Consider the following 50,799-nt stretch of genomic DNA (forward strand, 5'->3'; position numbering starts at 1 on the left):
TCCGATAGGGTGCCGACTACCAGACCGCGGTCCAGGAATCGATTGAACTCTTCACAGGCTGTTTCTGGAAGCAGACCGCAAGTGTGGCACGCGGCGAGGTTGCAGGAGTCCGGCCCTTGGCCGCTGCTGTCGATGCACACAGGGTCGGAGGAACACCAGCGTGCGGCCGAGATCGCTGATTCAAGAACAGTCTCGAAACGCCCAGGCTTGCCCATTCTTACCAGCCCTCCAAGCGTCCCTTCGGAGTCACCAGCAGCCGTGTAGATGAGCATTCCTGCGGTGCCATCACGACCGTTGTCCACATATAGGCGCTCACGAAGTGATGCGGAGCTGTATCCGCAGTCGTAAGTAAGCTGATTGATGAGCATGTGGGCAAGCGTATGGGCCAGAATGAACCGGGGGAAAATCTCCCGCCCCGTCAGATGTCTTTTCTCCGCGATGGCCTGAAATCGTTCACTTATCGGGGCAACCCGGTTCGCGATAGCTGGATTCCCCTCCTCCCATGCGGCCAGCTTGTCGGCATTCAGCTCTAGAAAGATTCCTTCGCCGAGTACCGTGTATGCGGGAAGCCACGATTCATCGTCTTGTACTTGCTTCCTGCGTAGCAGTGCGGCCCGGCCCTCGCGATCTTCTCGATCTGCTTCGGCGAATACCCTGTTGAAGCCCCACAGTGCTCTCGTCTCTCGCAACTTTTCCACCAGCCGAATGCTGGAGACTGAATCATTGAGTGCTGATTCGTAGGGTTCCTCAGCTTGCCGCACCACCAGATCCGGTGAATCAATCTCGCCCCTGAGCGCCGCATACTCCTCGTCGCGGAGACTGCCTGCACCGGATTCCTCGTCTGCTGCCGCAACTGCCCCGTCCTGCCCCAGGCTCTGGGCTACGGCAATGGCCTCATCCAATTGAGCGTCGCTGTACGGGGTCAGTACTTTAGCGTTGGCTTTGGCCACCTTGCGCAGTTGAGTTGCCTTCGGCATCTCTTCCATCCCCAGGAGAAGCAGAGTCTCCAATGCGCTTCTGATCGGCCCCTGAGGATCTGTGAGCAGCGCCATCAGATCGGGGTCGACGTTGCCTGTCTCCGCGGAGGGAACGAAGATCGAACTCCGGACCAATGCGTAGTAGATGTTAGATGCCCCGCGTAGAGTGGCACGAAGTGCTGCTGGGCAAGGGTGTTCTGCTTCCTCTATTCCGAGCCATGGAGTGCCACCGCGGCAGGTGTACTCGGCCCCTTTCTCAAGTTCCAGCGTCAGGACCGTCGATTCCTGCTCCCGTTGCTGGTCACGGCGCGTTGAAGTAATCCCGCTCAAGAAGCGCTCTGATCCGCACCCCTCACACTTCAGTTTCTGTGATGCTAGGGTTCCGCCCCCTGAAGTAGTCAGTTTCAGCTGGGGGCGCGTGCAGGTGGGATGAATCGAATAGTGCACCCACTCTGACCACGGGAAGTCCTGCACGTGGCCCTTCTCGCACATGCACACAAAGGGGACCTGGGCGAGGAAGGGACTCCTCTTCGTGCCCAGGCTCTCGCCACAGCCAGAACAACGCGGCTTGCCCAGGAGGTGCAATGGCTGCTTGCTTAGCTGGCGGCATCGGGGGCAGAAGCTCCACGTAGGGAACCTGAGTACAGGAATCGTCAGGTTGATGTTTGTGTCATTTCCCCCGTACGGACTCCGGCGACGGAAGTCTGGCGGGAGGAGCAGACGGCTCACACCGAGATCCTTCTCAAGGCGCCATTCGTGTACTCGAAAGGACTCAATGTCGAGCGTCGCGTCAGTCTCGGAGAACCAGTGGTCCAGGCCGGCGGTGATGACGGATGTCCCGTCGGAGAGAACCTGCATGGCTCCCGGTCCGAATGGCGCGACGAACTGTGACCGGCGTACGACTCCCTCGATCACTGTTGCACCCCCTCCCCGGCGGCGTAGAGATGTGTCACCTTGGCGCGGCACTCAGCGTCGGCACCACGCATGGACGTGGGCGTGGGCCAGCTCAGGGCAGCAAATTCCTCGGGAACGTACTGCCCTGCAGGACGTAGCAACTGGTTCGGGACGACTTCGCCACCAGGTGACCCCCACTCCGTGGGCTGCACCGCGTTCCAGCGCTTGTACCGTTCAGCGATCACGCGGTTCAATCGCCCGAGCTCGTCGGGATCGCACACCGCAGCACGCGCCCGGAGCAGGCCCGCGGCCTTGTCGAACGCCTCCTGCGGAACAGGGTAGGGCTGATCCTGCGTCCTATCGATCGTCTGACGAATGTAGGAGATGAGCACGGCGTGTAGGGCGCGGTCGAGAGCCGGCGGTGAGAAGGGAGTGGCGCTGGTCGGCTCGACCTGGGCGTAGAGGCGCTGGTGGTAGCTGCGGAAACGCTCGAAGTGGCTCCGGTCTCGTGGCTTGGCGGCGCCGTACAGGGTGACGACGAGTCCGGGACGAGTGTCAGCCCGACGCCCTACGCGGCCTGTCACCTGGATGTACTGGGATGTGCTCTTCGGTTGGCCAACGATGGTCATGAGGGACAGCCGGTCGATGTCGATGCCGACTTCGATCAGGCTGGAAGCCAGGCACGCGTCGATTGCCTTTGGCTTCTCTCCTACGGCCGGGGTGGAAAGCTTCTCCATGGACTGTGGGATCTGGTCCTGACGGAGACGGCTGGTCATCTCTTCTACGCGATTCAGATACCGCAAGGCTGTCCGGTCAGCACTCGACCGGTTATTGATGGTCTTCAAATAGTCGGGAATGTCTGACTGCATCAGCGATAGTGAATTCCCCAGCTCCCGCAGGCTGTTGAAGAACACCATCAGTGTCCACCAGGGGTCCCTCTCCTCCTCGGGAGAGTCCTGGGCAGCCTGGAGCAGCGCAGCGAAAGACCTTACCTGGACTGTCTGCATCGAGCCCAGCGCTGGAGCGTGGACGCCGATGTACTTGCGCCCAGGCAGCAGTTCTCCGGTCCTGCGGTCTCGCTCGTAGACAGCGAAGAAGGAGTCCTCTGCATTGATCCCGTGAGGCGGGAAGAGGTTGACACGTTCTCGCCCATAGAGCGATTTGATCTGTTCTTCGTGGCGCCGGATGGTCGCTGTCGAGGCCACGATCTTGGGGGCAGCCGGAGGCTCACGCCGGTAGTCGGTGCAGAGCTCTTCGATGACGCTCTCGTAGAGACCGGCCATGGATCCCAGAGGACCGGCGATCAGGTGGAGCTCGTCCTGGATGACCAGCTCGGGAGGCGAGTACTGTCGCTTCCCCGAGTCGCCAAAGCCGAAAAGAGAGCGCGCCTCTGGTCGCCAGGCGAGGAGGGCAAATTTGTCGACGGTGCCGATGACCAGTGAGGGACGGAACTCGTACACGTCGTCATCAACTACATACACCGGAAGTGGGTGCTCAGGAGTGGAGAACCGGCACGACCGGTCTGGGCAGATGAAGGCGACACGGTGCCCGCGCTTCTCGTAGCCGGCTACCGTGCCACGCTTGCCGCCCCCACGGCGTCCACCTCGTCCGCCAGGGCTGCTGGAATCGTCCGTACTGCGGACCGGACCCATCTGGGCTGCACACCACGGGCACCGCAACAACAAGAACGGGTTGTTGCTGTCGCCACTCAGCATCTTCTGCAGATCACTCACCGCTTGGCGGTGGTAGTTCGGGGTTGAATCCGAACCGACCCAGATGCCGATCGAGAAGGGCTCTTGGCCCAGATCGGTTCTCGTCAGGCGCATGTCCTCCAGGGCACAGATCAATGCCGCGGCCCGCAGGAACTGCTGAGTGGTGAGCAACCGCAGCGTGTAGCGCATGAGAACCGTCACGCTTGCGTCGTCACGCTGACGCAGGCGCCTGAGCAGCATGGCGAAGGCTGAGAGGCCGAGATAGGCCTCAGTCTTGCCGCCACCTGTGGGGAAGAAGATCAAATCGACTGTGTCGCGTTCGGGATGCCCGCGATCTGCCGTCGAGGGGAGGGAGGCGAGCAGGAACGCGATCTGGAAGGCTCGCCACCGTCCTCGGCCCCTGCGCGCTGCTTCCACCTCGTCGGGCTGCGTGCCCATGACTCGGATCCGGCCGTCCTCGACGACGGTTTCGCGCCGTTCGGGCACAGACCGCAGCTGCTGTCTGAGCATGGCCGCATTGGCGAGACGGAATGCCTGCGCTACGTCGCTCTCCTCATCGCTGGCGATGAGCGCCAGGCCCTCACGCATTCGCTCCAGGGCCGCCGAGCACCGCCTGACGTGGTCTGTCGCTGTCTCACGATGGACATCGTCAAGTCCAGCTGCTTCTTCGCTCCGGTTGCCAATCCACTCTGCGTAGGCCGTGAGCACCCGTTCGAGCTGAGCTGTCCCGCCGGGCTCCAGACCGGCGAGCTGAGCCATCGAAACGGTCAGCTCAGTACCATCCGGCAGCCTGATGTCCGGGGTGATTCTCGGAACTTCGTACGCAGGCAGAGGGTCCGCGGCGGCCCACTTGGGCGGCGCGCCGTCAGAGGGTGCCTCCCAAGTGGCTGCACAGCCATGCCCTACGGCGTATGTCTGTGTACTCCGGTAGATGAGCCGGAAAGACCGGTCATCTGGATGGGAGCTGGTGTCCTCCGGCTCTGGGTACGGAATCAGCGGGGTGCCGAGGGGGGTAGCGGTCATGCTGGTCTGGAACAGGCACTTGGCAGCGATGGGCTGCGTGCCCACGGTGGACTGATTCGTGAGCGCGGTTGTGACGAGCATTCCCCGAGGGTGCGGGCGGAGGTTCACCGTGAGGCGTGGTGACAAGCCCTCGAGTCCGGTCGACCGTTCTGCATCGGGTACCAAGTTGCGGTGTGTGCCTGCGACTTGTGACAGCTGGGCTGCTGAAATGCGCCAGATGGCGGCCATGGGGCTGCGGGCCCACCAGGTCCGCTCCCGGCCGCCGGTGACCTCCACCCGCACTTGCCGATAGCGCCCTCCGGTGAAGGTGACTTCGAGTTCCGCGCCTTCCCGGGGGGTGAGCAGGAACGAGATGCCCATGGCTGACGGTTTGAGTTCGTTCGCTCCAGCCAGGTCGAAGTCCTGGTCGTCAGATGTCTCGGAGTTTGTCTTCTCGGTGCCGCCCCACCCTGCGTTCTCGGGACCATCGGCGTTCTCTGCCGTCAGGCCCCCGATGATGTCCTGGTCGGCTAGGCCGGACTCGTCGTCAGATGATTCCGGATAGAGCACGCCGACTCCGTACCGCACAAGCGGGTCTCGCTCCAGAATCTCTTCACCCGTGGCTTCGTCATGCCAAGGGCCGTATGAGGCGGCGGAGTCGGGGAAGCGGACGGGGCTGGTGACATCGAGTGGCTTACCTGTGGGAGCAGGGCCGAACAGCTCTTCACGCAAGGCTCCCTCGATGCGCTCCCGTCCTCCTGTGCTGGTAGTCACGAGGCATCTCCTAGAACGATCCTTTGGAAGTCATGGCGGGTTGACTCGTGAGTGAGAACCGAGAGGTCGTCTCGAGCGCGAGACGAGGCGATGTAAAAGAGGGCTTCGTCGTGCCGTGTGCCGATTGAGGCGAAGTCCGTGACGATGACAGCTGGAGCGTCAAGTCCCTTGAACGAGTGGATGGTGCCGTAGGGAATGCTTGATGTGCCGGCTTCTCGGAACGGGGCTAGCTTCCGTGACCACCTGGGCTGCTTGGTAAGAGCGGCGGCTGCACTCCGGTCACTGTGCGGTGATATCACCGCGATTTCGGTGGGGGCGTAGCCTTCCGACTTCAGCCGGATCAGATGCTGGGCCAGAAGCTCCAGTTGATCTGCCTCGGTGGACCAGTATTCATGCTGGATCCGGCGCTCTCCCCGTGGACGTAGGTATCCGTTATAGCCTGGCTCGAGATTGGAGCTAATCTCGACGTACTGGGCGATGTCTGGAGTGTTGCGGCAGTTCTTCGACAGCTTGAAATACGCAGCGTGCGGTGCACGGCTTGTGAGCACGCCAAGACCGTGGTGCCCGGAGTTGTAAATTGCCTGGTTAGTGAAGTCGCCGAAGAAAAGCCATGACCCGCTACCAAGGCCGCCACGCAGTGATGCATCGAGAACATCCAAGTAGGAGTCGAGCATCAGATCCTGAGCCTCATCAATGACAAGCAGGTCGTAGGGCGCCATCGGTTCGTCGAGAATGTGAGTGAGGGCGCGTTCAGGAAGTATCTCGGTGAAGTACTCCTGGTCGTCGGATGCGCCTTTGTCCAGCGGGCCTTTAACAGTCTTCCGCATATAACTGTGCAGATGGCTTGCTGTCACATCTGGCATGTCCTGTGTTGCCTCTACGAGCCACTCTCCAAGTAGCTTGTTGAAGCAGCAGAGCAAGACTCGCTTTCCTTCGGCTGCATAGCGGCGTGCGGCTTCGACAGCAACGAAGGTCTTGCCTGTTCCGGCCGCTCCCTTGACGATGCACCGAGGGTTGTCCGAGATCGTGTCGATCAGGGCGTATTGCTCGGCGGTGAAGTGACTCACTTCTTCATGACGCCTCTGGCGGCGGATCTTGGGAGGCTCGCAGAAGTCGAAGACAGGACGCAGAGTGCTGACAAGGCGCGCGATGGTATCCGGCGTCGGCTCTGCGCCGTTCGGGTCGAACCAGGCGTCCGTGCTCGGCGCGTCAGTATGGAGCTTCCGGTTGTTCTTAAGGGATGACAGGACCAGTTGTGAGATCGAGCGTCGATGAAATGCCACGGTGTCGATGGCTTGCCAGGTCTGCCATTCTGGGGCATCCGGGACAGAAAATCTGGCATGTGTGAAGTAGACGGCGTAGGTGAACGGCACCCCCCTGATGCCGGTGACTTTCCTCTTGATTGAATGCATTGCCTCCTCGGCCTGGGTGAACGGGCTCTTTTTCTTCTTGCCGCCAAGGAGCCAGTCGTCGTGGGTCCGGGAAACATGTGTATGCGACTTCACTTCGATAACCAGCACTCCCTGGCCCGGTACGAAGACGACGAAGTCGGCCTCGCCCTTTAGCTGGGAGACGTGCTGCGCGATATGCAGTGAGTGAAAGGCGACCCAGTTGTTTGTCGCAGGGTCATCCCGAAGCCTTTCGAATACTTCCCGCTCTCCAGGGCTGGTGCCCTCAGGGTCAAAATGAGCCGGGATCATCTTGGTCACAACGCCTCCTGGCGTCCGTAAAGAGAACAGAGCAGGTAAGCGGGCACCCGATGGGATCCAGGGAGGAACTGATCTATCCGAGTAATGACAGTGCGCCCCATGTATCTGTACTGGGGTGTGACCTCAGTCCACCCTTCCTGTCCCAGTAGCTCAAGAGCGCGGGGCGTGAGTACTTCCTCGATGCTGCTGCTGGACCTGTGCCCGATCCGCCGGTGGGCTGAGTCGATCAGCCCTAGGTCCGTCCAGACCGATTCGGCCTCTTCTCCCCGGCCGAGGTAGCTCATCAAGACGGTGAAGTCGTGCTTGCTGCGCGTCCTGATGCACCAGCTACTGGTCCAGTAGGGGATGTTCGCTGTGGAAGCGCCCATATTTCTGAGATCGTCCGAGACTCCCGTGATCCCGCGTGGGTGGCGGTCCACTCTGGCCCTCAACTGCTGTTTCCACAGTGCCTGTATGGATCTCAGCCGCTCCGTGTCGTTGCCAAGCAGGGCGTTGGCCCTGACTAGTAAGTCTGCATGCTCCGAGTGGGGGCGCAACGCTAGAAAGTCCCCGGGGCTGACGCTTGAGGCCAGCACATGGCTGATGCGCTGCCCGGGACGACCCTCGACGTCAACCGTCATCACATGGACGTCAGACTCGATGGGGAGCAGCACGTGCGACCCGCTGGCCAGGACGGCCGCACGGGCTTCGACTGCGCTGTCCGTGGCTCCTGCGGGAGCGTCTGTCTGGGCATGGGCCTGCGTTGCACGGATCTGGATGAAAAATTCCTCAGCCGGTGAACACTCATGAGAGTCCAACAGGGCTACGGACTGAACCTGTTGCTCGTGAGCGTCGCTGTGCGGCGCACGACTGCTGGAAACCACGTATGGACGGGATGACTTGACCCGGTGCTGGACGCCGCTGGACGCCACTACATCACCGAAGACCGATGCGAACAACGGCTCCACGGTCGGCTGGTCCCTGAAGAATTGGTAGCGAACGACGGAGAGGTGCTCGGCTCTGGGGGCGGTGAACAGAGAGGCTGGCATCCAGGACGGAGGCCCCACCATGACTGCCGAACCAAATTTGGTGGTGCCCTGGAAACTGGCGAAAGTACCGACCCGCATGCCCGGATACTGGCGGGAAATCGCCTCCTCGACGACTGCTACCAGGCTGCGATTAGAGATCGTCAGAATCCCGTCCGACGGATCGTCGAGCGATAGGAAGTCCGCTGCCGCCTCCGCCAGTGGGCTGACCTCTTCCGTAGCGAGAGCCCGGAGCGCTTCGACTGCCCGGTGCAGCAGGTTGGCCTGAGCCGGTGCGAGCTGCGGAGCGAACTTCAGGCTCCAGTGATGCAGCCACTCGCCGTGCTCTCCGAGTTGGAGGGGCACAGCTGACAACGGCAGCGGGACAGTGCAGATCGCGCGCCGGCAGGTCCGCAGGATCCGGGCTGGTTCCCGCCACAGGTCATGGTCATTGAGATCCCCGAGGTCGCGCAGCAGTGCTGTGGCGCTCGCGAGGAAGAGCCGGACGGGTGGGAACTCAACCGGCTGGTCCCAAATCTCAACGCCGCGTGCACATGCGTACAAGGCATCGGCTTCCAGCAGTGTCATGACGTGTTCCGCCTGCTCCTCCAAGCCAGAACCTCAATGCCGCCGGGTGGGGCAAGTCCATCTGGCAGTGAAAGGTCTGCGTCGCTGCGCGCCCTGGACTGGTACAGCGCATCAGCAGCGGCTCCGGCTGATGGTGAAGGCCTCTCAACGAGTGCGAGGGTTGTCGGGCTCATGCAGGAATAGAGCCAGCGACATGTGGCCGCGGCTCCGTCAAGCACGGTCACCTTGGCGCGCTTGCGTATGGCTTCCGAGCGGACCAGCTCCGGCTCTGCCTGCGAAGGCAGGACCAGCGTGCGGTATGGCTGGGCGACATCGGCCATATAGCGGGGCCTGAAGAGATCCCTGAGTGTTACGGGTGTGGCTGTCTCGGAAGCGGCCACGGATGTTGTTGCCGCCTCGGTTTCCAGTGCCGTCGTGCTCCCGACGAGAACGCTGTACAGAGCGCTGAACCCGTAGAAGTCGGCTGCAGGCCCAGGAAGCAAGGGTTCCACGCCCGCAGGAATGCCGAGACTGTGCGGTTGGCAAGGGGCGCCGCGCAGCACGTTCGGAGGATCGGGCCAGCCGATCACATCCAGTTGGTACTGCGCGGCAGGCAACCAGGAGCCACCAACCTGGTATCCGTTTCTGCCGGTGTGCTCGACGGCTGCGTGCAGCTCACCTGCATACGTTCTCCGGCCGTGAATCTCCACCAGTCGAACCGGCGTTGAGGGGGGAAGCCGTTTGGCGCTGTGGAACTGGCGCTCGCTCGTTGTCGTCGAGCCGAGCTGGGGGCGGAACGCGGAGTACGTGATGCCGCATGCTGCAAGGACCGCCGCGTAACTGCGGGTGGGAAGGGAGACCGCGATGACAGTGCAGTCCTCCGAGGCGGCCAGCATGGCAGCCCACGACCCCAGGCGTGCGAACCAGGTGGCCCAGGGAGGCAGGGGCCTCCGTGTGGTCCGTTCGCACAGGAGGGCGTCGCAGAGGGGGGTGTCGTAGTGCGTTGTTCTCACCCCGCGTTCAGTTGCTCCTGGTGGCCTATCCCGTAGGCACTTTACGGTGGCCTGACATCAGCGACCCTCATGTTCGAAACTCTTGGTGGCTCGTTCAAGTCACTTAGTTCCTGAGTGCAACGATGGCAATCGGCAGCCTAGGGCCCCTGGTCGGCAGCGACCGAGTTGATGGCTGGAAAGCGACTGCGGTCATCGCCTCTGCGTGCTTCAAGTGGCAGAAGGGGGCCGGGCGATCGGGGGCAACCCGGAGGCGCCATCGACGCATTCACCCGGTGATGCGTGTTCCTGCAGGTGGGGTGCAGTGCGGGCGACGGTTGCTCATCGGTGCCACGGTGGCGTTGATGGTGGCGGCGTTGGATCACCCGCGGAACGGATTGAGGCGGGCGCGCTGGCACGAGGCAAGGGGAATCAGGTCAACTGCATGGTAGGAGCAGTGAGTTGAGGGGTGTCGGGTGGGTGTCGCTGTCGGCGTTTGCTAGGTCATGTGCACGACACTGCCGCCCGGGGGTATGTGTGTCTGGGCTCGCCTCTCGCGGTGACTTCCTCCAGCTGAAGGGGCAGCCGGCTCCTGGACGACGACTGGCCCGACTGGTCACCGGACCTGGCCTTGCCGGCCCGGGCCCTTTCCGCATCCGGGCCGACCTGTAAGCCCTGTTCGTAGCCCGATTGCGCGGACGACCGTATGGACAGCCCGGCGCCCGCCTGCGAGGCACTGGGCGACCTGACCGTCAGGCGGTGCCACCGCCGTGGCACTCCGCGTACGCCCTCCCCGTACCGCACCAGCAAGCAGCCCCCGCCTCCGGCGGCCACCCCTCTGCCCGCCCCCGCGCAGCCAGCGTCGTCGCGTACTGCGGCAGCAGCAGGGGGTCGTCCGGAGAGGCGCCCTCTGAGGCGGCGAAGGCCTCGTAGGAAGGGACCGTCCCCGTCACGATGCCCAAGTTCGGGGTGCCCGAGGTGGAGAGTTCGCGCAGCGAGGACTCTATGGTCGCCAGGTGGGCCTCGTGGGACGGGTACTCCGAGGTCAAGTCGGGGTACGCGGCGAGGAGTTCGGTGAGTTCCGTGGAGGGCCAGTGGAGGACGGCGACCGGGAACGGGCGGGAGAGGGCCTCGCGGTAGGAGCCCAACTCCGACTGGAGGCGGGCGATTTCGGCGCGGAGGTCTTCGGGGTTCTCCGAGCCGAGGGCCCAGACCCGCTTGGGGTCGTGGAGTTCGTCCAGCGGGACCGGCGCCCGGCCCGACGCCGCCGCGCGCGTGCGGTGGACCCGGTCCGCCAGGCCGTCCCACGCGTCGTGCTCCGCGCCGAGCAGGCGGCGTACCCGGTGGCGGCCGAAGAGGAGGGGGTGGGTCGGGTACGGGGGATCGGCGGGGGCCTCCGCCTCCGGCGTCGCGCCCAGCGTCTGCGTCGCCTCCGGCATCGCGCCCAGCAGCCGCGTCAGCGCCTGCGTGAACGTCTCGTGCGCCTGGTCCAGCTCGTCGTGCGCCTCCAGCGCCTCCGCCACGATCACCCACGGCGCCGCGTCCGCCGGCGCCGTGCCGCGCACGCCGTCGATGATCGCCCGCGCCTCCGCCTCGTGGCCGTACTCCCAGAGGTTCGCCGCCTTCAGCGCGCGGACCAGGGTCGGGTTCTCCGGCGGGTGCGACGCCGACGGCGAGAGCAGGCTGTCGTAGAGCGTCGTCGCGCGGTCGCGGGCGTCGGCCAGCTCCAGGTGGGCCGCGGCCTGGAGGAGGAGGTGTTCGGCGTCCTCCGGGTAGAGGCCCGCGGTGCGCTCCAGGCGCTCCGCTTCGGCGATGTGGTCGACGTGGTCGGCAGGCGTGTCGGGGCGCATGGGTGACACCGTACTGCCGTTCCCGGGGTGGGGTGTATGGGGTGCGGCCCGGTCGCGTCATCGCGCCTCCGGCCGGGCGCGGCTCCGGTTCGGCGTGTGTCTGGCCAGTTGCGGGCGCTGCCCTTATCTTGCGGGCCTGCGCTGGAGGTGGTCGTCAGGTGTCTCGGGTACGGGGACGTGTTCCCGTCGTCGTCCAGGGGGCCCCGGCCGTCCGGCGGCCGCCGCTCCTCCGCCTCCTCTGGCACGCCGCCGAAGCCACCCTCACCCTCGGCCTCGTCCTGCTCCTGCTCGTCGTCCACCAGCTCTGGTGGACCAACCGCCAGGCCCGCGCCGCAGCCGAGAGCAAAGCCGATTCCCTGGAGCGGGAGTGGGGAGAGGGAGCGGGGAAGGGGGAGGGAGAGGGAGAGGGGGAAGGGGAGGCAGGTGGTCGGGGGGTGTCCCGCGAGCGTGGGGATGGTGCCGTCGGCGATCGCGGCGAGCGGGGTTCACCCGGCGGTGACACCGGCGCACCCCCGGCCAGCAACGGCCCCACCCGAGGCGCCCCCGCCAGACCCCCCACCGCCGACCGCGCCTACGCCGTCCTCCGCATCCCCCGCCTCGGCCTCCGCGTCCCCGTCGCCGCGGGCGTCAGCAAGGGCGGTGTGCTCAACAAGGGGTACGTCGGCCACTACCCCCGCACCGCCGCGCCCGGCCGCCCCGGGAACTTCGCGCTCGCCGGGCACCGCAACACCCACGGCGAGCCCTTCCGGCACCTCGACCGGCTGCGCCCCGGTGACCGGATGACCGTCGGGACGCGGGACGCCGTCTACACGTACACCGTCGACAAGACCCTGGACCGGACGAGCCCGCGCGACGGCGGGGTCATCGCGCCCGTGCCGCGCAGCGCGGTCCGGCCGGGGCACGGGTACGACCGCGCCGGGTACTACGTCACGCTCACCACCTGCACCCCCGCGTACACCTCCACGTACCGCCTGGTGGTGTGGGGGAAGCTGACGTCCATGCGGCCCCGCTGAGCCCCCCGTCCGGCACCGCCCCCGCCCCGGCCGACCGGCCCGGTTAAGCTCCTGCCCCGTGATCAAGCGCCGCCCCCACCTCCTGTGGCTCCTCGTGCCCTTCGTGCTGTACGTGGGGGCGTTGCCCTTCGTGAATCGCGTACGGCCCCTCGTGCTCGGGCTGCCGTTCCTGTTCGCGTGGCTGCTCGTGGCCACGCTCGTCACGCCGGTCGCCGTCTGGCTCACGTACCGCGGTGACAAGAGGACGCGGCGGCGGGTCTCGTGAACGCCACCATCGCCACCAGCATCTTCGGCGTCTTCATGGTCGCCACCGTCGGTCTTGGTCTGCTCGCCGTACGGGGGCGGAAGGCGGGGGGCGGCGAGAGCTCGCCGAAGGGCGCCCTCGCCGAGTGGTCCGTCGGGGGGCGGTCGCTCGGGACCGTGCTCATCTGGGTGCTCATGGCCGGTGAGGGCTACACCAGCTTCAGCTATCTGGGTGCCGCGGGCTGGGGGTACAACTACGGCGCGCCCGTGCTGTATGTCGTCGCCTATATGTCCTGCGGGTACGCGGTGGGGTACGTCGTGGGGCCGATGCTCTGGGCGTACGCTCGCCGCCACGGGCTCGTCGGCATCACCGACATGGTGGCGCACCGCTACGGAAAGCCGTGGCTCGGCGCCGCCGTGGCCGTCATGGTCACGGTCTTCCTGCTGCCGTACATCCAGTTGCAGATCACCGGCATGGGCGTCGTCGTCTCGACGATCTCGTACGGCGCCATCAGCCTCAACTGGGCCTATTTCATCGGGTTCGCCGTCACCACGGGGTTCGTGGTGGTGAGCGGGCTGCGCGGCAGCGCGTGGGTGTCGGTGCTCAAGGACGTGCTCGTCATCGGCACGCTCGCGTTCCTCGTCGTGTACGTGCCGCTGCACTACTTCGACGGGTACGGGGACTTCCTCGACCGGGTCGTCGCGGAGAAGGGGGAGTGGCTGACGCTGCCCGGGAGCGGGAACAGCCCGTACGGGCAGGCGTGGTTCGCCACCACCACCTTCCTGAACGCCCTCACCGTCGTGATCTTCCCGACCACCGTCGCGGGCTATCTGGGCGCCCGCAGCGCTGACGGCCTGCGCCGCAACGCCGTCCTGCTGCCCGCGTACAACATCCTCCTCTTCGTGCCGATGCTGCTCGGCATGGCCGCCCTGTTCGTGGTGCCGGGGCTCACCGGGGCCGGGTCGAACCTGGCGCTGTTCAAGCTGGTCGTGGACTCGCTGCCCGCCTGGGTGGTGGGGCTCGTCGGGGTCGCGGCGGCGCTGTCGTCCATCGTGCCGATGGCCGTGTTCATGCTGGTCATCGGCACGATGTGGGGCAGCAGCGTGGTGTCCCTTCTGCCCCGGTGGTCGGCCCCCGCGCGGCAGAAGCGTGCCTCGCAGACGGTCGTCGTGGTCGCGGGCGCGCTCGCCCTAGTGATGACGTACGCCGCGCCCAACACCCTCGTACGGCTCTCGCTGATCTCGTACGAGGGGATGGCGCAGCTCCTTCCGATGCTGCTGCTCGGCCTGGTCTGGCGGCGGCTGACGCTGGTGGGGGCCGTGAGCGGGCTCGTCGTGGGGGTGGCGATCGTGTGCGGGCTGGTGTTCAGCGAGCACGACCCGGTGTTCGGCGTGAACGCGGGGATCGTCGCGCTCGCGGTCAATCTGGCGGTGGCGCTGGCCGTTTCGTACGCCGGTCCCGTCGATCAGGACAGCCGGCCGGACGGGGAGGTGCTGGCCCGGGACCCCGCCGACGAGGACCCCGACGGCCCCGGCGGCCTCAGCCCCGTGCCGGGCGGCGCTCCCGCAGCAGGACGACGCTGACCGCCGCGACGACCGCGAGGCCCGCCGCCACCACCAGCGCCGCGTCCGCCCCGTGCGCGAGGTCGTCCGGCGAGGAACCCGACGCCGTCGCCACCGCGATCATCAGGGCGACGCCCGCGGCCGAACCGAGGTAGCGCGCGGTGTTGTTGGCGCCGGACCCCATCGCGGCCCGGTCGGCGGGCACCGCCTCGACGGCGAGCAGCGGCAGGGCGGCGTTCAGGAGGCCGGTGCCCACGCCGGAGATCAGCAGCCCCGGCAGCAGCCGGACCAGGGAGTCGGCGGCCACCGCGCCGAGCATGGTCAGCAGGGCGGTCGCGTGCAGCAGGAAGCCGACGGCCAGTTGGTGGCGGGCCGGGACGCGGCCCCCGAGCCGCCTGGCCTGGAGGGCGACCGGGAGCGAGACGCCGGCCCAGAACGCGAACAGCCAGGCCGCGCGCATCGCCGGGACGCCGTTCGCGGCCTGGAGCAGCGTCGGCAGATAGCTGAACAGGCCGATGACGGAGAAGCCGGTGAACAGGCCGCCCGCGGTCGCGGCGAGGAACGGCGGGCGGCGCAGCAGGCCGAGGTCGAGCAGCGGCGCGGCCGAGCGGCGCTCCACGTACGCGAAGACTCCGGTCAGGAGCGCGGCCGCGAGCAGGAGAGCGCCGACGGGGGCGCGCAGCCAGCCGTCGCGGCCGAGGGTGAGCGCGGCGAGCAGGGCCACCATGGCGAGGCCGAGGGCCCCCGCGCCCGCGAGGTCGGGGCGGCCCGCGCGCGGGGCCCGGGACTCGCTGAGCGCGCGCGGCGAGGCGAAGGCGACGGCGAGTGCGAGCAGGCCGAGCACCGCGTACGGCAGCCGCCAGTCGGCGAGTTCTGCGAGGCCGCCGGAGAACGGCGAGGCCACCGCGATGCCGCCGCTGACGCTCGCGCCCCACACCCCCATGGCCCGGATCCGCCCGGGCCCGGCCGGGTACGCGTGCGCGAGCAGGCCGAGGCTGCTGGTGAGGACGGCGGCGCTCGCCGCGCCCTGGGCGACGCGGGCCAGCGTGAACAGGAGCGTGGTGTGCGTGAGGGCGGCGAGGGCCGTGGTGAGGCCGAGCGCGAAGGTGCCGACGAGGAAGGTCCGGCGGCGGCCGTAGTCGTCGGCGAGGCTGCCGACGACCAGGAGCAGGGCGGCGAGGCCGAGCGGGGCGCCGTTCAGGAGCCAGGCCTGCGCGGACAAGGGGGTGCCGAGGGTGGCGGCGATGTCGGAGAGCGTGACCATCGGCGCGCTGTACGTCATGAGCGTGACGGTGGTCGCGGCGGCGGTGACGGCGAGGGTGGCGGTGGGGCGGCCTCCGGCCCGGGGAGCGGAGGGGAGCACCGAGGAGTCAAGTTCATTCATTGAACCTATGGGCATGTGGATGACCGTAGCATTCGAAGTTCAATGAATGAACCTAAGCCCGGGAAGTGGCTACAGTGGGAGGCATGGCTCTCGGCAAGGACTACGTGGCGCAGGACTGCTCCATCGCGCGCGCCCTGGAAGTCGTCGGCGAGCGCTGGACGCTCCTCATCGTCCGCGACGCGCTCTACGGGGTGCGGCGCTACAACGACTTCCTCGTCCACCTCGGCATCCCGCGCGCGGTCCTCGCCGCCCGCCTCCAGTCGCTCACCGACGCCGGCGTCCTGGAGAAGCGCCCCTGCCCGGAGGCCCCCCGCCGCCACGAGTACGTGGTGACCGAACGCGGCCGCGCCCTCTGGCCTACCCTGCGCGCCCTCGGCACCTGGGGCCGCGACGCCTTCGGCGACGGCAAGCCCCTGCGCTACTTCCGGCACGCCGCCTGCGGCACCGAACTCGGCCTCACCGCGGAGTGTCCGGCCTGCGGCGGCCTCGTACCGCTGGAGGACGTGGAGATGCTGCCGGGCCCCGGGCTCGACGCGGACCCGGCCGATCCGGTCAGCCGGGCGATGCTCGGGCCCCGCAGGCTCCTTCAGCCCATCCGGATCGATCCTGTATAAACAGCAGCAGGACAACAGCGGTCGTACGACTGAGCGAACGGCGAGGGGAGGTGGCGACGTGGTCAAGGATCTGACCAAGCGCGTGCTCGGCAAGTGGCTCGCGCCGCTGCGCCCCGCCGCCCTGGTCCTCTTCCTCCTCGTCGAGACCGTCCTCGCCGACACCGGCAGCCTCTCCGCCGCCGTCGCGCTCGCCGCGACCGCCGCCGCGGGCTCCGCCCTCGCCCTGTGCTCGCTGCTCGCCGCGCGCTGTGCGCCCGCCGTGCCGCGCACCAGGGTGCGCACCGCCATCCGCGACCGCGAGCAACGCACCGCGTTCCTGCCGCAGCGCGACCCCGACGCCCGTGGCCGCACCCGGCCGCGAGCACCCGGCCGTCCCCTCCTGACGGCCGCGTAGGGAACCCGGGCGCCCCATCTGCCTGACCCCGCGCGGGTCGTCATGCCGACGCACACGCCTCCCCGAGGCATTCCGGCACGACGAGACCCCCGGAGGGCTCACCCATGTCTTTCTTCGCCGACCTGGTCGCCGACCTCGCCGACCTGCTCGCCCCGCTCTTCCACGGCTCGGCGATGGCCGCCGCCATCGTCGCCGTGACCATCTGCGTACGCCTGCTCGTCCACCCCCTGTCACGCGCCGCCGCGCGCGGTCAGAAGGCCCGCGCCAAGCTCTCGCCGCAGATCGCCGCGCTGCGCAAGAAGCACGCCAAGAACCCGGAGAAGTTCCAGAAGGCGCTGATGGAGCTGCACCGCAAGGAGCAGGTGTCCCCGCTGGCGGGCTGCCTGCCGGGCCTCTTCCAGCTGCCCGCCTTCTTCCTGCTCTACCACCTGTTCTCCAGCTCCAGCATCGGCGGCGAGGCCAACGAACTCCTCGACCACAAGCTGTTCGCGGCACCGCTCGGCGGCCGTTTCGCCGACGCCCTCGGCGACGGCGGCCTCTTCGGCGCGGCCGGGCTGCTCTACCTCGCCCTCTTCGCCCTCGTCGCCGCCGTCGCGACCTTCAACTACCGGCGTACGAAGCGACAGCTCGCCGCGAACCCGCCGGTCGCGCCCGGTGCGCCCGGCGCCGAGCAGGTGCCCGGCGCGGGGGCCATGGCCGCCATGACCAAGTTCATGCCGCTGATGTCCTTCATGACCCTGTTCACCGTGGCCGTGGTGCCGCTCGCGGCCGCGCTGTACGTGGTGACCAGCACGACCTGGAGCGCGGTGGAGCGGGCGTTCCTGTACCGGGACATGCCGACGGGGGCCGGTGCGATGGGGGCGGCCGCCGCGATGTGACCTGGTCGTCCCGGCGCTGCGACCGCCCCCGCGCACGGGATGTGACGGTCCAGTACGTGAACGGGGTCTTGCGGAGCGGACAATCAGCTTGGAGGATCGACCAAGCTCCGATGCCGCCACCATCGGCCCTGCCGAGCTCGACCAGAGGGAGTCAGACCATGAAGCTGCTGCGAGTCGGTACGGCGGGCGCCGAGCGTCCGGCGCTGCTCGACGCCGAGGGCACCCTGCGCGACCTGTCCGGCACGGTCGCCGACATCGACGGCGCGCTGCTCGCCGACGACGCCGCGCTCGCCCGCGTCCGCGCCGCCGCCGACGCGGGCACGCTGCCCGTCCTCGACCCGGCAGGACTGCGGGTGGGGCCGCCCCTCGCCCGCATAGGCAAGGTCGTGTGCATCGGCCTGAACTACCACGACCACGCGGCCGAGACCGGCGCCGAGCCGCCCGCCGAGCCCGTGGTGTTCTTCAAGGCGGCGGACACCGTCGTCGGCCCCGACGACACCGTGCTCGTACCGCGCGGCTCGGTGAAGACCGACTGGGAGGTCGAGCTGGCGGTCGTCATCGGGCGCACCGCCCGCTATCTGGAGTCGCACGAGGAGGCCCTCGCGCACGTCGCGGGGTACGCGGTCGCGCACGACGTGTCCGAGCGCGAGTTCCAGATCGAGCGCGGCGGCACCTGGGACAAGGGCAAGAACTGCGAGACCTTCAACCCGCTCGGCCCCTGGCTCGTCACCGCCGACGAGGTGGCGGACCCGCAGGCCCTCGGCCTGCGCCTGTGGGTCAACGGCGAGCTGAAGCAGGACGGGACGACGGCCCAGCAGATCTTCCCGGTCGCGGAAGTGGTCCGCTACGTCAGCCAGTTCATGACGCTCTACCCGGGCGACGTGATCAACACGGGTACGCCGGCCGGGGTCGCCCTCGGCCAGCCCGAGCCGAAGCCGTACCTGCGGGCCGGGGACGTGGTGGAGCTGGAGATCGACGGCCTGGGGCGGCAGCGGCAGGAGCTGAAGGGGGCCTGACGTCCGGTCGGATCCGGTGCGGGGCGGCCGGGTCCCGCGGGGCGGTCGGCCACGTCCCCCGGACGTAGGCCAATGGGGGAAGCGGTAAGCGTGTCTCCCCTTAGTTTTGTCTTAATTACGCATATTTCCGAGTATGCGAAGAAAACGTTCAGCGTATGTGGCGGCGGCAGTCACCGTCGCGGCCGCCGCCATCGTCGGCGGCCTGGCCGGGCTCGGGGTCGCCGACCCCCTGCCCGGCGGGCTCGGCCCCTGCAAGGGCGCGGCCTGCCCGGAGAACGGGTACCCGGAGGTGAACAACGGCCCCGTAGCGGGCCGGGACGAGAACATCAACGTCTTCGTCGGCGAGAACATGCTGGTGCGCGAGGCGGCCGCGGAGGCCGAGGGCAAGGTCGTCGTCCTCGGCGGCTTCGACATGAACAAGCGCGCCGGGGCCTCGCAGATCTACAACGTGGGTGTCGCCGGTGTGGGCTCCCGGGTGCCGCCGCCCAACGGCTCGGACTTCCTGACGGTCGGCGACGACCTGTCGGTCGCCACGGGCCAGCGGCTGCTCGCCGAGGAGGGCAGCGTCTCCGGAGTCGTACGGTACGGCGGGACCCTCACCGGCCGGGTCATCCCCGCGCCGGTGCAGGACGCCGGCGCCGCCGACAAGTACGCGATGCTGCCCGGCCAGCTGACCGAGGCCAGCCAGTGCTACGCGTACGAGAACGGCTCGCCCCGCGAGACCACCGGCACGGCGGTCAACAACGGCAGCGAGACCGTCTTCACCGGCGACGGCACCTCCGAGATCCAGGTCTTCAACGTGGACTTCGACATGGTCAGCCGCAGCGGCGGCGACCAGGGCATCTCGTTCCGGAACATCCCGGCCGACGCCACCGTGCTGGTCAACCTGGTCGGTGACGCCCGCACGGTGCGCACCTACAGCGGCCTGCTGTCCGGCGTCAGCCGCGAGAAGCTGCTGTGGAACGTGCCGGACGCCTCCTCGGTGCGGTTCGGGGGCAGCGGGCAGTTCCAGGGGAGCGTGCTCGTGGGATCGCCCGGCAGCTCGACGACGGTGACGCTGCCCGGCATGAACGGGCGCTTCTTCACGGTGGGTTCGCTGACCCACACCTCGCTGGCCGGGGGCGGCCAGGAGATCCACGCGTACCCGTTCACGGGCGATCTGCCGTCCTGCGAGGTCATGGGGCCGTCCCCGTCGCCGTCGGACAGCGACGGCCCGAGCCCGTCCCCCTCCGACAGTGACGGGCCGAGCCCGTCCCCGTCGGACAGCGACGGCCCCAGTCCTTCGCCGTCGGACAGTGACGGGCCGTCTCCGTCGCCGTCGGACAGCGACGGCCCGAGCCCGTCCCCCTCCGACAGTGACGGCCCGAGCCCGTCCCCGTCGGACAGTGATGGGCCGTCTCCCTCGCCGTCGGACAGTGACGGCCCCAGTCCGTCCCCCTCCGACAGTGACGGGCCGAGCCCTTCGCCGTCGGACAGTGACGGGCCGTCCCCCTCGCCGTCGGACAGTGACGGGCCCAGTCCCTCGCCGTCGGACAGCGACGGCCCGAGCCCGTCCCCGTCCGACACGGCCACGCACCCCCACCCGCACCCCAGCCCCAGCAAGACCGACGGCGAGATGGCCCACACCGGCACCTCGTCCGGTGAGCTGGCGCTCGTGGGCGCGATCGCCGCGGCCCTCGTCGGCACCGGTGTCGGGTTCGTGGTGATGATCCGCCGCCGCGCCGAGGACCAGATGGACTGATCCGGACGGCTGACCGCTGACCGCGACGACCGCCCCGCGCCATGACGGCGCGGGGCGGTCGTCGTCCGGTCAGGACGCGGTGAAGCGCTCCAGAGCCGCCACCACCAGGGCGTGGTCCACGATCTGGGGGAGGCCCGAGACGACCACCGTGCCGATGACGCCGACGCCCTCGACGGCGATCGGGAACGCGCCGCCGTGCGCCGCGTACCGGTCGGGGTCGAGCCGCGAGGACTCCTCGAACGTCGTGCCCTTCGCGCGGTACCTGCTGCCCACCAGGTACGAGGAGCAGCCGTACCGCTCGACGACGCGGCGCTTGCGGTCGATCCACGCGTCGTTGTCGGGCGTCGAGCCGGGCAGCGCGGCGTGGAACAGCTGCTGGCCGCCGCGCCGGATGTCGATGGCGACCGGCGCCTCCCGCTCACGCGCCATCTCCACCAGGAGGGAGCCGAGCGCCCAGGCGTCGTCGTGCGTGAAGCGGGGGAGCGTCAGGCGCCGCTCCTGCTCCTCCAGTTCGGCGATGGAGGGGGCGGCGGGGGCGGCGGGGGCCTGAGCCGTCGCCGGTGTCGTGGGCCGCGTCGTCACAGCGTCACCGCCACGCCCTCGCGGGCCGAGCGGCGCGCGGCCTCCAGGACGTCGAGGGTCGCGGCGGCCTGAAGCGCGGTGACCGGGTTGTCGCCCTCGCCGCGCAGCGCGGCGGCCACGGCGGCGTAGTACGCGGGGTAGTCGCCCGGCAGCGTGGGCTCGGGGCGGCCGCCGCCGGTCAGCGGGGACTCGCCCGAGCCGACCTTGCCCCACAGGGCCTCCGGCTCCACGCCCCACGGCTCCTCGTCCGTCGGCCGCCTGCCCTCGCGCAGCGCCGCCTCCTGCGGGTCGAGGCCGTACTTCACATAGCCCGCCGCCGAGCCGAGCACGCGGAAGCGCGGGCCGAGCTGGGCCGTCGTCGCGCTCACGTACAGGTGCGAGCGGACGCCGTTCGCGTGCGTCACGGCGATGAACGTGTCGTCGTCGGCCTGCGCGCCCGGGCGGCGCACGTCCGCCTCCGCGTACACCGCCGCCGCCGGGCCGAACAGGACCAGGGCCTGGTCGACCACATGGCTCCCCAGGTCGTACAGGAGACCGCCGATCTCCTCGGGGTCGCCGGACTCGCGCCAGCCGCCCTTGGGCTGCGGGCGCCAGCGCTCGAAGCGGGACTCGAAGCGCTGCACGTCGCCAAGATCGCCGTCGGCGAGCAGCTTGCGCAGGGTGCGGAAGTCGTTGTCCCAGCGGCGGTTCTGGAAGACCGAGAGCAGCAGGCCGCGCTCGTCCGCGAGGGCGGCCAGGTCGCGGGCCTCGGCCGCGGTGCCCGCGAGCGGCTTGTCCACGACGACCGGCAGGCCCGCCTTCAGCGCGGCGGTCGCGAGCGGTACGTGCGTCTTGTTCGGCGACGCCACGACGATCAGGTCGAGGTCGTCCGCGCGGTCCCACAGCTCGTCCGCGTCGACCGCGCAGCGCAGTTCCGCGCCGGACTCGGCGCGCGCCTGGGCCTGCCGCTCGGCGTTCGACGTGACCACCGTGTCCAGGGTCAGGCCCTCGGTCGCGGCGATCAGGGGGGCGTGGAAGACGGAGCCCGCGAGGCCGTAGCCGATCAGGCCGACGCGGAGGTCGTTCGTGCCTTGAGTCATGCCCTCTACTTTGGCAACGGTGTTGCCAAAGTGCAAGCGGGGGCGACAATGGGGGTGTGAACAGCGAGAAGAGGCCGGGGGCCGGGGTGAATCTGCCGGGGCTGCGTGGGCACAACGCGGCGCTGGTGCTCGATCTGCTGCGGGGCGCCGGGGGTGGTGGGGTCGGGCGGCTCGAGCTTGCCGAGCGGACGGGGCTCACGCCGCAGGCCGTCAGCAAGATTGTCGCTCGGCTGCGGGGGGAGGGGTTGGTGGCCGAAGCCGGGCGGCGGGCCTCCACCGGGGGGAAGCCCCAGACGTTGCTTCGGCTTGTTCCTGGGGCGGGGTACGCCGTGGGGGTGCAGCTTGAGCGGGACGCTCTGGTGGCCGTGCTGGTCGACCTGACCGGGGTTGTTATCGGGGAGCGGCGGGCCGCTGTGGACTTCTCGGACGGGGTCGACTCCGTCGTGGAGGTTGCTGTGGGTGCGGTGAGCGCGCTGGTCGGGACGGCTTCGGCTGGCGTGGAAGCAGGGGCACCCCGCACCGGGGGCTGTGCCCACCCGTTCCGCCCTGCGGAACGATTGCCCACAGCGCTAGAAGGATCGGCCGCGGCGGCTGGCGTACTCGGGGTGGGGCTTGCTCTGCCCGGGCCCCTCGACCACGCCTCCGGGGTGTTGCACCGCGTCACCGGGTTTCCCGAGTGGGACGGCTATCCGTTGCGGGAGGTGCTCGCCGAGCGGCTCGGGCTGCCCGTCGCGGTGGACAAGGACACCAACGCCGCCGCGCTCGGGCTCGCCCTTGCCGGGGTCGCCGAGTCGTTCGCCTACCTGCATCTGGGGACCGGGCTCGGGGCGGGGCTCGTCCTTGGCGGCGGGGTGTACCGGGGGGCGCGGACCGGGGCCGGGGAGTTCGGGCACCAGGTGGTGCGGATGGACGGGCCGCTCTGCGAGTGCGGGGCGCGGGGGTGCGTCGAGGCGTTGTGTCTGGCCGCCGTCGCGCGCGGTGACCTCGACGAGGCGGCCCGCGCGCTCGGCACCGCCGCGGGCAACCTGGTCGCGCTGCTCGACATCGACCTGGTGCTGCTCGGCGGGCGGACCGTCGGCGCCGCCGAGGAGTTGTTCGTACGGGGTGTCGGCGCCGTCGTCGCGGAGCGGGCCCGGCGCGAGGGGGCCGGGGCGGCCGTCGGCGTGCGGGTCGCGCCCGGGGGTGAACGGGGTGTCGCGGAGGGCGCCGCGCAGTTGGTCCTCGCCCCGCTCTTCGGCCGGGCGAGCGCCGCATTTCCCGCCAATCGGACTTGACGAAGAATCGGCTGTTAGGGGGGAATCGGCCAGCCGAACGGGTCGCCGACGGCGGTGGGGCGAGTGCGGGGTCGCGCGCGCGTGGCAGGGTCTGGGCCGCGACCCGTTGCCGTCCGGCCGCTCCCGGGCGTCTCAACGAGTGCTGTTCCGCCGTCAGTTCGGCCGTCCCCGGCGCTCCCCGCGCCCCGGCCGCCAGCAAGGGCTCCCCATGCGACTTCGCAGTTCTCTCACGGCAGGCGTCGCCGCCGCCGTCGCCCTCGTGCCCGCCGGGGCCGAGGCGGCGGCCGCCGCCGGTGACCCGTCGCGCGAGGGCGGCCCGGGCGCGCTGCGGCCCACCTGCGCGAAGGGCGCCGGGGACGGGTTCCCGATCAGTACCCGCATCAGCGGCGGCCCCGCCACGTACGAGCGCGGCGGCGGCTTTCGCAGCTGGTCCCTGGAGCTGACCAACACCACGGACGACACCTGCGGAAACGTCCATCCGGTCGTCGTGCTCGTGGACGCCGCCAAGGCCCTGAAGCCCCGTCATGTCCAGTTGGAGTTCGACGACGGGGCGCGGCGGTGGCCGGTGCGGTTCGAGCGGACGGACCGGGACGAGACCGTCGGCGTCCTCGGCGGCGGGACCGGCGGAGCCGACGCGAGCCCCGGCTTCACCCTCGCCCCCGGCGGCACCCGCACCGTCGGCCTCCGGCTCGCCTTCACCTCCGACGCCGTGCCCGGCGGCGTCGTGGCGAGCGCCGCCGTCGTGCGGCGCCGCGACGACGACGGAGACTGGGTGGGCGCCTCCAACGACTACGCGTTCGACATCGTCGGGGCGGGCGGTCCCGCCGCCCAGGCCCCCGGCGAACTCGCGAAGACCGGCCCGGGGTACCTGCCCGGGCTCGGGGTCACCGCCGCCGCACTCCTCCTCGGCGGCGTGGCCCTTGTGGTGGGATCTCGGCGCCTTCGGGCCAGAGGGAGCTGACACAGCCGTCCCACCGACCGCGGAAAGGCCGCGTCCGTGCCGCCCCAGCCGAAGCACCACTCGGCGGCACGGGCCCGGCCTTCTCCGTGTCCCGCCCCGCCGCGCCCGCACGCGTCCCACCACCCGCCGAGAGGCCCGCCCCCACCCCTCACCCCCCGCGACGTGCGAACATCTGCCCGTGGACAAGCCCAACGCCGCCCCGCCCGACCACCTGCGCGACCAGGCTCCCGGAGCCCCGATCCGCTCCGGCATCCCCGAGCACGGCCGCATCCCGAAGTACTACGCCGTCAAGGCCCGCATCGCGGAGCTGATCGACGACCTCGGCGACGGACGGACCCTGCCCACGGAGCGGGACCTCGCCGAGCGGTACGAGGTCGCGCGCGAGACGGTCCGGCAGGCCCTGCGCGAACTGCTCCTGGAGGGCCGCCTGCGCCGCCAGGGCCGCGGCACCGTCGTCGCCGGGCCCAAGCTGGAACAGCCCCTGTCGCTCGCCAGCTACACCGAGGGTGTCCGCCGCCAGGGCCGCACCCCCGGACGTACCCTCATCTCGCTCGACCGCTTCGCGTGCCCGGCCGCGCTCGCCACCGACATAGGGCTCCCGGTCGGCGAGCCCGTGTGGCACATGGAGCGGGTGCTGCTCGCGGACGAGGAGCGGGTGGGCCTGGAGTCCACGTACGTGTCCGTGGAGCGGGTGCCGCGCCTCGACCGGGACTTCGAGCCCGACTCGTCCTTCTACGCCTACCTGCGCGAACGCCTCGGCATCTCCTTCGGCGACGCCGACGAACGCATCGAGACGGTGCTCGCCACGCCCCGCGAGGCGCTGCTCATCGGGACTCCGCCCGCGCTGCCCATGCTCCTGATCCACCGCGTCTCGCGCGACACCGGGGGTCGGCCCCTGGAACGCGTGCGCACCCTCTACCGCGGCGACCGCTTCTCCTTCACGACGCACCTGGCCAGCGAGGGCTGAACTCGCCCGGCCCGCAAGACGGTCGCCCCTCTTCCGGTGCGTCCGTCGACCCCTCATGATTACGGAACGATAACGGGTCTAGTCCAAGCTTGATGGGCCGTTCACCGTCCCGTTGCCAACCGGCCCCCGTCGGGTCACCCGTCGACAGGAGCGTTGCCGTCGTGAGAGTCATCGTCGTAGGAGCCGGCGTGGTGGGAACCATGCACGCCTGGCACGCAGTGGAGCGCGGCCACGAGGTCGTACAGATCGAGCGCGAGAGCGAGGCCCGCGGGGCGTCGCTCCGCAACTTCGGGCAGATATGGGTCAGCGGCCGCGCGGGCGGCGAGGAGCTGGACACGGCGCTGCGCGCCCGTGAGCTGTGGGAGGACATCGGCGCCCGGGTGCCGGGCCTGGGCTTCCGCGCCATCGGCTCGCTGACCCTGGTGCGGGGCGAGCGCGAGCGGGCCGTCGCCGAGGCCGCCCTCGCCCGCCCGGACGCGGCGGCCCGCGGCTACAAGCTGCTCGGTGCCGACGAGGCCCGTGCGCTCAACCCGGCGCTTCGCGGTGAGTTCACCGGCGCGCTGTGGTGCGAGCGGGATGCCGCCGTCGAGCCCCGGACCGCCCAACTGCGGCTGCGGGAAGCCCTGCTGGCATCGCCGAACTACACGTTCCTGCCGGGCCGCGAGGTCCGCGAGGTCGTCGGCGTCGGCTCGGTGCGCGACGACCACGGCGAGGTGCACACCGGCGACGCCGTGGTCCTGTGCACCGGCGCCTGGCTCGGCGGCCTCGTGCGCGAGCTCGCCCCCGAGCTGCCGGTGCGCCGCGTCCGCCTCCAGATGATGCAGACCGACCCGCTCGGCGAGCCGCTCACCACCTCGGTCGCCGACGCCGACAGCTTCCGCTACTACCCGGCGTACAAGTCGCCGGAGCTGGACGCCCTCAACGCCGGGCAGGCCCAGGCGCCGACCGCCGCCGCCCACAAGATGCAGCTGCTCATGGTGCAGCGCGCCGACGGCGGCCTGACCATCGGCGACACCCACGAGTACGAACACCCCTTCGCCTTCGACACCCTCGAAGACCCCTACGACCACCTCACCGAGGTCGTCGAGGGTTTCCTGGGGCGCCCGCTGCCGAAGATCAGGCGGCGCTGGGCCGGGGTGTACGCGCAGTGCGTCGACACCAGCCGGGTCGTCCACCGCGAGCAGGTGCGGGACGGCGTGTGGCTGGTCACCGGGCCCGGCGGGCGCGGCATGACCTGCTCGCCCGCCATCGCCGAGAAGACCGCCGACGAGCTGGGATGGTGACGGAAGTGACCGAAGTGACCAAAGTGACTGAAGTGACCGAAGCGATCGCGTACGAGAACGTCCGACTTGTGGTGCTCGACATGGCGGGGACCACCGTCGCCGACGGGGGCCTGGTCGAGCAGGCCTTCGCCGCCGCCGCGCGCGAACTCGGCGTCGAGGAGGGCTCCGCCGACCACGCCGCGAAACTGGAGTACGTCCGCGCCACCATGGGCGAGTCGAAGATCTCCGTCTTCCGGCACCTGTTCGGCGACGAGGCCCGCGCCCAGCAGGCGAACGTGGCCTTCGAGAAGGCGTACGGGCAGCTCGTGGACGGCGGCCGCATCGCCCCGGTCCCCGGGGCCCGCGAGGCCGTCGAGGAGCTGCGCGCCGACGGCCTGACCGTCGTCCTCAGCACCGGCTTCGCCCGCGTCACCCAGGACGCCATCCTCGACGCCCTCGGCTGGCGCGACCTCGTCGCCCTCACCCTCTGCCCCGCCGACGCGGGCGGTCGCGGGCGGCCCTACCCCGACATGGTGCTCGCCGCGTTCCTGCGCACCGGTGCCGCCGCCGACGTCCGCCAGATCGCCGTCGCCGGTGACACCGCGTACGACATGCGCAGCGGCGTGCGGTCCGGCGCCGGGGTCGTCGCCGGGGTGCTCACCGGCGCCCACGACGCGGCGGCCCTCACCGACGCCGGAGCCACCCACGTGCTCGGCTCCGTCGCCGAACTGCCCGCGCTGCTGCGGGCCTCCGGCCGATGAGCGGCGGCATACGCTTCGACTCCGTCTCGGTCGCGTACGGCAAGCAGGTCGTCCTCGACTCCCTCGACCTCACCGTCGAGCAGGGCGAGGTCATGGCGCTGCTCGGGCCCTCCGGGTCGGGGAAGACCACCGCGCTGCGGGCCGTCGCCGGGTTCGTGCGGCCCGCGTCCGGGCGGGTGTTCATCGGCGACCGCGACGTCACCGCGCTGCCGCCGCACCGGCGCGGCATCGGCATGGTCGTCCAGCAGTACGCGCTGTTCCCGCACATGCGGGTCGAGGACAACGTGGCCTTCGGCCTCAAGGCGCAGAAGGCCGCGCGGGCGGAGATACCCGGGCGGGTCGCCGACGCGCTGGAGATGACCGGGATGGCCTCGTACGCCAAGCGGTATCCGCGTGAGCTGTCCGGTGGGCAGCAGCAGCGCGTCGCCATCGCGCGGGCGCTCGCCATCCGGCCGGGTGTGTTGCTGCTCGACGAGCCGTTGTCCGCGCTCGACGCGCAGCTGCGGTCGGGGATGCTCGCCGAACTCGCCCGGCTGCACCGGGAGTTGCCGGACGTGTCGATTCTGTACGTCACCCATGACCAGGTCGAGGCGCTCACTCTCGCCGATCGGATCGCCGTCATGGACAAGGCGCGGTTGCAGGACTGCGGGACTCCGCAGGAGCTGTACCGCAGGCCTCGGAACGAGTTCACGGCCTCCTTTGTGGGCAATGCGAATCTCCTGCCGGTTTCTGTGGGGGTGGGGTCGGTTTCCCTGGGTGGGGCCGAGTTGAAGGTCGATACCGGGGAGGTCGCCCCGGGGGTCACCGCCACCTTGTGTGTGCGGCCGCATCTGGTCGGGCTCGGGCCGGGGCCCAACTCCCTGAGCGGGACGGTCACCGAGGTGCAGTGGCGTGGGGCCACGCATCGGGTGTTCGCGGATGTGGGGGGTCACTCCGTGAAGGCCGATCTGCGGGAGCTTCGGGAGCCGCCTGCGCTTGGTAGTGACGTTACGTTGCACTTCGCGCCGGAGGACGCGGTGCTGCTTGCCGCAGGGGTGACCGATGGGTAGTCCTTCTGAGCGCTTGATTGACGGTGACCGTCGGCCTGTGGCTGTGCCCACCCTTCCCCAAGCTCTCGGCTCCGCTCGAGCAGGGGAGACCCCTATCGCCCTGCGGCACGATTGCCCACAGCGGACAAGGAAAGTCCCGGCGTTCGTGTGGGCGTTGCCGCCCGTCGCCCTGCTCGGGCTTGTGTTTCTCTATCCCCTCGCCCTCGTCGTGCAGCAGTCCGTGCAGCCCGACACGGGCGGTACCTCGTTGCAGCCGTACTCCGACGTCTTCGCCTCCGAGTCGTTCCGGGAGGCGCTCGGGACGACCGTGTGGCTGGCCGTGGGGGCCACCGTCGGGTGTCTGGTGCTGGGGTTCGCGTTGGCGCTGGTCATTGCCTTCGTGCCGTTCCCCGGCGGGAAGGCCGTCGCCAAGTTCATCGACGTGTTCCTGTCGTTCCCGTCGTTCCTGATCACGCTCGCGCTGCTGTTCATCTACGGCACCAAGGGCATGGCCAACGGGATGTGGACGGGGGCGACCGGGGCGGGCGGGGACGGTCCCTTCCAGTTCCTCACCACGCCGTGGGGCGTGCTGCTCGCCGAGATCACGTACTTCACGCCGTTCGTGATGCGGCCGCTGCTCGCCGCGTTCTCGGCGATCGACACGGCCCAGCTGGAGGTCGCCTCCTCGCTGGGGGCGCGGCCCCTGCGGGTCGTACGGCAGGTGATCCTGCCGGAGGCGCTGCCCGCGCTCGCCGCCGGCGGCAGCCTCGTCCTGGTGATGTGCCTGAACGAGTTCGGGATCGTGCTGTTCACCGGGGCCAAGGACGTCACGACGCTGCCGATGCTCGTCTACAGCAAGGCGATGCTCGAGTCCGACTACCCGGCGGCCTGCGTCGTCGCCGTCGTCAACATCGCGATCTCCGTGGGCCTCTACGGCCTGTACCGGGTGGTGAGCCGTCGTGCTGGTGCATAGCCGCAAGGGCAAGTGGGCGACCTGGGCCCTGTTCTTCGTGCTCTTCCTGCCGCTGTTCGCGCTGCCCCTGCTCGTGATCGTGGCGGCGTCGTTCGCCGGGCACTGGTCGGGGGCGTTCCCGTCCGGCTTCACCGGCGAGCACTACTCGGCCGCCACCCGCGGCGAATCCCTCCAGGCCCTCACCACCAGCCTGCTCACCGCCCTCGGCGCCAGCGTCATCGCGCTCGCCGCGGGCACCTGGGCCGCGCTCGCCGCCGCCGCGCTGAAGGGGCGCGGGAGCGGCACCTCCCGGCTCTCCCGGCTGTGCGGGCGGACCCTCGACACCCTGTTCATGCTGCCCGTCGCCGTGCCCTCGGTGGTCGTGGGCCTCGCGGTCCTCGTCGCCTTCAGCAAGCCGCCGATGATCCTCAACGGCACGTCCACGATCGTCGTCCTCGCGCACGCCCTTCTTGTCACGGCGTTCGCCTACCAGTCGGTCGCGGCCGCCATCGTGCGTCTCGACCCGGCGTACGAGCAGGCCGCGGCGTCCCTGGGCGCCCGGCCCGCGTACGTCCTGTGGCGGGTGAAGCTGCCCCTGCTGCTTCCGTCCCTGACCGCCGCCGCCGGGCTCTGCTTCGCCCTGTCCATGGGCGAGCTGAGCGCCACGATGATGCTCTACCCGCCGGACTGGACCCCGCTGCCCGTGCGGATCTACGCCGCCACCGACCGCGGCGCCACCTTCACCGGCGCCGCCCTCGCCGTGGTCCTCATGACGGCGACGCTCCTCGTCCTGTTCGCCGTGTCGAGGATCCGTACCAAGGCCTCCTACCGCTGACCACCCCCGACTCCCCGCCCCCCGTGTTCCGTTGCGACTCGTCAGGAGTACGACACGTCATGTCCCGTCACCCCCGCGTCCCCGTCCGCACGCTCGCCGCCCTCTCCGGCAGCCTCGTCCTCGCCGGCACCCTCACCGCCTGCGGCGGCGACTCCGCCGCGTCCGACGCCAAGGTCGTCACCGTCTACAGCGCCGACGGCCTCAAGGGCGAGAACGGCGACGGCTGGTACGACAAGGTCTTCAAGGACTTCGAGAAGAAGACCGGCATCAAGGTCAAGTACGTCGAGGGCGGCTCCGGCGAGATGGTGCAGCGCGCCGTCCGGGAGAAGTCCAACACCCAGGCCGACGTCATCGTCACGCTCCCGCCGTTCATCCAGCAGGCCGACGAGAAGGGCCTGCTCCAGGCGTACGAGCCCAAGGGGTCCGAGCACGTCGACGGCGCGAACAAGGCGCCCGACGGCAAGTGGACGTCCGTCGTGAACAACTACTTCGGTTTCATCCACAACAAGAAGGAACTCGGCGGCGCCAAGGCCCCCAAGACCTGGGACGAGCTGACGGACTCCGCGTACAAGAACAAGCTCCAGTACTCCACGCCCGGTGTCGCGGGCGACGGGACGGCCGTCCTCATCAAGGCGATGCACGACTTCGGCGGCAAGGAGCCCGCCATGAAGTACCTGGAGAAGCTCCAGTCCAACAACGTCGGCCCGTCCGCCTCCACCGGCAAGCTCGCCCCCAAGGTCGACAAGGGCGAACTGCTCGTCGCCAACGGGGACGTGCAGATGAACTACGCGCAGTCCAAGGACATGCCGAACCTCGGCATCTGGTTCCCGGCGAAGAAGGGCAAGAAGCCCACCACCTTCGCGCTGCCCTACGCCGCCGGGCTCGTGAACAAGGCGCCGCACAGCGCCAACGCCAAGAAGTTCCTCGACTACCTGCTCAGCCGCACCGCGCAGGCGCAGGTCAGCGAGATCGGCGGCGGCTTCGCGGCCCGCAAGGACATCAAGGCCACCGACGCCAACGCCATCGCCCTCGACAAGCTCATGGACGGCGTCGAGGTCTTCGAGCCGGACTGGGACGACATCTCCAAGAACCTCAAGTCGTACGTCGAGGACTGGAAGTCGGCCACCGGCAGCTGAGCACCTTCACCGTCACGTCCGACGGTAACGAGTCTGGACCAACGCCCCTGCACCGCCAGGGGCGTTGGCATGCCCGCACGTCTCGCTCCACCCCACTCACCTGGAGTTCTCCGTGTCCCACGGTCCGTCTCGCCGCTCGCTCCTCGTCTCCGCCGCGTCCCTCGGCGCGGCCGCCGCCGTCTCCGCCGGACCTCTTGCCGCCGTCGCCCGCGCGGCCGCGCGCAAGCCCAAGGTCCTGATCATCGGCCTCGACGGCGCGCTCCTCAGCCGCATCAAGGACGCCGCCGCACCCACCCTCAAGTCCCTGATGGCCGACGGCCTCACCGCCCCCAGCGCCCTCTACGCGAACCCCCTCGCGCCCACCTCGTCCGGACCCGGCTGGTCGACGCTCCTCACCGGCGTCTGGCCCGACAAGCACAAGGTCCTCAGCAACGACTTCACCGGCCACGACCTCGCCCGCTACCCGGACTTCATGACCCGCGCCGAGGCCGCGAAGCCGTCCCTGAACACCTACGCCGTCTCGTCCTGGGCGCCGATCACGGACACGATCTTCTCGCCGAAGGTCGACGCCCGGGTGTCCACGCCGTCCGCCGAGTACGACACCGGCACCACCGCGCGCGCCGTCGCGAGACTGCGCGACTCCGACCCGGACGCCGTGTTCGCGCAGCTCGACAACATCGACCACGCCGGGCACAGCCACGGCGCCGCCAGCCAGGCCTACCTGGACGCCATCCGCACCGCCGACGGCCAGGTCGGCCAGATGGTCGCCGCCGTGCAGGCCCGCGCCTCGTACGGCGACGAGGACTGGCTGATCATGATCACCGCCGACCACGGGCACACCGACGCGGGCGGGCACGGCGGGTCCAGCTGGGCCGAGCGGCAGACGTTCCTGATCGCGCGCGGGGGCGGGGCGGCCGCCGGGTCGGTGCGGCACGACGTGCGGATGCCCGACGTCGCCGTCAGCGCGCTCGCGCACCTCGGCGTCGCCGTCGACCCGGCCTGGGGCCTGGACGGCCGCGCCTTCCAGCAGCCGTCCCCGGACGACTTCGACGCGCTGCGCGCCACCCTCAAGCCGCCCGTCGACGAGACCGGCGTCGGCGCGGGCGTCATCGGCTTCACGCACACCCCGCCCAGCGGCTGGTCCGTCGACAACTCCCGGATGGGCGGCGGCGGCATGACCGAGTGGCGCGGCTGGTCCTTCACGACGGATGAGTTCTGGACCAAGACGCAAGCCGGCCAGCAGCGCGAACTCAACATCCGCGCCCGGAACGTCTTCGCCGTCGCCGACGGCGACGAGTGGTCCGACAAGGCCGTCACGGGCACCTTCGACTCGACCCTGATCAGTCCCGCGTACCAGGTGCGGGGCGGGGCCGCCGCCACCCTGACGTACACGACCTTCTACCGCCACGAGGCGCCGCAGCAGGGCCAGGTGCTCGTCTCCTACGACGGCGGAACGCCCGTCGTCGTGAAGACGTACGCCGCCGACACCCCCTCCGTCGTCGAGTCGCTGCGGCTCCAGGTCCCGGCGGGCGCGCGGACCGCGCAGGTCCGCTTCCGTTACACCGGGGGGAACAACTGGTTCTGGGTGATCGACGGGGTGAAGATCAGCGCTTCGTGATTAGGCTGGGGGCGTCGGCACACTGTCGTCCCGGCGCCCCCAGCAGCATCAGTTCGCGCAGACCGCAGGAGTGCACCCCATGGCAGAGCGCAAGCCCATCGAATCGTGGCTCACCGACATGGACGGCGTGCTCATCCACGAAGGCGTGCCGATCCCCGGCGCCGACGCGTTCATCAAGAAGCTGCGCGACTCGGGCAAGCCGTTCCTGGTCCTCACCAACAACTCCATCTACACCGCCCGTGACCTCCAGGCCCGGCTCAACCGCATGGGCCTCGACGTCCCCGTGGACAACATCTGGACCTCCGCGCTCGCCACCGCCAAGTTCCTCGACGACCAGCGGCCCGGCGGCACCGCGTACGTCATCGGCGAGGCCGGTCTCACCACCGCCCTGCACGACATCGGGTACGTCCTCACCGACCACGCGCCCGACTACGTGGTCCTCGGCGAGACCCGGACGTACTCGTTCGAGGCCATGACCAAGGCCGTCCGGCTCATCAACGGCGGCGCCCGCTTCATCTGCACCAACCCGGACGAGACCGGGCCCTCCACGGAGGGGCCGCTGCCCGCCACCGGTGCCGTCGCCGCGCTCATCACCAAGGCCACCGGCAAGCAGCCGTACTTCGCCGGCAAGCCGAATCCCCTGATGATGCGGACGGGCCTGAACGCGATCGGGGCGCACTCGGAGACGAGCGCGATGATCGGTGACCGTATGGACACGGATGTCCTCGCCGGACTGGAGGCCGGGATGGAGACCTTCCTCGTCCTCACCGGGCTGACGACCCGCGCCGACATCGACCGCCACCCGTTCCGCCCGTCGAACATCGTCGACTCGATCGCGGACCTGGTCGACAGGGTCTGACCTCGGAGCCCCGTGAGGGGCTTTTAGGGGCGCGGGGAACTGCGCGACCAGCCACGTCACAGCCGCAGACGCATCTGCCGGGTACTTCGCAGACGCGTCTGCGGCTTTTCGCGCGCTGGGCGCGCAGTTCCCCGCGCCCCTGAAAGGCCCCTTACGGGGCCCCCGAACCCGCCCCGGACGGGTGTGTCGGGGATGCGCGGGCCGCAGGAGGGCGGGAACCTGCTGGTACAGGAGGTTCACGATGGGTATATGTTCGCTCGCCGTGCGTGGCGTCGGCGCCGCCGTCCTCGTCGCCGTGTGGGCGCCCCCGCCAGCGACCGCTCATGATCAGGACAAGGTGAAAGCCCAGGTCACCCCGGCGAACGTCACCCCGGGTGCCCGGGTCGACGTACGGGTGAAGGGGTGCGACGGGACCACGGGTGCGGCGGGCTCCGGGGCGTTCACGCGAGACGCCGAGCTGACCGGCCGGGACGGCAAGCAGGGCACGTTGTCCGGGACGACCCGCATCCGTACGGGCGTGTCCGGCACGTACGAGATCACCGTCACCTGTGACGGACACCCGCACCAGGGCGTGGGCACCGTCCAGGTCGCAGGTGCCGGAACAGGGCAGACCCCGACTGCCCCGGTCCGCGCCGGAGGCGGCGGCACCGCCTCCCTCACCTCGGCCGCGGCCGAGGCCGACGAGGCGGGCCCCGGCACCCGGCACGCGGTCGTCGGCCTGGTCCTCGCGGGTGTGGCGGCCGTCGCGGTGGCGCTGCGCAGCGTCCGCCGCCGCCACCCGGAGTGACGCCGTGACGGGCCCGGACCCGGAGGCCGGCCCGCACCCGCCCGGGACGAGCCGACTCGTCATGGGCGTGGCCTGGGCGTTCCTGCTCGTCGGCCTGTGGCTGTGGGGCAACGAGATCACCGACGTACGCGGCGGCCTCTCCGACCCGACGACGGGCGACGTGGCCGCCGTCGGCCGCCCCGCCGGGGTCGACCTGCCGCCCGCGCACGAGCCCCTCGCCGCCGCCCGCCCGCAGCGCGTCGACGTACCGGGCCTCGGCGTCCGCGCCCCCGTCGTGGCTCGCGGCCTGGACGCGGAGGGCGCCATCGACCCGCCGCCGTTCGCGCAGCCGGGCGCGGTGGGCTGGTACGGGGGCGGGGTGCGCCCCGGCGCGCGCGGCACGTCCCTGTTCGTCGGGCACGTCGACACCGAGTCCAAGCCCGCCGTCTTCTACCACCTCAGCACCCTGCGCCCCGGCGAGAAGGTGCGCGTGACCAGGGACGACGGTTCGGTCGCCGAGTTCACGGTGGACGACGTGCAGGTCCTCGGCCGCGACGACTTCAGCGCGCGCACGGCCTACGGCCCCCGTGAGGAGGGCCGGGCGGAACTGCGCCTGATCACCTGCGGCGGCACCTTCGACCGCGCGAGCCGCACCTACTCGGCCAACGTGGTCGTGTCCGCCTACCTCACGGGGGTCGCGAAGCCGTAGCGGCTAGCTCACCGGCGCCGTCGAGCCGTAGCCCGCCGCACCGGACGTGACCGGCTCCCTCGTCCGCAGGGCACGCAGCCCGAGACCGCCGAACACCCCCGCGAACACCGCCCAGAGCAGCACGTGCGACGCCAGGGACAGCATCCGGAAGTCCCACAGCAGGGTCGCGCTGACCGGGACCGGATCGGGGTTGTCGGGCAGCGCCCAGAGCAGCGCGAGGACCGCCACCGCCGTCACGGCGACCGCACACTGCCGCACCGGTACGGGGCGCGCGGCGAGGCGTACGTACACCTGCCACACCAGGAACATGCCGAGCACGCCGATGACGACCGCGCCGAGCCACATCTCCTGCCGGTCGCCCACCGTGCCCGCGTCGCCGACCCCGGGCGGGGCCGCCGGATAGCGCAGCGCGGGGAACAGCGAGACGGCGCAGAACGCGGCCGCGCAGAACGCGAGGGCGCGCGGCCACGGGTTGCCCCGCGGATCACGCCGGTGCACGAGCGCGTACGCGACGGCGAACAGCACGCCGATCGCGAGCCCCGCCACGACCAGGGCGATCACCAGGCCCGCGTGCTGCGTGGAGCGCGAGAACAGCTCCTCGTGGTGCTGGACGGCGCCGCCCGCGGGCTCGTGCTCGTGCGAACGGGCCTCCTCGGCGCGGATCGCCTTGTCCATCAGGGGTTCGGCGAGCAGCAGCGAGAACAGGCCCGCGGCGAGCCCGCCGAGCGCTCCGGCGACCATCCCGCGACCGAGCAGCGGCAGTACGGGGGAGCCGCCGGTCCGGGTGGGAGCGTGAGTGGTGCGGGAGGTGTCGGCGGCCTCGGGGGCAGCGGACGCCTCAGTGGTTTCCGGCGACTTGGGGGATTCGCCCGGCGGATCGGAGGAGGAGTCAGGGGAGAGGGTGGAGGAGGAGTCAGGGGAGGGGTCGGGGGAGGGATCGGGGGAGGGATCGGAGGAAGTGCGGGGAGCGGTGGGAGAGTTCGGGGAATTCGGGGACGTCGGCATGGTGCGTGCGGCCCCGATCAGTGGCAGGGGGCACCGAAGAGGTGCCTGCCGTCGTGGGCGAACTCGTGCAGGTAGTCGCCGGTCGCCGAGATCAGCGAGCCGTTGTCCATGAAGACGGCGTAGAGGGCGATCAGTGCGACGATCGCCGCGGCCGCCGCGATCAGCCAGTCGCGGGTCTCGATCGTCGCGGACTGTATCGCCGCCGTGTCGCTGTGTGGTGCGCTGTGCGCAGACGTGACGGACATGCCGGTGGGCCTCCTTCTGGGGTTTCCACGCCCCGAAGCAGGAGGACGACGGGTCAGTTCCTGACTTCCGCGCGCGGGTGAGCGGTGACTCGCGCGGGGTAACAGTGGCGGGACCGTCCCGGATTCGCACCGGGTTCCTGGCAACCGTCGCCTCGATGTATGGACTTGTCGCCCGGAGAGTCCCAGGTGGTCATGGACACTGTCAACCAGTCCTCGCGCCCCTGACGTGCGGACTCGTGCGCACGGCGCGCACCCCGGCGCGCGGCGGGTGCGCACACAACCTGGCCCGGCCAACGACCCGCTCCCCCCGGAGCCGTCGACCGGGCTGGTCCTCGACCGCGCGCGCTCGAGCTGCGGGAGAAACCCGGCGTCGGCGCGGGAGGCCTTGGATGGTCCCAACTGAGTGGATGGTCCCAACGGTGTGGAAAAGGCAACTCCGGCCGGGGGCTTGGGCCGTAGCACTGACTCTAGAACGGAAGGCGGCCGTGGCCTAGGGGGGTTTTGACGCCAAGTCCGCTGCGGGCTCTGGAGGGTTACGGGTCCTCGCCGAGCAAGGTCGCGTCGTCCAGGGAGCCTTCGATCACCATGCCGGCGACCCTGTCCATCACGAGCCGCTCCCGGCGCGCGTGCCGCCGCAGCGCCTCGAACGCCACGTCCAGACCCGTCCGCCAGCGCTCGGCCAGTATCCCCTTGGCCTGCTCGATGCGGATGCGGCTGGTCAGGGCGGATTGCAGCTGCCGGGAGAGGTCGCGGTACTCGGCGTACGCGCGATGGTTGTGCAACCCGACCCCGGCGGCGTCGGCGAGCGCCTGTGCGAGCGCCAACGCGCTGTCCTCTTCGCCCTCTTGCGGACGGACGTGGGGCCGGTTCCCGTTCGGTGTCGGTGCCACGAAGACGTTGAGCGCGCCGAGCACCCGCTTGCGGGCCCGCAGCGGCACCGCGAACGTGTCGCCCACGCCCCGTGCCCGGGCCCGCTCGGTGAAGCCGGGCCAGCGGGCGAGCGCGTCGGCCGAGGTGACCCGGACGTGCGGCACAGGAGAGCCGGTGTCGTAGGACTCCAGGCAGGGGCCGTCCGACGCCTGCGCTTCGAGGAGGTCCTTGGCGAGATCACCGCCCTTGTCGCTGACGGCGAGGCGCACGGCGCTGCCGCCGTCGGCGTACATCACCCCGACGGCGAGCACCCCGAGGAGTTCCGCGCAGTGCTGGCAGACGCGGCGCAGGTGGTGCTCCGCGTCGAAGTCGTCGGCGGCAGTGTCGGCGGCCTCCACCAGGGCTTGCGCCAGCCTGCGCGCGGAGGTGCGGTCCATGGCCCTCCCCTTTTCACCCGCCCCCCACGGCCCCTCGCCTACCCCGCTTCGGCGGGCTGTAACAGGTCTCCTACAGGTCGGTCGCCGAGGCGGCCGGGCCTCGTGGGCCGCACCCAGTTATGTCAGGATTGAGCACCGGACTGTGCACCCTAGGGGGAGTGGATGTACCGCAAAATCACAGGTCGCGCGCGGGGCTACGCGGCCAGGGGGGTGTCGGTGACAGTGGCGCTCGCGGGGGCCGCGCTGCTGCTTTCCGGATGCTCGTCGGACGGTGACGGCAAGGACGAGGAGGGCTCCGGCAGCGGCGTCAGCCAACAGCCCAAGGGCAAGGACCCGTTCTGGGTGAACCCCGAGGGGAACGCCGCCAAGCAGGTCGCCGCGTACGACAAGGACGGCAAGAAGGACGACGCCGAGCAGATCCGCAAGATCGCCGAGCAGCCCGTCGGCGAGTGGATCGGCCCGGAGGAGCCCGAGGAGGAGGCCCGGGGGTACACGGAGGCCGCCGAGAAGGCCGACCGGGACGCCCTCCTCGTCCTCTACAACATCCCGCACCGCGACTGCGGCCAGTTCTCCAAGGGCGGCGCCGCCGACGGCAACGCCTACCGCGCCTGGATCGACGGCGTCGCCAAGGGCATCGGCGACCGGCACGCCACGGTCGTCCTGGAGCCGGACGCGGTCCTGCACATGGTCGACAAGTGCACGCCCGAGCAGTTCCACGAGGAGCGCTACGACCTCCTCAAGGGTGCCGTCACCAAGCTCAAGTCCCTGAAGAACACGAAGGTCTATCTCGACGCGGGCAACGCGGGGTGGTCGCAGCCCGACTCGCTGCACGACCCGCTGAAGCGCTCGGGCGTCGAGCAGGCCGACGGGTTCTCCGTCAACGTCTCCAACTTCCAGACCACGGAGGCGAGCAAGGCCTACGGCAAGACGCTGTCCTCGAAGGTCGGCGGCAAGCCGTTCATCATCGACACCAGCCGCAATGGGCGCGGGCCCTATACGGGTAAGGGTAAGGACCCTTGGTGCAACCCGCCCGGGCGGGCGCTCGGTGAGGCTCCCACCGTCAACACCGGCGATGACCTTGTCGACGCCTATGTGTGGGTCAAGCGGCCCGGGGAGTCCGACGGGACGTGTCGCGGTGGCCCGCAGGCAGGTCAGTGGTTCCCGGAGTATGCGCTCGCGCTGGCGAAGGCGAGCAAGTAGGGCGCCCTTCCGTCCGGGCTGGGGGGAGCCCCGTCAGGGGCGCGGGGAACTGCGCGACCAGCCACAGCAAAGCCGCAGTCGCATCTGCCGGGATCTCGGCAGATGCGACTGCGGCTTTTCGCGCGCTGAGCGCGCAGTTCCCCGCGCCCCTAAAAGCTACAAGCTCACGGCACGTGCACCCACTGGGCCTTGCTGGGGGTGCCCTCGTCGTCCGTCACAAAGAGCATGTACCAGCCGGACTCGACCAGGCTGCGGTTCTTCGGAATGGTGACCGTCAGACCCTTCGCGGTCTTCTTCATGTCGAGGGCGATGGACGTCTGGTCGATGTCCGTGACGTGGGTCGTGGCGGACGGCCGGATCAGACGGGCCTTCTTGATCGACGAGGCGTGGGACGTCGGGAACGTCCCGGAACCGCCGCGCGCGATCTTCTTGGGGCCCGCGCCCAGGGTGGGCTGGGACCCGTGGTACAGGTACGGCGGGGTGTAGATCTCCACGCGCTGCTCGAAGACGCCCGGCTTCGTGTTGCCCTTGTCGGAGTACAGGGAGTCCGAGCCGAAGAACATCACGCGGCCGTCGGGCAGCAGGATCGAGCCCGAGTGGTAGTTGCGGCCCACGAGCGGGTCGGCGACCTTGTCGAAGGTGTTGGACGTCGGGTCGTAGATCCGGGCCTCCTTGACGTTGGAGGCGCCGCGGCCGCGGTAGTCCTCGGAGCCGCCGGAGACGAGGACGGAGTCGTCGGGCAGGACGGACGCCTGCGGATAGCGGGTGCCCTTGTCCAGCTCCGGGCCGTCGCGGAACCGCGGGGCGTTCTCCTTCAGGTCCACGATCCGGGTCTTGGACGAGGATTCCTTGGACTCGCCGACGCCACCGCCGCCGACCACCATGTACCGCTGGTCCTGCGCGGGCGGCAGCTCCACGGTGTTGGAGGTCTCCAGGAGGTCCGGGTCGCTCATGCCCGGGATCTTCTTGAACTTGTTGGTCTTCAGGTCCCAGACGCCCGGGTCGCGGCCGACGTCGTCGGGGCCGTAACCGGCGTTGGAGCCGGAGTAGAAGAGCTTGCCGTCGGCCATCTGGAAGATCGCCGGGTAGGTCGGGAACTGCCGGACGCCCTTGGTGTACGTCCACTTCTTGGTCTTCGGGTCGTACACCTCGTTCTTGCCCGGCACCAGCTGGCCGATCTCGTCCAGGCCCGAGAGGGAGAGCACCTTGCCGTCGGTGAGCGTGGTCAGCGTGGGATACCAGCGGGCCTCGTTCATCGGGTCGACCTTGATGTACTTCTCGGCGATCGGGTCGAACTCGAAGGTGTCCTTGATGCCCTGGAAGTCCTTCTTGTCCAGGGCGAGCTTCTGCGCGATGCCGTACGTGTTGCGGGTGTCGCCGCCGCTGAGGCCCTGCACGCGGTAGTTGTCCTGGGTGCCGGTCTCGTACTTCGCGCCGCTCCGCTGCGCCTCGACGTAGATGCGGCCGAGGCCCGGGTCGTTGCGCAGGAACCTACCGGTCTGCTTGTCGAAGACCTTCTTCGCGCGCTCGACGACGACCGGGTCCTTCGATACGAACGTCTTGCCGTTCTTCTTGCCCGTGAACTTGGTGCCCGCGGGCAGCGTGATCGGCTTGTCCGGGTTCTCGTTGTGCACGATCATCAGGCCGCCGGCCTTGGTGACGTCGCCCTTGAGCTTCTCGTAGCGCTTGGTGCCGCCCGCGATCAGGAGCTTGCCGTCGGCGAGCTGGGTGTGGCCGGTGCAGAACAGGTCGACGGGCGTCGGGATCTTCTTGATGGTGTTCTTGACCGGGTCCCAGAGCCTGGTGTCGAACTTCTTGTCGTCGAAGTTCTTCTGGTTGTTGCCGGACCCGGCCACCATCAGGATCTTGCCGGTGTGGAGCAGCGACGCGTGGATCGTGTTCTGCCGGTACTCCTCCGGGAAGTCGATGACCTCCCACTTGCCGTTGTCGGCCTTGTACTCCGGCTGGTTGATCTTGTAGTTGTGGTACTTCTCGGAGCCCACGCGCCACAGCCAGGGGCCGTTCATGCCGGCCAGGGCCAGTACCACCGCCGTACCTATCGCGATCCGGCGGACGCGGCGGCGGCTGGACGGGTCTTTCATTGTTCGTGGCTCCCGAGGGCGGTCTGCATGGTCTCGTCATTCGAGGCCCAACTGGGCTTCTGCTGGGGCGCGTGCGGCGCCGGCCGCGCGTGCGGGGGCGCGGAGTGCGGTGCGTACTGCTGCGGTGCGTACGGCTGGGGCGGGTGCTGCTGCCCGTACTGCTGCTGCGGGATGGGCTGCGGCGCGTGCACGGTCGGGGCGGCGTGCCGGGGCTGCGGGACCCGCGGCTCGGTGGGGCCCGCGGCGGGCGCGGCGGCCTTCTTCTTCTCCTGCCGCATGCCGTGCCGCCAGGCGAAGATCGGCGCGGCCGTGATCAGCAGCGCGAACGTGGCCCAGATGATCATCGCCGGGTGCGCGTGGTCGTACACGTACGCCGCCGCTATGGACCCGGCGAAGACCAGGATGAAGAAGAGGTGGATGCGGAACGTGCCGAACAGCGTGTCCGGGCTCGCCGAGTCGCCCTTGGGCGTCACCACGAACTTGGACTTGCGGCGCAGCGCGGCGTCCATCAGGGAGCGCGCGTAGATGGGCGCCGAGAGCGCCGACATCACCATGCCCGCGACACCGCCGGAGCCCTCGGGCTCGTGCGGGGAGACGTTGTGGCGGCGGTTCCAGATGTACAGGCCGATCTGCAGCGCCGAGGCGTTGCCGTACAGCATCAGCCAGATGGTCGGGTCGATGTTCACGCCGGACGCGCCGAGGCCCAGGAACAGGGCGCAGCTGAGGGCCGCGAGAATCCAGTTCATCGCGGACATCGGGTAGAAGATGACCATCATCGTGTAGTTGAAGAACCGTCCCGGCGGGAGCGTGAACGGTGCCTTCCAGAACTGCTTGAGGATGGTCTCGTAGGTGCCGCGCGACCAGCGGAGCTGCTGGGTGAAGAAGTCCGTCCAGGCGTTGGGGCCCTCGCCGACGGCGAGCACGTCGGGGGTGTAGACCGACTTCCACTTCCTTCCCGTCGCCGGGTTCTTGTGGCGGTGGATCTCGAAGCCCGTCGCCATGTCCTCGGTGATCGAGTCGTACAGGCCGCCGATCTGCTTCAGCGCGCTGATGCGTACGGCGTTGGACGTGCCGACGAACATCGGGGAGCCGTAGGCGTTGCCCGCGCGCTGGATCAGGGCGTGGAAGAGGAACTGCTGGGACTCGGCGGCCTTGGTGACGAACGTGTCGTAGTTGCCGTAGACCTGCGGGCCGATGACGAAGCCGACGTCCGGGTCGCGGAAGAAGCCGAGCATCCGCTCCAGGTAGTTGGGCATCGGGACGTGGTCGGTGTCCACGGAGGCGAAGTAGTCGTAGCCGTCGCCGTGCGCGTCCAGCCAGGCGTTGTAGTTGCCGTGCTTGGTCTTGGCGCGGTGCGGGCCCTTGGCCTGGTTCCACTTGGCGATGCCCTTGCGGGAGAAGTGGTGCACGCCGAGGCGTGCGCAGACCTCCTTCACCTCCGGGTCGTCGCCCTCGTCGAGCAGCCAGATGTGCAGGAGTCCGCGGTGGCGCAATTTCACCGCCGCTTCCAGGGTCTTCGTCACCATTTCGATCGGCTCCTTGCCGGGCACGAACGAGGTGAGGAAGGCGACGCGGGTGCCGTTCTCGGGCACCACGGGGATCGGGTCGCGGGCGACGAGGGTGGCGTGCGCGTTCGACAAGACGTTCATGCAGCGGAAGAACTCGATCAGTCCGATCGAGACGAGCATGACAATGTCGAGCACGGGCAGCCAGTCGTTGGCCACGTAGTCGCGCTCCGTCCAGTGCTCGGGCTGCAGCAGCCAGGCGAGCAGGACGAGGGAGAGCAGCGGGGCCGCGCCGAGCATCAGCGCGGCGCGCAGGCGGTGCGGTTCCTGGGACAGCAGCGAGCGGTACTGGACCTTGTACGGCTTCGCCGGGTCCGGCTGGGTGAGGGGGCCCGCGAGTCGGCTGTAGTGCTCGTAGTCGTACCGTGGCAGGGACTTCTTGATGCGTCTGAAGCCGCCCGTGCGGTTCGAGAGGACCCGCAGCTGGGTCGTCTGGGACGGGTCGTTGCTGCCCTGCCCCGTCGGCGTCGACGTCATGAGTCATCCCCCCGCACGCGATCGCCCGCGTGTTCGTCGGTCCTCCGCCCGCCCGGTCCCCCTCGACCTTCGCGGACGCATCAGTGGCAGGCCACCTTCCCGTAGGACAGCGAAAGGCGACCTTCCGGTTGCATGATGCCCCCCACGGCATCCGTTCATGAACGCGGGGACCCCCGTCCAGGCGTTCACACGGGCTCTCTCACTCCCGGCGCGCGAGCCCCCCAACTGCCCCGTACCGCGCGCCTCGTGAGAGCCGGGCAGGGCCCGGGCCTCACGTCAGGGTTCTACGCGCCTAAGCATGATCGCAAGAGCGAAACAAGCAGTTTACCGGTCATAACTGGGGTGAGGGAGGGCAGTTGAGGCGGGTGCGCTCAGCCGGGTGCGAATGTTACCGAAGTGTTCCCGTATCGCCTGCTCGGCGCGGACCACGTCCGAGGAGCGCACCGCGTCCAGGATCTCCCGGTGCTGGCGGCAGGTGACCTTCGGGTCCTGCGGGATGTCCACAAGGTCCGTACGAACCCGGTGGAAAGCATCCCAGAACGCCTCCAGGACCTCGCTGAGCAGGCGGTTCCCCAGGCACCTGTAGAGGGCGGCGTGGAAGGCGCGGTCGGTCTCGGCGCGCACGGCGCCGTCGGGGCCCGCGGCCTCGGCGTCCATGCGGTCCACGAGGGCGTCGAGCTCCGCGAGGTCGGCGGCGGGGATGGACCCGGCGAGGCGCGCGATCAGGCCGGCCTCCACGGCCTCGCGCAGTTCGAGGAGCTGGAGCAGGCTGTCCTCGCCCCGGTAGTGGCCCGCGACCGTGCGGAAGGTCAGGCCCTCGATCATCGGGGCCACCGACATCGGTCCGACGTAGGTGCCGAAGCCGTGCCTGATCTCGACGATGCCCATCGCCTGGAGCGCCTTCAGTGCCTCGCGCACCGAGTTCCTGCTGGCGCCGAGGCGCTCCATCAGCTCCGGCTCGGTCGGCAGCACCGCCCCCGAGGGCAGGCGCTGGTCGATGATGAGCTTCTTGATCCGCTCCTGGAGGTCCCGTGGCATGGCGCAACCGTAGCGGTCGCATCGGACGGGTCCCAGGGGTGCGCGGGGGCGCACCGGCCCCGGTCGGCCCAAGGGGGGTGTGGGTGGCGGAGCCCCCACAGCGCGCGGCGAAGCCGCGCAGAAAAGACGACGGCGGGGCATGTCCACGCTTTCTGTGGACATGCCCCGCCGTCGCTGTCGTGCGCCGCCAGGGACTCGAACCCCGGACCCGCTGATGCTGCATTTCCCGGGGGATAACCCCCGGACCCCCAGCCGACTGCGTGGGGCGCCGTCGACCACGGTTCAACAGCGAAGGCCCCCCGTATCCACGGAGGGCCTTGCCTGTCTGTGCGCCGCCAGGGACTCGAACCCCGGACCCGCTGATTAAGAGTCAGCTGCTCTAACCAACTGAGCTAGCGGCGCCTGCTGACCTGGAGAACTCTACCGGACGGTGAGGGGTGCTTCTGACCACCCCGGGGGGGGCGCCCGGCCCCCGCCGGGGACGGCCGGGGTGGTCCTGGCAGGAGGCGGGAGTGGTGCGCTGCATCATTCGGACCGTCAACATGCGCCATCCCCGGACAGTTGAGAAGCTGACGCATGTGCAGACGCGCGGAGAGACTTTCCCGGGCCCGTTCCCCGACACCGTCGGGAATGCGCCGGAGTGTGAGGGGAATCGCATGGAGGCTGCTCCCGTATTCGAGGAATTCGAGCCCGCGAACGACTGCGACTGCCCGGGCTGCGTGCACTGGCGGCGTACCGGAGCCCATGCGCTGCCGCCCCGGCTCGGCGGCCACCCGGCCGCGCACGGCGCCCGCCGCGCCCTCGTCCTCGCGGCTGCGGCAGGCTCCGTCCTCGGCCCCGCCCACACCCTGCCCGCGGTGGCGTCCGAGCAGGTCGAAGGGCAGGTCGGAGGCCAGGTCGAAGGCCAGGTCGGAGGGCAGCTGGGAGGGGCGGGCGAGCGCGCCGCGCAGCCGGGCGGAGCACCCCGTACCGCCGCGTCCGGAGCTCTCGCGGGCCTGCCGGGAGCGGACGGCCCCGACACCCCGCAAGGCGGCAGGAGCGCCCTGCACGGAGCGCCGGGGAAGAGTGCCGCGGCCCGCTCGACCAGCCGGGCCGAGATCATCAGCAGGGCCAAGCGGTGGGTCGCCGCGAAGGTGCCGTACAGCATGCAGAAGTTCGCGGCCGACGGTTACCGGCAGGACTGCTCGGGCTTTGTCTCGATGGCCTGGAATCTCGGCGGAAACGAATGGACGGGCAGCCTCGGCCGTTATGCGACCCGCATCTCCAAGGAAGAACTCAAGCCCGGCGACATTCTCCTCTTCCACAATCCGGCGAACCCGGAGAGAGGTTCGCACGTGACCATTTTCGGCGGCTGGACCGACTACACGCGCAGCTATTACCTCGCCTACGAACAGGCCCGCCCGCACGCCCGCAGGCAGGCCACGCCGTACGCGTACTGGAACAACGGCGACCGCTATCTGGCGTACCGCTACAACGGGCTGCGGCCGACAGGACAGGCGGGCTCGGGACCGGCGTCGGCGCGGTTCCCCGGGGCCGGGCACTTCGGGCCCGGTGCCGACAACGACCATGTGACCCGGCTTGGCGAGATGCTGGTGGCGCGCGGCGGCGCCCGCTTCTACCGCACCGGGCCCGGGCCGCGCTGGAGCGAGGCCGACCGGGCGGCGACCCGGGCCTTCCAGCGGGCGCAGGGCTGGACCGGCGCCGACGCGGACGGCCTGCCGGGCCCGACCACCTGGGCGTACCTGGTGGGCGGCAAGGGCAAGGACATCCCCGCCGCCAAGGGCACCCCGGGTGCCCCCGGCGCCCCGGCCGCGCCCGCCTTCCCGGGCAAGGCGTACTTCCGGCCCGGCCAGTCCAACGAGCACGTGACCCGGCTCGGCAGGCAGCTCGTGCGCGCGGGGTTCGGGAAGTACTACGCGCGCGGGCCCGGGCCGCGCTGGGGCGAGGCGGACCGGCGCGCGGTCGAGGCGTTCCAGCGGGCGCAGGGGTGGCGGGGCGGGGCGGCCGACGGGATGCCGGGGCCGGAGACGTGGCGGCGGCTCTTCGCGTGAGGCACGAGGAGCACCCGCGCGGTACGGAACTCATGACGGAGGCACGGATGAGACGGAGGCACGGATGAGTACGACGGCACAGCGGCCGCCGGAATCCGGTGAGGGCTCAGGACCGGCCGGCCGCTCGCCGCGCCTGATCCACAGCGAGGCCACCATGGAGATCCCCGTCCACCTGCTCTTCCGCGACGACCCCCAGGACATGGCGGCGGCGTCCGGCACGGCGGGCGTACCGCTCGGATCCGCGGTGGTGCGGCGCGAGGCGGTGCTCCCGGGCGGGACGCGGGGCGCGGGCGGGCCCGGGCGCGCGGGGTCCGGCCGGGCGGGCGGGCCTGGGCGTGCGGAGGGCGCGGGGCGCGCGGGTGGTGCGAGCCGGGCGGGACAGCAGGGGCAGACGGGGCCGACGGGACCGGCGGGGCGTGCGGGGCAGGCCGGGCGGGCCGCCGTCGGGCCGGTCCCGCCCGCGCCCCACGTGCCGCAGCCGGACGCCGGGCTCGCCGAGCGCCGGGCCCGGGTGCTGCCCGGGGCGGTCGGGGTGTTCGGCGGCGGCGTCGGCACGGCCGGGTGCGCGCTCGCGCTGTGGTGGGCGGGGGTGCTGCCGGAGCCGATGGTGGACCTGGTGGCGCCCGCCGGGGACCTGCGGGGCGGCGGGTCGGCCGGGATCTCGGTCGGGCAGTGGGCCGCGCTCGCCGGGTCGGGGGCGCTCGCGCTCTTCGGGTTCGGCGGGCTCGCGCGGGGGCGGGTCGGCGGGGCGTGGGTGCTCTCGCTGTTCGGCAGGTACCGGGGGAGCGTGCGGCGCACCGGGCTGCTGTGGGTGAACCCGCTGCTGCTTCGGCGCCGCGTCGACGTACGCCTGCGGCACTGGCGCAGCGAGCCGATGGCCGCCGTGGACCGCTCCGGGGTCGCGCTGCGCGTGGTGGTGCTCGTGGTGTGGCGGGTCAAGGACACCGCGCGGGCGACGCTCGCCGTCGCCGACCACCAGGAGTACCTGCGGGAGTGCGTGGAGGCGACCACCGCGCGGGTGCTCTCCAGGCTGCCCGCCGACGCCTTCCACGACGACGCGCCGACCCTGCGGGACGCGGAGGCGGTCGGCGAGGCCCTGACGCGGGCGCTCGCCGCGCAGACCGAGCCCGTCGGCGTGGAGATCTTCTCGGTGCAGCCGACCCGCATCGAGTACGCCCCCGAGGTCGCCGCCGCCATGCACCGCCACCGGATCGCCGCGCTCGACGCCCGCCACCGCGACAGCCTGCTCACGTCGGTGGTGGACTCCGTGGAGGACACGGTGACCCGGCTGACCACGCGGGGCCTGGTCGAGCTCGACGACTACGAGCGCAGGGCGCTGGTGAAGGACCTGACGGTGGCGTTCTGCACGGGGCGCGGCGGCGACAGCACCTGAGGTCGGGGGCGCCCGCTCCCGGGGCGCCCGCCCGCCGCGAGCGGGGCCGTCGTATCGTCCCCGCCCATGAATACGCCCGTGAACCCGCCCGTGAACCCGCCCGAGCGCCCGCCCGAGCACCCGACGCCGAACCCGTCCGGGAGTCCGACGACGACCCTCGCGACCCTGGCCGCGGACGCCTGGCGCCTGGCCGAGCGCGGGCCGCGCGTCGTCCTCGGCCTCGCGGGGCCGCCCGGCGCCGGGAAGTCCACGCTGGCCCGCGCGCTGGTCGCGAGGCTCGGCGCGGGCGCCGCGTATCTGCCGCTCGACGGCTTCCACCTGTCCAACGCCCAGTTGGAGCGCCTCGGCCTGACCTCCCGCAAGGGCTCGGAGCCGAGCTTCGACGCGCGCGGGTACGTCGCCCTGCTCCGCCGGGTCCTCGACGACACCGCCGCCGACGTCTACGTACCCGACTACGACCGGACGCTGCACGAGCCCGTCGCCGCCCGGCACCGGGTCGCGCCCGGCGCCAGGATCGTGGTCACCGAGGGCAACTACCTGGCCTGTGACCTGCCGGACTGGCGGGCGGCGCGGGAGCTGATGACGGCGTGCTGGTACGTCGAGGCACCCGCCGCTGTGCGTCAGGAGCGGCTTGTGGAGCGGCAGTTGGCGGGCGGGCGCGATCCGGAGGCGGCGCGCGCGTGGGTGGCCGAGAACGACGTTCCCAACGGTGAACTCGTGGCTGCCTCGCGCGGTCGGTGCGACCGGATCCTCTCCACGATTGGTATGGACATGTTCAACTACTCGCAATAATCTGAGGCTTGGTCTAGACCGCAGAACACGCAGGACCTGCACTTCCCCAACATCGCCCCCAGAGGTACGCAGCAGCCTCGGGAACCGACGGTGCCTCGAAGGGCGACGCACGACCGTTAGCGCGCGCACGGCTCATGGAACACCCCCACGTTCTTCAGGAGCGGCAGCATGCGAAAGAAGATTTCCGCGGCCATGCTCGGGATGGCGACGGTGGGAGCGTTCGTGCTCTCGACCGGCGGCGCCAGCAGCCATGGCTACACCGACCTGCCAGCAAGCCGTCAGATCAACTGCGCGAAGGGCGTAGTGACGGGCTGTGGCGCCATCCAGTACGAGCCGCAGAGCGTCGAGGGCCCCAAGGGCTTCCCGGCGGCCGGTCCCGCCGACGGGAAGATCTGCTCCGCCGGCATCGCGGGCTTCAGCTCGCTGGACAAGGCGACCAAGCCGGGCGGCGGCGCCTGGCCCACGACGAAGGTCTCGGCCGGTCAGAACTACAGCTTCCGCTGGCAGTTCACGGCCCGGCACCGCACCACCGACTTCAAGTACTACATCACCAAGCAGGGCTGGAACGAGGGTCAGCCGGTGACGCGGGCCGCGCTCGACACCCAGCCGTTCCTCAACGTCCCCTACGGCGGCCAGCAGCCGCCCGCGACCCTGTCGCACAGCGGCACGATCCCCGGCGGCCGCAGCGGCCACCATGTGATCGTGGCCGTGTGGACCGTCCACGACACGGGGAACGCGTTCTACGCCTGCTCGGACGTCCAGTTCTGACCTGATCCCCCCCCCGGGCAGAGCTGCCACCCCCCACGGGTAAGTTCTGCGCACGCCGTCCGCGGACGCGGCGGCGTGCGCAGAACGGTTCCCGTGCGTCTGTCCCGCGATGCCGTACCGTCCCGCCCCTCTACTTCTGACGGTACGTCAATTATCGTGCGCCGCCATGACGTCCGAACCCGAAACGGTCGCGGAACTCGTCCTCGCGCGCGAGCGCGACCACCGCCCCGGGCTCCGCTTCGAGGACCGGGAACTCAGCCACCACCAGGTGACCGCCGCCGCGGCGGCGCGGGCCGCGCTGCTGCGGGACCTCCTGGACGCGCGCACGCCCCGGCACCTCGGCGTCCTGCTCGACAACACCCCCGAGTACCCGCTGTGGCTGAGCGCCGCCGCGCTCGCCGGGGCCGCCGTCGCCGGGATCAACCCGACCCGGCGCGGCGCCGAACTCGCCCGCGACATCCTGCACACCGACTGCCGGCTGCTCGTGACCGAGCGGGCCCATCTGCCCCTGCTCACCGGACTCGACCTGCCCGGCGTCCGCGTCCTGGTCACGGACACGCCCGCCTACGACGAACTCCTCGCGCCCTACCGGGGCGCCGCACCCGAGATCTCCCCGGACGCCACCCCCGCCGCCCGGCTGCTCCTCTACTTCACCTCCGGCTCGACCGGCGCCCCCAAGGCGGCCGTGTGCAGCCAGCGGCGGCTCGCGGCGGCCGGGCACTCCCTCGTCCGGCACTTCGGCGTGCGGCCCGACGACGTCCACTACGTCTGCATGCCCATGTTCCACGGCAACGCCGTCATCGCCGACTGGGCGCCCGCGCTCGCCGCCGGAGCCGGGGTCGCGCTGCGGCGCCGCTTCTCCGCGTCCGGGTTCCTGCCGGACGTACGGCGGTTCGGCGCCACGTACTTCACCTATGTGGGCCGGGCCGTGCAGTACCTCCTCGCCACGCCCGCCCGCGCCGACGACCGCGCGCACGCGCTGCGCCTCGGCTTCGGCACCGAGGCCGGGGCGGTGGACGCGCGGCGCTTCGAGGAACGGTTCGGGGTGCGGCTCGTCGAGGGGTACGGGTCGTCGGAGGGCGGGGCCGCGATCCAGCGCTCGCCCGGCACGCCCGACGGAGCCATCGGACGGGCCGCGCCCGGGGACGACCTCGCCGTGCTCGACCCCGGCACCGGGAAGGAGTGCGCGGCCGCCGAGTTCGGGCCCGGCGGGCGGCTGCTCAACGGGGACGCGGCCATCGGTGAGCTGGTCAACCGGGGCCGCAGCCCCTTCGAGGGCTACTGGCGCAACGCCGCGGCCGACGCGGAGCGGGTCCGTGACCACGGGTGGTACTGGACCGGGGACCTCTTCTACCGCGACGCGGCCGGGTACCTCTACTTCGCCGGGCGCGCGGACGACCGGCTGCGGGTCGACAGCGAGAACCTGGCGGCGGCGGTGATCGAGGCGATCCTCGCCCGGTGGGAGCCGGTGGCGGCCGTCGCCGTGTACGCCGTGCCGGACCCCGTCGCCGGGGACCAGGTGATGGCCGCGCTCGCCCTGCGCGACGGGGTGTCCTTCGATCCGCACGCCTTCTCCGAGTTTCTGCTGGCGCAGGGCGACTTGGGGACGAAGATGGCGCCTCGGTTCGTGCGGGTCCTGAGCCGGTTGCCGGTGACGGCTACGCACAAGGTGGCGCGGGGGGTGCTGCGGGGGGAGGGGTTCCGTTGCACGGGGCCGGGGGAGGCGGGCGATGTGTGGTGGCG

General features: G+C 70.4%; 42 protein-coding genes, 1 tRNA gene and 1 riboswitch (1 of these 44 only partly in view). Of the genes, 27 read left to right on the forward strand and 16 right to left on the reverse strand.

What is annotated here, in order from left to right; translation table 11 throughout:
- From drmB to OO63_RS06680, 6 genes are all read right to left on the reverse strand, one after another.
- Positions 1-1,943, reverse strand: partial view of a DrmB family protein gene (drmB, locus tag OO63_RS46280; protein WP_346009317.1) — the 5' portion only. 34 nt of this gene lie to the left of the window's left edge; the window shows 1,943 of its 1,977 coding nt (coding positions 1-1,943); it begins with the start codon at positions 1,941-1,943; its stop codon lies beyond the left edge, outside the window.
- Complete coding sequence (locus OO63_RS06665; protein WP_063750372.1) at positions 1,889-5,359, reverse strand: helicase-related protein; 3,471 nt, start codon at positions 5,357-5,359, stop codon at positions 1,889-1,891. The genes drmB and OO63_RS06665 overlap by 55 nt, the downstream gene beginning before the upstream one ends.
- Complete coding sequence (locus OO63_RS06670) at positions 5,356-7,059, reverse strand: nuclease-related domain-containing DEAD/DEAH box helicase (RefSeq protein WP_234311160.1); 1,704 nt, start codon at positions 7,057-7,059, stop codon at positions 5,356-5,358. The genes OO63_RS06665 and OO63_RS06670 overlap by 4 nt, the downstream gene beginning before the upstream one ends.
- 5 nt (positions 7,060-7,064) lie before the next feature.
- Entirely contained in the window at positions 7,065-8,660 is a 1,596-nt protein-coding gene (locus OO63_RS06675) for a hypothetical protein (protein WP_157853954.1), read from the reverse strand.
- The gene (locus tag OO63_RS45315) at positions 8,657-9,535 is read right to left on the reverse strand and encodes a hypothetical protein (protein WP_157853955.1); all 879 of its coding nucleotides are present in this window, start codon (positions 9,533-9,535) and stop codon (positions 8,657-8,659) included. The genes OO63_RS06675 and OO63_RS45315 overlap by 4 nt, the downstream gene beginning before the upstream one ends.
- 845 nt (positions 9,536-10,380) lie before the next feature.
- Positions 10,381-11,478: an SEC-C domain-containing protein gene (locus tag OO63_RS06680; RefSeq protein WP_030358302.1), complete on the reverse strand. Its 1,098-nt coding sequence runs from the start codon at positions 11,476-11,478 to the stop codon at positions 10,381-10,383.
- 158 nt (positions 11,479-11,636) lie between these two features.
- On the opposite strand from OO63_RS06680, the gene OO63_RS06685 reads away from it, so the two are divergent.
- The 3 genes from OO63_RS06685 to OO63_RS06695 are packed head-to-tail and all read left to right on the forward strand — an operon-like array spanning position 11,637 to position 14,318.
- A complete protein-coding gene (locus tag OO63_RS06685; RefSeq protein ID WP_030358301.1) occupies positions 11,637-12,491 on the forward strand; it encodes a class E sortase in 855 nt (284 codons plus the stop codon).
- A 58-nt stretch (positions 12,492-12,549) separates the two neighbouring features.
- Complete coding sequence (locus OO63_RS06690; RefSeq protein ID WP_030358300.1) at positions 12,550-12,756, forward strand: DUF3311 domain-containing protein; 207 nt, start codon at positions 12,550-12,552, stop codon at positions 12,754-12,756.
- A complete protein-coding gene (locus tag OO63_RS06695) occupies positions 12,753-14,318 on the forward strand; it encodes a sodium:solute symporter family protein (protein WP_030358299.1) in 1,566 nt (521 codons plus the stop codon). The genes OO63_RS06690 and OO63_RS06695 overlap by 4 nt, the downstream gene beginning before the upstream one ends.
- On the opposite strand, the gene OO63_RS06700 is transcribed toward OO63_RS06695, so the two are convergent.
- Complete coding sequence (locus tag OO63_RS06700; RefSeq protein WP_030358298.1) at positions 14,275-15,681, reverse strand: MFS transporter; 1,407 nt, start codon at positions 15,679-15,681, stop codon at positions 14,275-14,277. The two genes, OO63_RS06695 and OO63_RS06700, sit on opposite strands and share 44 nt — an antisense overlap.
- An 83-nt stretch (positions 15,682-15,764) precedes the next feature.
- Between OO63_RS06700 and OO63_RS06705 the strand changes: the two genes are divergently transcribed.
- The 5 genes from OO63_RS06705 to OO63_RS06725 all read left to right on the forward strand — a co-directional run bounded on the left by OO63_RS06705 (position 15,765) and on the right by OO63_RS06725 (position 20,324).
- Positions 15,765-16,295 (forward strand): winged helix-turn-helix transcriptional regulator, encoded by a 531-nt coding sequence (locus tag OO63_RS06705; RefSeq protein WP_030358297.1) that lies wholly within the window; start codon positions 15,765-15,767, stop codon positions 16,293-16,295.
- Between the two features lie 58 nt (positions 16,296-16,353).
- Positions 16,354-16,689, forward strand: a complete 336-nt coding sequence (locus OO63_RS06710) for a DUF6412 domain-containing protein (RefSeq protein WP_051810607.1) — start codon at positions 16,354-16,356, stop codon at positions 16,687-16,689.
- 104 nt (positions 16,690-16,793) lie between these two features.
- The gene (locus OO63_RS06715) at positions 16,794-17,567 is read left to right on the forward strand and encodes a YidC/Oxa1 family membrane protein insertase (protein WP_030358295.1); all 774 of its coding nucleotides are present in this window, start codon (positions 16,794-16,796) and stop codon (positions 17,565-17,567) included.
- 158 nt (positions 17,568-17,725) lie between these two features.
- Positions 17,726-18,583: a fumarylacetoacetate hydrolase family protein gene (locus OO63_RS06720; RefSeq protein WP_030358294.1), complete on the forward strand. Its 858-nt coding sequence runs from the start codon at positions 17,726-17,728 to the stop codon at positions 18,581-18,583.
- 157 nt (positions 18,584-18,740) lie between these two features.
- Positions 18,741-20,324 carry a choice-of-anchor A family protein gene (locus tag OO63_RS06725; RefSeq protein WP_033263873.1) on the forward strand — a complete coding sequence of 528 codons (1,584 nt, stop codon included), beginning with the start codon at positions 18,741-18,743 and terminating at the stop codon, positions 20,322-20,324.
- A gap of 69 nt (positions 20,325-20,393) precedes the next feature.
- On the opposite strand, the gene OO63_RS06730 is transcribed toward OO63_RS06725, so the two are convergent.
- Together OO63_RS06730 and OO63_RS06735 are read right to left on the reverse strand one after the other, a co-directional pair.
- Positions 20,394-20,906: a heme-degrading domain-containing protein gene (locus tag OO63_RS06730; RefSeq protein WP_051810609.1), complete on the reverse strand. Its 513-nt coding sequence runs from the start codon at positions 20,904-20,906 to the stop codon at positions 20,394-20,396.
- Positions 20,903-21,985 carry a Gfo/Idh/MocA family oxidoreductase gene (locus OO63_RS06735; RefSeq protein WP_030358291.1) on the reverse strand — a complete coding sequence of 361 codons (1,083 nt, stop codon included), beginning with the start codon at positions 21,983-21,985 and terminating at the stop codon, positions 20,903-20,905. The genes OO63_RS06730 and OO63_RS06735 overlap by 4 nt, the downstream gene beginning before the upstream one ends.
- 56 nt (positions 21,986-22,041) lie before the next feature.
- Here OO63_RS06735 and OO63_RS06740 point away from each other — a divergent pair, with 56 nt between their 5' ends.
- From OO63_RS06740 to OO63_RS06800, 13 genes are all read left to right on the forward strand, one after another.
- A complete protein-coding gene (locus OO63_RS06740; RefSeq protein WP_030358290.1) occupies positions 22,042-23,259 on the forward strand; it encodes an ROK family transcriptional regulator in 1,218 nt (405 codons plus the stop codon).
- A gap of 208 nt (positions 23,260-23,467) precedes the next feature.
- Complete coding sequence (locus tag OO63_RS06745) at positions 23,468-24,220, forward strand: hypothetical protein (RefSeq protein ID WP_033263874.1); 753 nt, start codon at positions 23,468-23,470, stop codon at positions 24,218-24,220.
- Between the two features lie 178 nt (positions 24,221-24,398).
- Positions 24,399-25,187, forward strand: coding sequence for a GntR family transcriptional regulator (locus tag OO63_RS06750; protein ID WP_030358288.1), 789 nt, complete (start codon positions 24,399-24,401; stop codon positions 25,185-25,187).
- Between the two features lie 161 nt (positions 25,188-25,348).
- Entirely contained in the window at positions 25,349-26,470 is a 1,122-nt protein-coding gene (locus OO63_RS06755) for a TIGR03364 family FAD-dependent oxidoreductase (protein ID WP_030358287.1), read from the forward strand.
- A 32-nt stretch (positions 26,471-26,502) separates the two neighbouring features.
- On the forward strand, positions 26,503-27,210 hold the full coding sequence (locus tag OO63_RS06760; protein ID WP_030358286.1) for a phosphonatase-like hydrolase: 708 nt from the start codon (positions 26,503-26,505) through the stop codon (positions 27,208-27,210).
- A complete protein-coding gene (locus tag OO63_RS06765) occupies positions 27,207-28,259 on the forward strand; it encodes an ABC transporter ATP-binding protein (protein WP_030358285.1) in 1,053 nt (350 codons plus the stop codon). Before OO63_RS06760 ends, OO63_RS06765 begins: the two co-directional genes overlap by 4 nt.
- On the forward strand, positions 28,252-29,211 hold the full coding sequence (locus OO63_RS06770; RefSeq protein WP_106983329.1) for a 2-aminoethylphosphonate ABC transporter permease subunit: 960 nt from the start codon (positions 28,252-28,254) through the stop codon (positions 29,209-29,211). The genes OO63_RS06765 and OO63_RS06770 overlap by 8 nt, the downstream gene beginning before the upstream one ends.
- The gene (locus OO63_RS06775) at positions 29,198-30,025 is read left to right on the forward strand and encodes an ABC transporter permease (RefSeq protein WP_030358283.1); all 828 of its coding nucleotides are present in this window, start codon (positions 29,198-29,200) and stop codon (positions 30,023-30,025) included. The genes OO63_RS06770 and OO63_RS06775 overlap by 14 nt, the downstream gene beginning before the upstream one ends.
- A 59-nt stretch (positions 30,026-30,084) precedes the next feature.
- Entirely contained in the window at positions 30,085-31,161 is a 1,077-nt protein-coding gene (locus tag OO63_RS06780) for a 2-aminoethylphosphonate ABC transporter substrate-binding protein (protein WP_030358282.1), read from the forward strand.
- Positions 31,162-31,273: 112 nt separating this feature from the next.
- A complete protein-coding gene (locus OO63_RS06785; RefSeq protein ID WP_030358281.1) occupies positions 31,274-32,779 on the forward strand; it encodes an alkaline phosphatase family protein in 1,506 nt (501 codons plus the stop codon).
- A 79-nt stretch (positions 32,780-32,858) separates the two neighbouring features.
- The gene (locus OO63_RS06790) at positions 32,859-33,638 is read left to right on the forward strand and encodes an HAD-IIA family hydrolase (RefSeq protein ID WP_030358280.1); all 780 of its coding nucleotides are present in this window, start codon (positions 32,859-32,861) and stop codon (positions 33,636-33,638) included.
- Between the two features lie 241 nt (positions 33,639-33,879).
- Positions 33,880-34,425 carry a hypothetical protein gene (locus OO63_RS06795; protein ID WP_030358279.1) on the forward strand — a complete coding sequence of 182 codons (546 nt, stop codon included), beginning with the start codon at positions 33,880-33,882 and terminating at the stop codon, positions 34,423-34,425.
- A gap of 61 nt (positions 34,426-34,486) precedes the next feature.
- The gene (locus OO63_RS06800; RefSeq protein ID WP_078618975.1) at positions 34,487-35,113 is read left to right on the forward strand and encodes a class F sortase; all 627 of its coding nucleotides are present in this window, start codon (positions 34,487-34,489) and stop codon (positions 35,111-35,113) included.
- 3 nt (positions 35,114-35,116) lie between these two features.
- Here the strand turns inward: OO63_RS06800 and OO63_RS06805 are convergent, their stop codons facing one another.
- The 3 genes from OO63_RS06805 to OO63_RS06815 all read right to left on the reverse strand — a co-directional run bounded on the left by OO63_RS06805 (position 35,117) and on the right by OO63_RS06815 (position 37,670).
- Positions 35,117-35,875, reverse strand: coding sequence for a CbtA family protein (locus tag OO63_RS06805; protein WP_051810621.1), 759 nt, complete (start codon positions 35,873-35,875; stop codon positions 35,117-35,119).
- A 260-nt stretch (positions 35,876-36,135) separates the two neighbouring features.
- Entirely contained in the window at positions 36,136-36,363 is a 228-nt protein-coding gene (locus tag OO63_RS06810) for a CbtB domain-containing protein (RefSeq protein WP_030358276.1), read from the reverse strand.
- 34 nt (positions 36,364-36,397) lie between these two features.
- Positions 36,398-36,547: riboswitch (cobalamin riboswitch) on the reverse strand.
- Positions 36,548-36,896: 349 nt separating this feature from the next.
- Positions 36,897-37,670 carry a GAF and ANTAR domain-containing protein gene (locus OO63_RS06815; RefSeq protein WP_030358275.1) on the reverse strand — a complete coding sequence of 258 codons (774 nt, stop codon included), beginning with the start codon at positions 37,668-37,670 and terminating at the stop codon, positions 36,897-36,899.
- A gap of 162 nt (positions 37,671-37,832) precedes the next feature.
- On the opposite strand from OO63_RS06815, the gene OO63_RS06820 reads away from it, so the two are divergent.
- A complete protein-coding gene (locus OO63_RS06820) occupies positions 37,833-38,870 on the forward strand; it encodes a glycoside hydrolase family 6 protein (RefSeq protein ID WP_033263877.1) in 1,038 nt (345 codons plus the stop codon).
- Positions 38,871-39,034: 164 nt separating this feature from the next.
- Here OO63_RS06820 and glxA read toward each other — a convergent pair whose 3' ends face one another.
- From glxA to OO63_RS06840, 4 genes are all read right to left on the reverse strand, one after another.
- On the reverse strand, positions 39,035-40,972 hold the full coding sequence (gene glxA, locus OO63_RS06825) for a radical copper oxidase GlxA (protein WP_030358273.1): 1,938 nt from the start codon (positions 40,970-40,972) through the stop codon (positions 39,035-39,037).
- Complete coding sequence (locus OO63_RS06830) at positions 40,969-43,014, reverse strand: glycosyltransferase family 2 protein (protein ID WP_030358272.1); 2,046 nt, start codon at positions 43,012-43,014, stop codon at positions 40,969-40,971. Before OO63_RS06830 ends, glxA begins: the two co-directional genes overlap by 4 nt.
- A gap of 324 nt (positions 43,015-43,338) precedes the next feature.
- On the reverse strand, positions 43,339-44,052 hold the full coding sequence (locus tag OO63_RS06835; protein WP_030358271.1) for a FadR/GntR family transcriptional regulator: 714 nt from the start codon (positions 44,050-44,052) through the stop codon (positions 43,339-43,341).
- Positions 44,053-44,380: 328 nt separating this feature from the next.
- A tRNA-Lys gene (locus OO63_RS06840) sits at positions 44,381-44,454 on the reverse strand.
- Positions 44,455-44,708: 254 nt separating this feature from the next.
- Between OO63_RS06840 and OO63_RS06845 the strand changes: the two genes are divergently transcribed.
- The 5 genes from OO63_RS06845 to OO63_RS06865 all read left to right on the forward strand — a co-directional run.
- Complete coding sequence (locus tag OO63_RS06845) at positions 44,709-46,103, forward strand: peptidoglycan-binding protein (RefSeq protein ID WP_030358270.1); 1,395 nt, start codon at positions 44,709-44,711, stop codon at positions 46,101-46,103.
- A gap of 64 nt (positions 46,104-46,167) precedes the next feature.
- Positions 46,168-47,496, forward strand: coding sequence for an SPFH domain-containing protein (locus tag OO63_RS06850; protein ID WP_030358269.1), 1,329 nt, complete (start codon positions 46,168-46,170; stop codon positions 47,494-47,496).
- A gap of 66 nt (positions 47,497-47,562) precedes the next feature.
- A complete protein-coding gene (locus OO63_RS06855; RefSeq protein ID WP_078618976.1) occupies positions 47,563-48,288 on the forward strand; it encodes a nucleoside/nucleotide kinase family protein in 726 nt (241 codons plus the stop codon).
- Between the two features lie 168 nt (positions 48,289-48,456).
- Positions 48,457-49,056, forward strand: coding sequence for a lytic polysaccharide monooxygenase auxiliary activity family 9 protein (locus OO63_RS06860; RefSeq protein ID WP_030358267.1), 600 nt, complete (start codon positions 48,457-48,459; stop codon positions 49,054-49,056).
- 166 nt (positions 49,057-49,222) lie between these two features.
- A partial coding sequence (locus tag OO63_RS06865; RefSeq protein ID WP_051810611.1) for an AMP-binding protein occupies positions 49,223-50,799 on the forward strand: 1,577 nt, incomplete at its 3' end.

The organism is Streptomyces alboflavus (assembly GCF_000716675.1).
In the GTDB taxonomy this organism is placed as follows: domain Bacteria; phylum Actinomycetota; class Actinomycetes; order Streptomycetales; family Streptomycetaceae; genus Streptomyces; species Streptomyces alboflavus.

What these genes read in the sequence shown, in the direction of transcription:
- OO63_RS06670 (WP_234311160.1), bottom strand. Translation starts at nt 7,059, where the DNA reads ATGATCCCGGCTCATTTTGACCCTGAGGGCACCAGCCCTGGAGAGCGG.
- OO63_RS06675 (WP_157853954.1), bottom strand. Translation starts at nt 8,660, where the DNA reads ATGACACTGCTGGAAGCCGATGCCTTGTACGCATGTGCACGCGGCGTT.
- OO63_RS45315 (WP_157853955.1), bottom strand. Translation starts at nt 9,535, where the DNA reads ATGCTGGCCGCCTCGGAGGACTGCACTGTCATCGCGGTCTCCCTTCCC.
- OO63_RS06680 (WP_030358302.1), bottom strand. Translation starts at nt 11,478, where the DNA reads ATGCGCCCCGACACGCCTGCCGACCACGTCGACCACATCGCCGAAGCG.
- OO63_RS06700 (WP_030358298.1), bottom strand. Translation starts at nt 15,681, where the DNA reads ATGAATGAACTTGACTCCTCGGTGCTCCCCTCCGCTCCCCGGGCCGGA.
- OO63_RS06705 (WP_030358297.1), top strand. Translation starts at nt 15,765, where the DNA reads ATGGCTCTCGGCAAGGACTACGTGGCGCAGGACTGCTCCATCGCGCGC.
- OO63_RS06715 (WP_030358295.1), top strand. Translation starts at nt 16,794, where the DNA reads ATGTCTTTCTTCGCCGACCTGGTCGCCGACCTCGCCGACCTGCTCGCC.
- OO63_RS06720 (WP_030358294.1), top strand. Translation starts at nt 17,726, where the DNA reads ATGAAGCTGCTGCGAGTCGGTACGGCGGGCGCCGAGCGTCCGGCGCTG.
- OO63_RS06735 (WP_030358291.1), bottom strand. Translation starts at nt 21,985, where the DNA reads ATGACTCAAGGCACGAACGACCTCCGCGTCGGCCTGATCGGCTACGGC.
- OO63_RS06745 (WP_033263874.1), top strand. Translation starts at nt 23,468, where the DNA reads ATGCGACTTCGCAGTTCTCTCACGGCAGGCGTCGCCGCCGCCGTCGCC.
- OO63_RS06765 (WP_030358285.1), top strand. Translation starts at nt 27,207, where the DNA reads ATGAGCGGCGGCATACGCTTCGACTCCGTCTCGGTCGCGTACGGCAAG.
- OO63_RS06770 (WP_106983329.1), top strand. Translation starts at nt 28,252, where the DNA reads ATGGGTAGTCCTTCTGAGCGCTTGATTGACGGTGACCGTCGGCCTGTG.
- OO63_RS06780 (WP_030358282.1), top strand. Translation starts at nt 30,085, where the DNA reads ATGTCCCGTCACCCCCGCGTCCCCGTCCGCACGCTCGCCGCCCTCTCC.
- OO63_RS06790 (WP_030358280.1), top strand. Translation starts at nt 32,859, where the DNA reads ATGGCAGAGCGCAAGCCCATCGAATCGTGGCTCACCGACATGGACGGC.
- OO63_RS06795 (WP_030358279.1), top strand. Translation starts at nt 33,880, where the DNA reads ATGGGTATATGTTCGCTCGCCGTGCGTGGCGTCGGCGCCGCCGTCCTC.
- OO63_RS06800 (WP_078618975.1), top strand. Translation starts at nt 34,487, where the DNA reads ATGGGCGTGGCCTGGGCGTTCCTGCTCGTCGGCCTGTGGCTGTGGGGC.
- OO63_RS06810 (WP_030358276.1), bottom strand. Translation starts at nt 36,363, where the DNA reads ATGTCCGTCACGTCTGCGCACAGCGCACCACACAGCGACACGGCGGCG.
- OO63_RS06815 (WP_030358275.1), bottom strand. Translation starts at nt 37,670, where the DNA reads ATGGACCGCACCTCCGCGCGCAGGCTGGCGCAAGCCCTGGTGGAGGCC.
- OO63_RS06820 (WP_033263877.1), top strand. Translation starts at nt 37,833, where the DNA reads ATGTACCGCAAAATCACAGGTCGCGCGCGGGGCTACGCGGCCAGGGGG.
- glxA (WP_030358273.1), bottom strand. Translation starts at nt 40,972, where the DNA reads ATGAAAGACCCGTCCAGCCGCCGCCGCGTCCGCCGGATCGCGATAGGT.
- OO63_RS06830 (WP_030358272.1), bottom strand. Translation starts at nt 43,014, where the DNA reads ATGACGTCGACGCCGACGGGGCAGGGCAGCAACGACCCGTCCCAGACG.
- OO63_RS06835 (WP_030358271.1), bottom strand. Translation starts at nt 44,052, where the DNA reads ATGCCACGGGACCTCCAGGAGCGGATCAAGAAGCTCATCATCGACCAG.
- OO63_RS06845 (WP_030358270.1), top strand. Translation starts at nt 44,709, where the DNA reads ATGGAGGCTGCTCCCGTATTCGAGGAATTCGAGCCCGCGAACGACTGC.
- OO63_RS06850 (WP_030358269.1), top strand. Translation starts at nt 46,168, where the DNA reads ATGAGTACGACGGCACAGCGGCCGCCGGAATCCGGTGAGGGCTCAGGA.
- OO63_RS06855 (WP_078618976.1), top strand. Translation starts at nt 47,563, where the DNA reads ATGAATACGCCCGTGAACCCGCCCGTGAACCCGCCCGAGCGCCCGCCC.
- OO63_RS06860 (WP_030358267.1), top strand. Translation starts at nt 48,457, where the DNA reads ATGCGAAAGAAGATTTCCGCGGCCATGCTCGGGATGGCGACGGTGGGA.